Source organism: Allobosea sp. P2_B12 (assembly GCF_056404835.1).
This window is the reverse complement of the sequence record NZ_JBFUDG010000001.1, coordinates 222,389-278,332: the sequence shown is the minus strand read 5'-3', so window position 1 is coordinate 278,332 and position 55,944 is coordinate 222,389. Positions and strand designations below refer to the sequence as shown.

Annotated in this window: 55 protein-coding genes (2 of these 55 only partly in view); 37 read left to right on the top strand and 18 right to left on the bottom strand. The window is 66.3% G+C overall.

The features are described from left to right. Both AC1DYU_RS01365 and AC1DYU_RS01360 read right to left on the bottom strand, forming a co-directional pair. Positions 1–111 carry the 5' end (the start) of a LysE family translocator gene (locus AC1DYU_RS01365; RefSeq protein WP_476790089.1) on the bottom strand. The gene continues 474 nt to the left of window position 1, outside the view, so the window shows 111 of its 585 coding nt (coding positions 1–111); the start codon lies at positions 109–111; its stop codon lies off the left edge, out of view. A gap of 80 nt (positions 112–191) precedes the next feature. Continuing rightward, on the bottom strand, positions 192–344 hold the full coding sequence (locus AC1DYU_RS01360) for a hypothetical protein (RefSeq protein ID WP_476790088.1): 153 nt from the start codon (positions 342–344) through the stop codon (positions 192–194). Positions 345–583: 239 nt separating this feature from the next. Between AC1DYU_RS01360 and AC1DYU_RS01355 the strand changes: the two genes are divergently transcribed. After that, complete coding sequence (locus tag AC1DYU_RS01355) at positions 584–826, top strand: hypothetical protein (RefSeq protein ID WP_476790087.1); 243 nt, start codon at positions 584–586, stop codon at positions 824–826. 65 nt (positions 827–891) lie between these two features. Here the strand turns inward: AC1DYU_RS01355 and AC1DYU_RS01350 are convergent, their stop codons facing one another. After that, positions 892–1,536 carry a Spy/CpxP family protein refolding chaperone gene (locus tag AC1DYU_RS01350; RefSeq protein WP_476790086.1) on the bottom strand — a complete coding sequence of 215 codons (645 nt, stop codon included), beginning with the start codon at positions 1,534–1,536 and terminating at the stop codon, positions 892–894. 179 nt (positions 1,537–1,715) lie between these two features. Between AC1DYU_RS01350 and AC1DYU_RS01345 the strand changes: the two genes are divergently transcribed. The 4 genes from AC1DYU_RS01345 (at position 1,716) to AC1DYU_RS01330 (ending at position 6,635) form a co-directional block, all read left to right on the top strand. Next, positions 1,716–2,714: a P1 family peptidase gene (locus tag AC1DYU_RS01345; RefSeq protein WP_476790085.1), complete on the top strand. Its 999-nt coding sequence runs from the start codon at positions 1,716–1,718 to the stop codon at positions 2,712–2,714. 32 nt (positions 2,715–2,746) lie between these two features. Beyond that, on the top strand, positions 2,747–3,535 hold the full coding sequence (locus AC1DYU_RS01340) for an ATP12 family chaperone protein (RefSeq protein WP_476790084.1): 789 nt from the start codon (positions 2,747–2,749) through the stop codon (positions 3,533–3,535). A 92-nt stretch (positions 3,536–3,627) separates the two neighbouring features. Beyond that, positions 3,628–5,157: an acyl-CoA carboxylase subunit beta gene (locus AC1DYU_RS01335; protein WP_476790083.1), complete on the top strand. Its 1,530-nt coding sequence runs from the start codon at positions 3,628–3,630 to the stop codon at positions 5,155–5,157. 80 nt (positions 5,158–5,237) lie between these two features. Continuing rightward, positions 5,238–6,635 (top strand): FAD-binding oxidoreductase, encoded by a 1,398-nt coding sequence (locus AC1DYU_RS01330; protein WP_476790082.1) that lies wholly within the window; start codon positions 5,238–5,240, stop codon positions 6,633–6,635. A gap of 37 nt (positions 6,636–6,672) precedes the next feature. On the opposite strand, the gene AC1DYU_RS01325 is transcribed toward AC1DYU_RS01330, so the two are convergent. From AC1DYU_RS01325 to AC1DYU_RS01310, 4 genes are read right to left on the bottom strand one after another with little or no spacing between them, the layout of a single operon-like run. After that, positions 6,673–7,815, bottom strand: a complete 1,143-nt coding sequence (locus AC1DYU_RS01325) for an ABC transporter permease (RefSeq protein ID WP_476790081.1) — start codon at positions 7,813–7,815, stop codon at positions 6,673–6,675. Next, positions 7,812–8,738: an ABC transporter ATP-binding protein gene (locus AC1DYU_RS01320; RefSeq protein WP_476790080.1), complete on the bottom strand. Its 927-nt coding sequence runs from the start codon at positions 8,736–8,738 to the stop codon at positions 7,812–7,814. Before AC1DYU_RS01320 ends, AC1DYU_RS01325 begins: the two co-directional genes overlap by 4 nt. Next, positions 8,735–9,694, bottom strand: coding sequence for an HlyD family secretion protein (locus AC1DYU_RS01315; RefSeq protein ID WP_476790079.1), 960 nt, complete (start codon positions 9,692–9,694; stop codon positions 8,735–8,737). The genes AC1DYU_RS01320 and AC1DYU_RS01315 overlap by 4 nt, the downstream gene beginning before the upstream one ends. Beyond that, entirely contained in the window at positions 9,691–10,353 is a 663-nt protein-coding gene (locus AC1DYU_RS01310) for a CerR family C-terminal domain-containing protein (RefSeq protein ID WP_476790078.1), read from the bottom strand. Before AC1DYU_RS01310 ends, AC1DYU_RS01315 begins: the two co-directional genes overlap by 4 nt. Before the next feature lie 144 nt (positions 10,354–10,497). Here AC1DYU_RS01310 and AC1DYU_RS01305 point away from each other — a divergent pair, with 144 nt between their 5' ends. The 6 genes from AC1DYU_RS01305 (at position 10,498) to AC1DYU_RS01280 (ending at position 16,802) form a co-directional block, all read left to right on the top strand. Next, positions 10,498–11,871, top strand: coding sequence for an MBOAT family O-acyltransferase (locus tag AC1DYU_RS01305; RefSeq protein ID WP_476790077.1), 1,374 nt, complete (start codon positions 10,498–10,500; stop codon positions 11,869–11,871). Positions 11,872–11,917: 46 nt separating this feature from the next. Then, positions 11,918–12,877, top strand: coding sequence for a hypothetical protein (locus AC1DYU_RS01300; protein ID WP_476790076.1), 960 nt, complete (start codon positions 11,918–11,920; stop codon positions 12,875–12,877). Between the two features lie 189 nt (positions 12,878–13,066). Continuing rightward, positions 13,067–13,489 carry an RNA polymerase-binding protein DksA gene (gene dksA, locus AC1DYU_RS01295; protein WP_158483130.1) on the top strand — a complete coding sequence of 141 codons (423 nt, stop codon included), beginning with the start codon at positions 13,067–13,069 and terminating at the stop codon, positions 13,487–13,489. Positions 13,490–14,452: 963 nt separating this feature from the next. Beyond that, entirely contained in the window at positions 14,453–15,547 is a 1,095-nt protein-coding gene (locus AC1DYU_RS01290) for a hypothetical protein (protein ID WP_476790075.1), read from the top strand. Beyond that, positions 15,544–15,969, top strand: a complete 426-nt coding sequence (locus AC1DYU_RS01285; protein WP_476790074.1) for a type II toxin-antitoxin system VapC family toxin — start codon at positions 15,544–15,546, stop codon at positions 15,967–15,969. The genes AC1DYU_RS01290 and AC1DYU_RS01285 overlap by 4 nt, the downstream gene beginning before the upstream one ends. Before the next feature lie 44 nt (positions 15,970–16,013). Beyond that, complete coding sequence (locus tag AC1DYU_RS01280) at positions 16,014–16,802, top strand: BglII/BstYI family type II restriction endonuclease (protein ID WP_476790073.1); 789 nt, start codon at positions 16,014–16,016, stop codon at positions 16,800–16,802. Here the strand turns inward: AC1DYU_RS01280 and AC1DYU_RS01275 are convergent. The 5 genes from AC1DYU_RS01275 to flgF form a co-directional block, all read right to left on the bottom strand. Beyond that, on the bottom strand, positions 16,791–17,480 hold the full coding sequence (locus tag AC1DYU_RS01275; RefSeq protein ID WP_476790072.1) for an MT-A70 family methyltransferase: 690 nt from the start codon (positions 17,478–17,480) through the stop codon (positions 16,791–16,793). The two genes, AC1DYU_RS01280 and AC1DYU_RS01275, sit on opposite strands and share 12 nt — an antisense overlap. A 275-nt stretch (positions 17,481–17,755) precedes the next feature. Next, on the bottom strand, positions 17,756–18,508 hold the full coding sequence (flgH, locus tag AC1DYU_RS01270; RefSeq protein WP_158487351.1) for a flagellar basal body L-ring protein FlgH: 753 nt from the start codon (positions 18,506–18,508) through the stop codon (positions 17,756–17,758). Positions 18,509–18,529: 21 nt separating this feature from the next. Beyond that, positions 18,530–19,633 (bottom strand): flagellar basal body P-ring formation chaperone FlgA, encoded by a 1,104-nt coding sequence (gene flgA / locus AC1DYU_RS01265; protein WP_476790071.1) that lies wholly within the window; start codon positions 19,631–19,633, stop codon positions 18,530–18,532. A 14-nt stretch (positions 19,634–19,647) separates the two neighbouring features. Then, a complete protein-coding gene (gene flgG, locus AC1DYU_RS01260; RefSeq protein ID WP_476790070.1) occupies positions 19,648–20,436 on the bottom strand; it encodes a flagellar basal-body rod protein FlgG in 789 nt (262 codons plus the stop codon). Positions 20,437–20,456: 20 nt separating this feature from the next. Then, positions 20,457–21,200: a flagellar basal-body rod protein FlgF gene (gene flgF, locus AC1DYU_RS01255; protein ID WP_158487348.1), complete on the bottom strand. Its 744-nt coding sequence runs from the start codon at positions 21,198–21,200 to the stop codon at positions 20,457–20,459. A 290-nt stretch (positions 21,201–21,490) separates the two neighbouring features. Here flgF and fliL point away from each other — a divergent pair, with 290 nt between their 5' ends. The 4 genes from fliL to AC1DYU_RS01235 all read left to right on the top strand — a co-directional run bounded on the left by fliL (position 21,491) and on the right by AC1DYU_RS01235 (position 24,509). Continuing rightward, positions 21,491–21,994 carry a flagellar basal body-associated protein FliL gene (gene fliL / locus AC1DYU_RS01250; protein WP_158487347.1) on the top strand — a complete coding sequence of 168 codons (504 nt, stop codon included), beginning with the start codon at positions 21,491–21,493 and terminating at the stop codon, positions 21,992–21,994. Between the two features lie 88 nt (positions 21,995–22,082). Further along, positions 22,083–23,210, top strand: coding sequence for a flagellar motor switch protein FliM (gene fliM, locus AC1DYU_RS01245; RefSeq protein WP_158487346.1), 1,128 nt, complete (start codon positions 22,083–22,085; stop codon positions 23,208–23,210). 16 nt (positions 23,211–23,226) lie between these two features. Then, positions 23,227–23,682, top strand: a complete 456-nt coding sequence (locus tag AC1DYU_RS01240; RefSeq protein ID WP_158487345.1) for a DUF6468 domain-containing protein — start codon at positions 23,227–23,229, stop codon at positions 23,680–23,682. Beyond that, entirely contained in the window at positions 23,679–24,509 is an 831-nt protein-coding gene (locus tag AC1DYU_RS01235) for a MotE family protein (RefSeq protein WP_476790069.1), read from the top strand. The genes AC1DYU_RS01240 and AC1DYU_RS01235 overlap by 4 nt, the downstream gene beginning before the upstream one ends. Before the next feature lie 64 nt (positions 24,510–24,573). Here the strand turns inward: AC1DYU_RS01235 and AC1DYU_RS01230 are convergent, their stop codons facing one another. Continuing rightward, entirely contained in the window at positions 24,574–25,521 is a 948-nt protein-coding gene (locus tag AC1DYU_RS01230; RefSeq protein WP_476790068.1) for a class I SAM-dependent methyltransferase, read from the bottom strand. A gap of 357 nt (positions 25,522–25,878) precedes the next feature. On the opposite strand from AC1DYU_RS01230, the gene AC1DYU_RS01225 reads away from it, so the two are divergent. Next, the gene (locus AC1DYU_RS01225; RefSeq protein WP_476790067.1) at positions 25,879–29,325 is read left to right on the top strand and encodes a hypothetical protein; all 3,447 of its coding nucleotides are present in this window, start codon (positions 25,879–25,881) and stop codon (positions 29,323–29,325) included. 31 nt (positions 29,326–29,356) lie between these two features. On the opposite strand, the gene fliP is transcribed toward AC1DYU_RS01225, so the two are convergent. Next, entirely contained in the window at positions 29,357–30,133 is a 777-nt protein-coding gene (gene fliP, locus AC1DYU_RS01220) for a flagellar type III secretion system pore protein FliP (RefSeq protein ID WP_476790066.1), read from the bottom strand. A 134-nt stretch (positions 30,134–30,267) separates the two neighbouring features. Further along, positions 30,268–31,656 (bottom strand): hypothetical protein, encoded by a 1,389-nt coding sequence (locus AC1DYU_RS01215; protein ID WP_476790065.1) that lies wholly within the window; start codon positions 31,654–31,656, stop codon positions 30,268–30,270. Positions 31,657–31,882: 226 nt separating this feature from the next. On the opposite strand from AC1DYU_RS01215, the gene flgB reads away from it, so the two are divergent. The 12 genes from flgB to AC1DYU_RS01155 all read left to right on the top strand — a co-directional run bounded on the left by flgB (position 31,883) and on the right by AC1DYU_RS01155 (position 44,499). Beyond that, positions 31,883–32,278 carry a flagellar basal body rod protein FlgB gene (gene flgB, locus AC1DYU_RS01210; protein WP_476790064.1) on the top strand — a complete coding sequence of 132 codons (396 nt, stop codon included), beginning with the start codon at positions 31,883–31,885 and terminating at the stop codon, positions 32,276–32,278. Between the two features lie 27 nt (positions 32,279–32,305). Beyond that, a complete protein-coding gene (flgC, locus tag AC1DYU_RS01205; RefSeq protein WP_158487337.1) occupies positions 32,306–32,716 on the top strand; it encodes a flagellar basal body rod protein FlgC in 411 nt (136 codons plus the stop codon). Between the two features lie 14 nt (positions 32,717–32,730). Continuing rightward, on the top strand, positions 32,731–33,054 hold the full coding sequence (gene fliE, locus AC1DYU_RS01200; protein WP_158487336.1) for a flagellar hook-basal body complex protein FliE: 324 nt from the start codon (positions 32,731–32,733) through the stop codon (positions 33,052–33,054). 22 nt (positions 33,055–33,076) lie between these two features. Next, positions 33,077–33,343 (top strand): flagellar biosynthesis protein FliQ, encoded by a 267-nt coding sequence (fliQ, locus tag AC1DYU_RS01195; RefSeq protein WP_158487335.1) that lies wholly within the window; start codon positions 33,077–33,079, stop codon positions 33,341–33,343. A gap of 80 nt (positions 33,344–33,423) precedes the next feature. Beyond that, complete coding sequence (gene fliR / locus AC1DYU_RS01190) at positions 33,424–34,182, top strand: flagellar biosynthetic protein FliR (protein WP_158487354.1); 759 nt, start codon at positions 33,424–33,426, stop codon at positions 34,180–34,182. A gap of 6 nt (positions 34,183–34,188) precedes the next feature. Continuing rightward, positions 34,189–35,256, top strand: a complete 1,068-nt coding sequence (gene flhB / locus AC1DYU_RS01185; protein WP_158487334.1) for a flagellar biosynthesis protein FlhB — start codon at positions 34,189–34,191, stop codon at positions 35,254–35,256. A gap of 119 nt (positions 35,257–35,375) precedes the next feature. After that, a complete protein-coding gene (gene cckA / locus AC1DYU_RS01180; protein WP_476790063.1) occupies positions 35,376–37,874 on the top strand; it encodes a cell cycle histidine kinase CckA in 2,499 nt (832 codons plus the stop codon). Positions 37,875–37,929: 55 nt separating this feature from the next. Next, positions 37,930–38,403 carry a hypothetical protein gene (locus tag AC1DYU_RS01175; protein ID WP_158487331.1) on the top strand — a complete coding sequence of 158 codons (474 nt, stop codon included), beginning with the start codon at positions 37,930–37,932 and terminating at the stop codon, positions 38,401–38,403. A 229-nt stretch (positions 38,404–38,632) separates the two neighbouring features. Further along, positions 38,633–39,718 (top strand): recombinase RecA, encoded by a 1,086-nt coding sequence (gene recA, locus AC1DYU_RS01170; RefSeq protein WP_476790062.1) that lies wholly within the window; start codon positions 38,633–38,635, stop codon positions 39,716–39,718. Positions 39,719–40,047: 329 nt separating this feature from the next. Beyond that, complete coding sequence (gene alaS, locus AC1DYU_RS01165; RefSeq protein ID WP_476790061.1) at positions 40,048–42,690, top strand: alanine--tRNA ligase; 2,643 nt, start codon at positions 40,048–40,050, stop codon at positions 42,688–42,690. 4 nt (positions 42,691–42,694) lie between these two features. Then, entirely contained in the window at positions 42,695–43,858 is a 1,164-nt protein-coding gene (locus tag AC1DYU_RS01160; protein ID WP_476790060.1) for a cyclic nucleotide-gated ion channel, read from the top strand. Continuing rightward, entirely contained in the window at positions 43,855–44,499 is a 645-nt protein-coding gene (locus AC1DYU_RS01155) for a hypothetical protein (RefSeq protein ID WP_476790059.1), read from the top strand. The genes AC1DYU_RS01160 and AC1DYU_RS01155 overlap by 4 nt, the downstream gene beginning before the upstream one ends. A gap of 88 nt (positions 44,500–44,587) precedes the next feature. Here AC1DYU_RS01155 and AC1DYU_RS01150 read toward each other — a convergent pair whose 3' ends face one another. Together AC1DYU_RS01150 and AC1DYU_RS01145 are read right to left on the bottom strand one after the other, a co-directional pair. Beyond that, a complete protein-coding gene (locus AC1DYU_RS01150) occupies positions 44,588–45,964 on the bottom strand; it encodes a PIN-like domain-containing protein (protein ID WP_476790058.1) in 1,377 nt (458 codons plus the stop codon). A 920-nt stretch (positions 45,965–46,884) separates the two neighbouring features. Next, complete coding sequence (locus tag AC1DYU_RS01145) at positions 46,885–48,099, bottom strand: NADP-dependent isocitrate dehydrogenase (RefSeq protein ID WP_476790057.1); 1,215 nt, start codon at positions 48,097–48,099, stop codon at positions 46,885–46,887. Positions 48,100–48,344: 245 nt separating this feature from the next. Between AC1DYU_RS01145 and AC1DYU_RS01140 the strand changes: the two genes are divergently transcribed. The 4 genes from AC1DYU_RS01140 to AC1DYU_RS01125 all read left to right on the top strand — a co-directional run bounded on the left by AC1DYU_RS01140 (position 48,345) and on the right by AC1DYU_RS01125 (position 51,245). Further along, positions 48,345–49,175: a hypothetical protein gene (locus AC1DYU_RS01140; protein ID WP_476790056.1), complete on the top strand. Its 831-nt coding sequence runs from the start codon at positions 48,345–48,347 to the stop codon at positions 49,173–49,175. A gap of 54 nt (positions 49,176–49,229) precedes the next feature. Beyond that, positions 49,230–49,952 (top strand): SDR family NAD(P)-dependent oxidoreductase, encoded by a 723-nt coding sequence (locus AC1DYU_RS01135; RefSeq protein ID WP_476790055.1) that lies wholly within the window; start codon positions 49,230–49,232, stop codon positions 49,950–49,952. Positions 49,953–50,059: 107 nt separating this feature from the next. Further along, complete coding sequence (locus AC1DYU_RS01130; RefSeq protein WP_108048788.1) at positions 50,060–50,605, top strand: 2,4'-dihydroxyacetophenone dioxygenase family protein; 546 nt, start codon at positions 50,060–50,062, stop codon at positions 50,603–50,605. Positions 50,606–50,621: 16 nt separating this feature from the next. Further along, on the top strand, positions 50,622–51,245 hold the full coding sequence (locus tag AC1DYU_RS01125) for a hypothetical protein (protein WP_476790054.1): 624 nt from the start codon (positions 50,622–50,624) through the stop codon (positions 51,243–51,245). 23 nt (positions 51,246–51,268) lie between these two features. On the opposite strand, the gene AC1DYU_RS01120 is transcribed toward AC1DYU_RS01125, so the two are convergent. Continuing rightward, the gene (locus tag AC1DYU_RS01120; RefSeq protein ID WP_476790053.1) at positions 51,269–51,676 is read right to left on the bottom strand and encodes a flagellar assembly protein FliX; all 408 of its coding nucleotides are present in this window, start codon (positions 51,674–51,676) and stop codon (positions 51,269–51,271) included. Positions 51,677–51,902: 226 nt separating this feature from the next. Here AC1DYU_RS01120 and AC1DYU_RS01115 point away from each other — a divergent pair, with 226 nt between their 5' ends. The 5 genes from AC1DYU_RS01115 to AC1DYU_RS01095 all read left to right on the top strand — a co-directional run. Then, the gene (locus AC1DYU_RS01115; protein WP_476790052.1) at positions 51,903–53,036 is read left to right on the top strand and encodes a flagellar basal body P-ring protein FlgI; all 1,134 of its coding nucleotides are present in this window, start codon (positions 51,903–51,905) and stop codon (positions 53,034–53,036) included. Beyond that, entirely contained in the window at positions 53,036–53,410 is a 375-nt protein-coding gene (locus AC1DYU_RS01110; protein ID WP_158486496.1) for a rod-binding protein, read from the top strand. The genes AC1DYU_RS01115 and AC1DYU_RS01110 overlap by 1 nt, the downstream gene beginning before the upstream one ends. Further along, complete coding sequence (locus AC1DYU_RS01105) at positions 53,397–53,885, top strand: hypothetical protein (protein WP_158486497.1); 489 nt, start codon at positions 53,397–53,399, stop codon at positions 53,883–53,885. Before AC1DYU_RS01110 ends, AC1DYU_RS01105 begins: the two co-directional genes overlap by 14 nt. A gap of 161 nt (positions 53,886–54,046) precedes the next feature. Beyond that, a complete protein-coding gene (locus tag AC1DYU_RS01100) occupies positions 54,047–54,517 on the top strand; it encodes a hypothetical protein (protein WP_158486498.1) in 471 nt (156 codons plus the stop codon). Between the two features lie 242 nt (positions 54,518–54,759). Further along, positions 54,760–55,944: the 5' portion of a flagellin N-terminal helical domain-containing protein gene (locus tag AC1DYU_RS01095; protein ID WP_476790051.1), read on the top strand. Its footprint extends 156 nt past the window's final position; 1,185 of the gene's 1,341 nt are visible here — the first part of the coding sequence; it begins with the start codon at positions 54,760–54,762; its stop codon lies off the right edge, out of view.

Genomic DNA, 55,944 nt, shown 5'->3' with positions numbered 1-55,944 from the left:
TGCAGCAGCGCGCGGCGGCTGCGTCGCACCCGCCAGCGCCAGCAGGGTGTTGGTGGGGCCCGGCGTGGCGAGCAGAAGCGCCAGGCCGATGAGGAAGCCGCTGGAAACCATGCGCTCGGGGCTACACGAAGCGGCCCCTCGCGCCCTTGCGCTGGATCAAGCCCGGCCGCCGAGGCAGCGGGCGTTGGCCCTCACAGATGCGAGCCGACCTCGTCGCGGAACCAGTAGCACCCCAACCCCAGACACCCGATCAGGATCGACAGGGCATAGGGTCCAAACAGGCTGGCGACGAAGACGAGGCCGATGAAGCCGCGCATCGCCCAGATCAACCATGTCGCCTTCATGGCTTCCCCTTTCGTCACACTCACTGCGGAACTTTGTTTCGCAATCCCTGCTGAAGCGTAAACGGAAACACATGAATCGAAGTTGAACAGTCACGGTAAACGGCCGTTTCTGCTTTGTTTCGCAAGGCGTTAGCGCCTGCGGCCAAATCATGGCGGAACGCCCCGGAATTGCCGCTTGCCCTTCCCTCACGCTGGGTTAACCCTTCGCGTCCCAACCATGGGAACGGGAATCACCTGCGATGACGAAGACCCTGATAGCGGCCCTGGCCCTGACCTGTTTCTCGACCTTCGCCCAGGCCCAGAGCTGCAGCGTCCAGGCGGGCGACAAGAAGCTTGCCGGCGCGGCCAAGACCAGCTTCCTGACCAAGTGCCAGAAGGACGCTGGCGCTACCTGCGACAAGCAGGCCGCCGAGAAGAAGCTGTTTGGGGCCGCCAAGACCAGCTTCACCAAGAAATGCGTCACCGACGCGGTCGGCACCTGATCGGACACGAAAAAGGGCGGCTCTCGCGAGCCGCCCTTGTCCATCCGTGAAAGCGTGTGGCGGGATCAGCCGCGACGGTCGCCGCGCTCGCCACGATCCTCGCGCCAGCGGCGCTGCCCGCGATCGTCGTCGTCATGATCGTGGCCGCCACGGCGCTCATCCATGCGCTCGCGCATCTGCTGCATCATGCCGCGCCCCTCGGCCATCGTCTCGCGCACGGCGCGGCGCGCCACGGTCTTCTGTTCGTCGCTGAGCGTCGTCCAGAGCGGGCGCACCGCATCGGCGAGTTCCTTGGAGCGCGCGGCGCGCTCGCCCTGGCGCCCGGACATCATGTCGAGCTTCTCCATGATGTCGGCATCGCGGAAGTTCTCACGCTGCTCGCGCATCGCCGACCAGCCGGCACGACGTTCCTCGGCCCGCTTCTTGATGACGGCCTCGACGCGCTCGAACAACGGCACCTGCTCGGGCTTCAGCTTCATGTCGGTGCGCAGCTTGGCCAGGCGCTCGTTCATGCGAGCCTGCATGCGCTCGGCGCGCTGCTCGCGCCATTCGGTGCGGCGCTGCTCGCGAGTCTCGGAGCGATCAGAACGCTCGTGGCGAGAGCTGTCGCGGTCGCCGCCGGCGGGCGGAATCGGCTGGGGCTGGGCGATCGCGAAGCTCGCGGCCAGCGCAGCGATGGAGGAGGCTGCGATCAGTGCGATAGGTTTCATGCGGATTCTCCCATGGAAGCAGTCGAATGGATCAGTCGCTGAGCGGGTCTCGAAGCCGGTTCGCGAGAGCGTTACCTTGGTCATGCTGCGGTAACCTTGCGATGGCGCAAGCATGAAAAGATCGTAATGTAACGCCCCGGTAGCCCGTGGCGTTCCGATTCCTCCTGCTCTTTGTGTCGATGCGGAACCTCATCACCGATGTTCGGGGCGTCCTCATCGGGCAGGCCCATGATGCTGAGGCCGCCACGGGCGTCACGGTCGCGCTGTTCGAGCGACCGACGGTCGCCTCGATCGCGATTCTCGGCGGCGCGCCCGGCACGCGCGACACCGCCCTGCTCGAACCGGAAATGACGGTCGAGCATATCGACGCGATCGTGCTCTCCGGCGGCTCGGCCTGGGGACTTTCGGCGGCTGATGGCGTCATGGCCTGGCTCGCCGGCCAGGGTCGCGGCTTCCCCATCGGCCCCCTGCGCGTCCCCATCGTGCCGCAGGCGATCCTGTTCGACCTGCTCAATGGCGGCGACAAGCCCTGGGCCAAAGGGGGCACGGAGCCGCCCTATCGCAAGCTGGGGGCGCTTGCGGCCGAGACCGCCGCCGCCGATTTCGCGCTCGGCACGGCCGGCGCCGGCTTCGGCGCCACCACCCTGAACCTGAAAGGCGGCATCGGCTCGGCCAGTGCCCGTGCCGCGACAGGCCAGGTGGTCGGCGCGCTCGTCGCGGTCAATGCGGTGGGCACGGCGACCATCGGCGGCGGCCCGCATTTCTTGGCAGCTCCTTACGAGCAAGCCGCCGAGTTCGGCGGCAGGGGCTGGCCGTCCGCCATCGCGCCCGACGACCTGGCCTTGCGCTTCAAGGGCGGCACCGGCCAGAATACCACGATCGCACTGGTCGCGACCGACGCCGTGCTGACCAAGGCGCAGTGCAAGCGCCTCGCCTTGGCCGCCCATGACGGCCTCGCCCGTGCCCTGCGGCCGGCCCATGGCGCGCTCGACGGCGATGTCGTTTTCGCCGCCGCGACCGGCCATAGCGGCGCGCCCTCCGACGCCTTCGCCCTGACCGAACTCTGCGCCACCGCCGCCGACGTGCTGGCGCGGGCCGTCGCGCGCGGCGTCCATGCCGCGAGCGCCCTGCCCTTTCAGGCCGCGAAACCCGCCTGGCGCGACCGCTTCGGAGGCTGACCGCACGCGCGCGGCGTGCTAGATGCGCGGCCATGTCGACCGATGATTTCCTCGCCCGCTTCGGCGCCGAAGGCCAGCGCCAGCCCGATCCCGTCGCCGCTGCGCAGAAGGCGATGCGCAACGCCCTGCCGAGCCGCTTCTACGAAAGCGCCGCCGTACTGGAGCGCGACGGCCTCTTTCATGTCGCGCTCGACGGCCGCACCGCCCGCACGCCGGCCCGCAACCCGCTGGCCGTGATCTCGCGCCCCGTCGCGGAGGCATTGGCCGCCGAATGGCACGCGCCGAGCGAAAAGATCGACCCCGCCCGCATGCCGCTGACGCGGCTGGTCAATTCGGCGCTCGACGGCGTCGCCGACCAGCACGTCGCGGTGCGCGCCGAGATCGTGCGCTATGCCGGCTCAGACGCGCTCTGTTACCGGGCCGCCGAGCCTGAGGCCCTGGTCGCGCTGCAAAACGAGATCTGGGAGCCGATCCGCCACGCCGTCGAGGCGAAGATCGGCGCGCGCTTCATTCTGGCGCAAGGCATCGTCTTCGCGCAGCAGCCGGAGCAGACGCTTTCAGCCGTCGCCCGCCATGTCGCGGAGATCAAGGCGCCGGTGGCGCTGGCCGGCGCCCACAACGTCATGAGCCTGACCGGCTCGACCATCCTGATGCTGGCGCTCGCCTTCGGACAGCTGGACGCGGACGCCGTCTGGGCCGCTGCCCATCTCGACGAGGACTACCAGATCGGCATCTGGGGCCAGGACGAGGACGCCGCCGAACGCCGCGCGATCCGCAGGACGGAGTTCGATGCCGCCGTGCTGCTGCTCAAGCAGGGCTAGCCGAAAGCCGCACCGCCTGCCGATGGACTCAGACCCCGCGCCCGCTTAATCCGGAAGCGACAAGACCTTTCGTCGGCTCCGGGGCGTCCATCATGAAAGACATTCTCGACCAGCTCGAAGCCCGCCGCGAAGGCGCGCGCCAGGGCGGCGGCACCCGGCGCATCGAGGCGCAGCACGGCAGAGGCAAGCTCTCCGCCCGCGAGCGCGTCGAACTCCTGCTCGACAAGGACTCCTTCGAGGAGTTCGACATGTTCGTGCAGCATCGCTGCGTCGATTTCGGCATGGACAAGGCCGAGAAGATCCCCGGCGACGGCGTCGTCACCGGCTGGGGCACGGTCAACGGCCGCACCGTCTTCGTCTTCTCCAAGGACTTCACCGTCTTCGGTGGCTCGCTGTCGGAAACCCACGCCCAGAAGATCATCAAGATCCAGGACATGGCGCTGAAGATGCGCGCGCCCATCGTCGGCCTGTTCGATGCCGGCGGCGCCCGCATCCAGGAGGGCGTGGCGGCGCTCGGCGGCTATGGCGAGGTCTTCAAGCGCAATGTCGCGGCCTCGGGCGTGATCCCGCAGATCTCCGTGATCATGGGCCCCTGCGCCGGCGGCGACGTCTACTCGCCGGCGATGACCGACTTCATCTTCATGGTCCGCGACACCTCCTACATGTTCGTCACCGGCCCTGACGTCGTGAAGACCGTCACCAACGAGACCGTCACCTCCGAGGAACTGGGCGGCGCCAAGGTCCACACCACCAAATCGTCCGTGGCGGACGGTTCCTTCGAGAACGATGTCGAGGCGCTGCTGCAGGTCCGCCGCCTGCTCGATTTCCTGCCGGCCAACAACACGGTCGGCGTGCCGGAATGGCCGTCATTCGACGTGCCCGACCGCGTCGATATGAGCCTCGACACGCTGGTCCCGGACAATCCCAACAAGCCCTATGACATCAAGGAGCTGATCCTGAAGACGCTCGACGAGGGCGATTTCTTCGAGATTCAAGGAGCCTACGCCGCCAACATCGTCACCGGCTTCGGCCGCATCGAGGGCCGCACGATCGGCATCGTCGCCAACCAGCCGATGGTGCTGGCCGGCGTGCTCGACTCCGACGCCTCGCGCAAGGCCGCGCGCTTCGTGCGCTATTGCGACGCCTTCGAGATCCCGATCGTCACCTTCGTCGACGTTCCCGGCTTCCTGCCGGGCACGGCGCAGGAATATGGCGGCCTGATCAAGCACGGCGCCAAGCTGCTCTTCGCCTACAGCGAATGCACCGTGCCGCTGGTCACGATCATCACGCGCAAGGCTTTTGGCGGCGCCTATGACGTCATGGCCTCCAAGCATGTCGGCGCCGATGTGAACTACGCCTGGCCCACCGCGCAGATCGCGGTGATGGGCGCCAAGGGTGCGGTCGAGATCATCTTCCGGGGCGGCGACGCCGAGACCATCGCGCGCCAGACCAAGGAATACGAAGATCGCTTCATGTCGCCCTTCGTCGCGGCCGAGCGCGGCTATATCGACGAGGTGATCATGCCGCACTCGACAAGGCGCCGCATCGCCCGCGCACTCGCCATGCTCAGGACCAAGAGCGTCGAGCGCCCCTGGCGCAAGCACGACAACATTCCGTTGTAGAAAGAGGGTGTCAGAAACCCATCCTAATGGGACGCATTACCAGACGCACTTTCGCAGCCGGCCTATCGGCCGGCTCTCTCATGGCATTGGCGCCAGTCGAGGTGGTTTCGCAGCAGCGGTTGGTGCTCGGTGACGCGAGCCGTTTGAACGCCGTCCCGGTTTTCAGCCACTGGGTCGCTCGTTCCGAAACGGAAGACGAGATCATCGCTCGCCTTCGCAATGAGTTGAAGCAAGCGCAGGCCAACAAACGGCCCGTTTGCGTCAGCGCGGCGCGCCATAGCATGGGCGGCCAAAGCCTGCCGCGAAACGGCTCAGCGATCACGCTGGACATCGACCGGGCTGAAATCGACCGCGCGGCGCGGACGGTCAGGGTCCACGCGGGAACGCGATGGTTCGAGGTTATCGCGCATCTCGATAAGGCAGGCTTTTCGCCAGCCGTCATGCAATCAAACAGCGACTTCGGCGTCGCCAGCACCTTCTCTGTCAACGCCCATGGCTGGCCTGCACCCTACGGTCCTTTCGGATCGACGGTGAAATCGCTCCAGATGATGCTGGCCGACGGAACGATCGTGACCTGCTCCCGCGCCGAAAATTCCGAACTCTTCTCGTTGGCAATGGGAGGCTACGGCCTGTTGGGAATAATCCTCGATATCGAAATCGATATTGTCGACAACGTATTGCTGACCGCTCGCCATGAAATCATGCCCGCCGAGGCCTTTGCCGAGCGCTTCAGCCAGGTTGTCCGTGAAAACTCGACATTGCGTATGATCTACGGCCGGATGAACGTCGCACGGGCTTCCCTGATGCGGGAAGCTCTGCTGATCGGCTTTCACCCGGCGCCGACACCCGCGAAAGGGCTGCCTGTCGCGCAGCGCACCAACCCGCTTTCCGGGGTGAGCCGCCAGATCTACCGAGCACAGATTGGTTCGGAAGCCGCAAAGGCTGCGCGTTGGCTGGCTGAGACCGGAATGGCTTCGCACGGTCCCACGATGATCGCGACCAGGAATACGCTGATGAATCAGCCGGTCAGCAACCTTGCAGGCAAGGACCGGCGGCGAACCGACATCCTGCACGAGTATTTTCTCGCGCCAGAGCGTCTCAACGAATTCATCCGGGGCTGTCGCATCATCATCCCCAAGGCGCGGGCCGAATTTCTGAACGTCACCTTGCGATATGTCAGGCGCGACGAGGCGAGCGTACTCTCCTACGCAGCCACGGACCGCATCGCCGCCGTCATGTCGTTCTCGCAGGAGATTTCGCAGCAGGGCGAAGCGGACATGATCCGGCTGAGCGAGGCATTGATGGACCTCGCAGCCTCTCTCGACGGCAGCTTCTACCTACCCTACCGCCTGCACGCGCGTCAGGACCAATTCGAGCGCGTCTATCCGAAAGCTCAACATTTCGCCGAGCGCAAACGCTTCCACGATCCGAGCCTGCTGTTTCGCAACGGCCTGTGGGATACGTATTTCAGCCGCTGAAGGCGCAATCCTCAAACCCCGCAAGCGCGCTCCGCCTTCAATCCAGCGTGCTCCGGAACCGCATCAGCGCCACGCCCGCATAGACCGGCACGAAGGCCAGGAGATAGAACACCTCGTCGCCGATATCGCCGAGCCCGGCGCCCTTCAGCATGATCGCGCGCACGATCCGCAGGAAATGCGTCAGCGGGAACAGTTCGCCCAGCGTCTGCGCCCAGCCGGGCATGCCGGCGAACGGGAACATGAAGCCCGACAGCATCAGCGACGGCAGGAAGAAGAAGAAGGTCAGCTGCATCGCCTGCAACTGCGTGCGCGCCATCGTCGAGATCGTGTAGCCGAGCAGCACCAGCGCCAGCACGAAGATCAAAACGCAGGTCAGCAACAGGCCGAGCCCACCCAGGAACGGCACGCTGAACAGCGCCTTGGCCGCACCCAACACGATGACGACCTGGACCGCGCCGATTGCGAGATAGGGCAGCACCTTGCCGAGCATGATCTCGCCGGCCGTCACCGGCATCGCCAGCAGGTTCTCCATCGTGCCGCGCTCGATCTCGCGCGTCAGCGCCATCGCCGTCATCATCACCATGGTCATCTGCAGGATGACGCCGAGCAGGCCCGGCACGATGTTGTACTGCGTGATGTTCTCCGGGTTGTAGCGGCGGTGCACGACGAAGGAGAGGCCGGCTTCGCCGCCGCCGGCAGGGTTCGTCGTCGGCTCCCGGCCCTGCGCCCGCAGGAGCGACCGGTTGGCGATCGTCCCCAGCGCCGCGACCGCGCCGCTTGCGGCGGCCGGATCGGTCGCGTCCGCCTCGACCAGGATGTGCGGCTCGTCCATCCGCTCGACGCGACTGCCGAAATCGCTCGGAATCGTCACCAGGAAGGAGATTTCGCCGCGCGCCATCAGGCTCTCGGCTTCCATCGCGCTCTGCGGCCGCTCGCCGAAGCGATAGTAGTTGGAGACTTCGAGCGCCGAGACCACGGCCCGCGTATAGCGGTCCTGCCCCAGCGCCAGGATCGCCGCCGGCAGACCGCGCGGATCGTTGTTGATCGCATAGCCAAAGAGCAGGAGCTGGATCACGGGCACCACCAGCATCATCGCGAAGGTGATGCGGTCGCGCCGCATCTGCACGAACTCCTTGGCGAGGATGGCGCCGAGCCGGCGGGGCGAGAACGAGATGGTCATGCCGCACGGTCCTGTGCGCCGGTCATGAACTTGATGAAGACGTCCTCGAGGCTGGTTTCATCGGGCTCGACCCGCAGGCCCTTGTCGCGCGTCAGCGGCGCCAGCGCGGCTTCCAGCTTCGCCTTGTCGGTGCCGACGACATGCAGCGTCGTGCCGAACGGCGCCACCTGCTCGACCCCATCGGCAGCGGCAAGCTCGCGCAGCTGCGCCGGCGTCAGCGCGCCATGCACGACATAGGTGATCAGGCCGGAGCCACGCACGACCTCGTCGACCGTCCCGGTCGCGAGCATGCGGCCATAGGCGATATAGCCGATGCGATGGCAGCGCTCGGCTTCGTCCATGTAGTGGGTCGAGACCAGCACCGTGAGCCCGTCGCCGGCGAGGCGGTGGATCTCGTCCCAGAATTCGCGCCGCGCCTTGGGATCGACACCCGCCGTCGGTTCGTCGAGCAGCAGGAGCTTGGGCTGGTGCATGATGCAGGCAGCCAGCGCCAGCCGCTGCTTCCAGCCGCCCGACAGCGTGCCCGCGAGCTGGTCCCTGCGCGATGTCAGCCCCAGGCCGTCGAGCGTCTTCGCCACCGTCTCCGCGACGGGTTTCAGCCCATAGAGCCGGGCGACGAAGGTCAGGTTCTCGGTGATCGTCAGATCCTCGTAGAACGAGAAGCGCTGCGTCATGTAGCCGACCTGGCGCTTGATCTCGGCGCTCTGCCGGCGGACATCGAGGCCCAGCACCGTGCCCTCCCCGGCATCGGCCGTCAGCAGGCCGCAGATCAGGCGGATCGTCGTGGTCTTGCCGGAACCGTTGGGTCCGAGGAAGCCGACGATCTCGCCTGTCGCCACCGACAGATCGACATTGTCCACGACCGTGCGTGTGCCGAAACGCTTGGTCAGCCCGCGCACATCGATGGCGTTGCCCGTGCTCACCGGCGCCCCTGCAACATCACGTCGACGATCTGCCCCGGCTGCAACGCCTGAGCCTGCCCGCCATCAGGCCGCGCCTCGACAAGATAGACGAGCTTCTGCCGCGTCTGCGCCGAATAGATCACCGGCGGAGTGAACTCGGGTTCCGGCGAGACATAGGTCACGGTCGCGCTGAGGCCGAGCGCGCAGCCGTCACAGCGCACGTCGAGACGCATCCCCATCGTCATGCCGGAAATCTGCATCTCCGGCACATAGAGCATGAGCTTCGCCGCCCCATCCGGCAGCATCGTCAGCACCGGAGCGCTCGGGCCCGCAAGCTCACCGACCCGGCGCAGCACATCGCTGATCCGGCCGGCAGCCGGCGCGATGAGCTTGCGCTGCGACAGCCGCCAGCGCGCCTGCGCCAGAGCCGCGCTCGCCTGCGCCACCTGGTTCTCGCTGGCCTTGATCTCGTCGGGACGGGCCGGCAGCCGCGCCACGTCGAGGTTGGAGGCGATCTCCCGCACTCGGGCCACCGCGACGTCGCGCGCAGTCAGCGCCTGGTCGAGATCGGCCTGTGTCGAGACACCACGATTGAACAGGTCCTGCCGCCTGTCGAGCGCGCGTTCCGCCTCGCGCTGCTGCGCCCTGGCGGAGGCGAAGCTCGCTTCGATCACGGCGATCTCTTCCGGCCGCTTGCCGCTGCGGAGATTCTGGAACTGCGCCTGCGCCTGGACCAGCCGCGCTTCGCTCTCGAGGACGGCGTTCGACGCATCCTCGGTCTCGAGCGTCGCGACGACTTTCCCCGCCTCGACCCGATCGCCGCGCCGCACCTCGATCCGGTCGATCCGGGCCGTGTCGATCGGCCCCATCCGGACATACTCGCCCTCGACATAGCCGGCGATCCGCACCGAAGCCGGGTCGCATGTCGTGAAGCTGGCCGCGATCAGAGTAAAGGAGCACAGGAAGCCGAGGATCATGAGCGATCTCCACGCGCCGACAACAGGGTCGCCCGGACGGAGGCGCGGATGATGGCGGCGATCGCCTTCTCCTCGTCCTCGGCAATCGTCTCCCAGCCCATGCGACGCATCACGATGGGCCGAGCCAGACGGAAATAAAGCACCTGCCCGACCATGGCGAAGACGGCGAGCTTCGTCTCGCGCGCATCGGGCTCCGTGCCGGCGGCAGCGGCCCACAGCATGCAGAGCCGGCCATGAACCGGGCCGAACGCGCCTTCATAGAGCGCCTCGAAAGCAGAACTCGGCTCGATGATCTCGCGCAGCACGAAGCGCGCGATCATCTCGCTTTCCAGGGCGCGGGTCATGAAGGCCGTTGCCCGGTCGACGATCGCCAGGATCGTGTCCAGCGCGGCATCCGGCGACAGGCTCGCGGGCTCAACCGTCAGGACGGCGGGGCCAAGCACCCGCTGCTTCATCGTCGCGACGATGACGCCGGCGCAGGCTTCGCGCAATCCGGCTTTCCCGCCGAAATGATAGGCGATGCCGGCGCTGTTGACCCCGGCGAGCTGCGCGATCTGACGAATCGAACTCGCCTCGAACCCCTGCCGGCCGAACAGGTCGAGCGCGGCACGAATGAGCGCCTGGCGCGTTCCTTCATCCGGTTCCCGAACTTTTGACATGATGGCTGCATACCACACGAGCGTCATTCAATCAATCGATTGATTGAATAGCATCGCACCGTCACGCAGCGAGCGCCGCGTGTCCGACATGACACCCGCCCGATAATCCTCTAAGGCGGCGTCTCCTGCCTTGCAGCCCGCCCGATGCTCTTCAACTCCTTCGCCTTTCTCCTCGCCTTCCTGCCCCTGGCGCTCGGCCTGCACTGGCTCGTCGAGCGTTTTGCGCCGACCTGGCGGCTGGCCCTGCTGCTGGTTCTATCCCTGGCCTTCTATGCTTGGTGGGACTGGCGCTTCCTGCCGCTGCTCGTCGTCTCGATTGGCATCAACTGGCTGATCGCCGAGGCCTTCCACAAGACGAAGGCCAGTGGCCTGATCACGCTGGCGATCATCGGCAACCTCGCCGTTCTGGCGCTGTTCAAATACTTCAACTTCTTTGCCGATCTCGCTGGAATGATTCCGGGATTACCGACGACCAGGCTCGATCTCGCCCTGCCGCTCGGCATCTCCTTCTTCACCTTCCATCATGTGATGTACCTGACCGATCTCAGGCGCGGACAGGCGCCGCGCTATGATCTCGTCCGCTACGGGCTCTACATCGCCTTCTTCCCGCAGGTGCTGGCCGGGCCGCTGGTGCGCTGGCGCGAGATCATGCACCAGTTCGAGGAGCGGCCTTATCTGCGCACCGATGCCGCAGAGCGCTTCGGACGCGGGCTCCTGCTGCTCACCGCCGGCCTCGCCAAGAAGGTCCTGCTCGGCGATCCGCTGGCGGAATACGCCAACCCGGTTTTCGCTGCGGTGGCCGCCGGCAAGGTGGTCTCGGTTGCCGAAGCCTGGCAGGGCACGCTCGCCTTCACCTTCCAGATCTATTTCGATTTCTCGGGCTATACCGACATGGCGTTGGGGCTGGCGCTGCTCTTCGGCATCGTGCTGCCGCAGAATTTCGACGTGCCCTATCGCGCCGCCAGCATCCAGGATTTCTGGCGGCGCTGGCACATGACGCTGTCGCGCTTCCTGCGCGATTATCTCTATATCGGGCTCGGCGGCTCCAAGCACGGCCTGCCGCGCCAGGTCTGGGCGCTGTTCGCGACGATGGCGCTCGGCGGGCTCTGGCATGGCGCGGGCCTGACCTATGTGGCCTGGGGCAGCGCCCACGGTCTGGCCCTGATCGTGGCGCTGTTCTGGCGCCGGGCGAACCTGCCGATGCCGGCCATCCTCGGCTGGCTCCTCACCTTCCTGTTCGTGACGTTGTGCTGGGTGCTGTTCCGGGCCCCGAGCTTCGAGGCCGCGCTGGCGGTCTACAAGGGCTTGTTCGGCCTGGCCCCGCTCGGCACCGGCTTCAAATGGCGCGCTTTGCTGCCAGCCGCCGCCTTCGCGATCATCGGCCCCTCAGCCTGGGCGCTGGTCCATCGGCTGCCGCCGGCGCGCTGGCTGGCGGTCATCGCGGCCGTCCTGTTCGTCCTCATCCTGTTCAAGATCGGCGAAGACGCCAATTATGAGTTCATCTATTTCCAGTTCTGAGGCCCCGAAGACTGCCCCGGCCGCTGCCCTCCGCTGGGCCGGCTTCGTGCGCGCCTTTGCCGTGACGGCCGTCGTCGCGCTGGTCGGCATGGTGGCGCTCGCCTTCCTGCTCGACCCCTACGACACCGGCCGCACCCCGCTCACCTTCAACGACGGCGTGCGCCCGCAAGGTCCGCGCACCGCGGCCGCCAGCCGGGGCCGCGACCCGGCCTTTCGCGCCGCGATCTTCGGCAATTCGCATATCCAGCTGATCTCGCCGGAGCGGCTGACGCAGGCGACCGGCATTCCCTTCGTCTCGCTGATCGCGCCGGGCAGCCGCCCGCGCGAGGCGCTGGTGCTGATCGACTGGTTCCTGCGCCATCACCCCGGCACGACTGATGCCCTCGTCATCGGCGTCGACGACTACTGGTGCACGGGCGACCCGGCCTTGCCCGCGGCGCTGCCCTTCCCCTACTGGCTCTACACCGCGTCGTTGCGCGAATACCTCGTCGGGCTGATGCGCTTCGACGTGATCGAGGAGTTCCAGCGCCGCCTCGCCTTCATCACGGCGCGCAACCCCGAGCGCGCCCGCCCCGACGGCTATTGGGATTACGAGCCGAATTATTCCTCGGCCGGCTATGACGCCGATCCCGCGATCCGCGCCAAGCTCGACGGCTCGGGGGAGACCCTGACCCGGAACCTGACCGGGCGCTATCCGGCTGCCGAACAGCTCGCGACCCTGCTCACGGCTGCCCCCGCCAGCCTGCGGGTCATCCTGGTCCGGCCGCCGGTCTATCGCACCGCCCTGCCCGCGCCCGGCACGCCCGATGCGACCTCCGAGGCCACCTGCCGCGACGCCTTCGCCGCACTGGTGGCAAAGCGCCCGCGCACCGCCTTGGTCGACTGGCGCCGCGACCGGCCGGAGCTGCGCGATCCGAATCAGTTCTTCGACCACAGCCACTACCGCCGGCCGATCGCGATGCTGGTCGAGGCCGACATCGCGGCCGCCCTGGCGCGCCTGCGCTGACAGTCATGCCCCGGCCGCATCCGGCAGGGCGATGACGCGCCTGAAGCCAGGCTCGGCGACAGCACGGGATGGTGCCTTGCAACCCGATTGTTACCGGATCGGTCCATCGCTATAAGGGCGCCAAATCGGCGGCCCTCCCACGGCAAGGTCGGTGGGCGCTGCGGGACGACCAACTCAGAGAGTGCGCCTATGTCGAAGCAGATTACCCTCGACGCGGACTACAAACCCACCGATGACGAGCCGTTCATGAACGACCGGCAGCGCGAGTATTTTCGCGGCAAGCTGATCGCCTGGAAGGAAGAAATCCTCAAGGAGGCCAAGGAGACGCTGGTCACGCTGCAGAGCGAGAGCGAGAATCACCCCGACATCGCCGACCGTGCCTCCTCGGAGACCGACCGCGCCATCGAGCTGCGGGCCCGCGACCGCCAGCGCAAGCTGATCGCCAAGATCGAATCGGCGATCGCCCGGATCGACGAGAACACCTACGGCTATTGCGAGGAGACCGGCGAGCCGATCTCGCTGAAGCGCCTCGAAGCCCGCCCGATCGCGACGCTCTCGCTGGAAGCCCAGGAGCGCCACGAGCGCAACGAACGGGTCTTCCGCGACGACTGAGCCCCGCTGGCCGTTCCGATTTTCGAACGGCCCCGCCCTCGTCAGGGAGCGGGGCTTTTTTCGTATGGGCGCCGCAGGCCGACGAAGGCGCGGGGAACCCTCTCCTGTAAGGAGAGGGCAGGGTGAGGTGTCGGCCGTTGGACCAATTGCGTAAAAAACCCAACGGCGCGGCGGTGAGGGCTCGCTGAACCTTCGAACGGCCGACCCCTCACCCCTGCCCCTCTCCCTACGGGAGAGGGGTTCCCCGCGCTTCGCCTCAAAGACGCACAGCAAATCCCCGCCTGCGCTTTCGCGAGGCGGCTGTTGATGAGGGGCAGCGGAGCGCCGCGAGGCGCGAGGGTATCGGGCCGCAACCATTGAGCCAGGCTGCGGCGCGGATGGATTGAGCCACCATCCGCACGCCCCGTGGCGCTCCGCTCATCGGCGATTTTAAGTCTCCGGGCCGCGCTTATAAGGTCGGGCGGGCCTGCCTTGCCGTCCTGCGGCCTCAACGCCCCATAGGGTGCGCCACACCGCGGTGTCGGACCCGACCGCTTCCGCCGTCCCGTCCAGCGAGCTCCTCGCACAGGGGCCGTAGTACCCCCAGGGCGGTGCCCCGAAGCCTCCCGAGCCTGGCTTGTAAGACCAGCCGCAGGCGCCGACCCCTTCCCCACCAACGGCATACCTCCGGATGGCTGCCCCTCGGGGATGAGGTGGGGGGAGGATAAGGGCAGGTGAAGGGGCGGGGATAAGTTTTTGCGGGGATTGTAGCCGTGCTGCTCGCACTCCGGGCGTCTGCCAAGACTCGCGCACACGTTTGATCTCACTGGCGTCGTATCTCGCCAGATTACCCGCGCCCCGAGCCGTACGTCTTCCACTGCTGTTCGCCCCGCCGGTCGAACTGGCTGTTAAGCGCGTGCCTGTATATATCTTAAAGCTGGGTCCCGATCATGCAGCCCTGATTTCGGCAAGCTGGAGGCACGGATGGCGGCTGCCGATGAGGCGGAATGGAAGCCAGGCAGTTTCACCAAGAACTTCTCTTGGGGCCAGGAGCGTGGCCTTAAGCAGTTGCACGACTGCATCCGCGTGGGATTCGGCGGACGCGTCGAGCCAGTCTTGCGAACCGAATTCGCTCAGCGTGTGGCTGGCAAGTTCAACTTCTACATCCCCGCCAACTTCTTCCTGTTCAACAGGCTGCAGCCGGAGCACCAGATCGTCGCCGACGAACTCGTCTTCCAGGCCATCAACTTTGAGCACTCGGAACGCTTCGACAGGCTCGCAATCATCGCCTTCAACCTGAGCTATGCCGGCCGTTTCAAACCTTCCGCTCCCAACCAGAGGCGCCCCGCCCTCTGGGCACATTGGTACGTACGGGACCGCGTCGCGAAGCAGTTCCGATGGGATGTGTCGAAGGTCAACGCGAACGACATTGAGCGCTTCGTTTTCGACGACCCTAGATACCACGCGCAGAGCGCACGGAAGCTCGCGACGAACCTCAACCACCTCTACAAAATGGGCCGTCTCGGCGACTTAACGAGCGAGCGGATCGAGGGGTGGTGGGTGGACGCTCTCTTCCTCGCCATGGATCGGCTGATCGAGGACAGGAAGATCAACCGGCATAAGACACGGGAAAGCCAGTACGCCGAACTGTTGGCCGAGTCGGGCTTCCATGAGATCGCTGGGCCGCGAAGCCTTGAGAAGGACTTGGCGACCAAACACTTGCTAAGGCTCTACATTGAGTGCGGCGGGCCCGACCGATTCAGCGAGGAGGCCGTCAAAGAACGTACGGAGATCCGGCTGAAGGACGTTGCGGACTTCATCGCGGCGAACTCGCCTGATCCTGTCGGCGCCGTGCATCCGACGAATCCTCGCGTCCTGAAAAGCATCCCGGCGACCTGCGCCATGCTCGCCCGATACGGCGCGGGCTTCGAAATCGTCGATGCGATGTCGCTCGACGACTTCGACCCCGCTGCTTTCATTAAACAGCGAACCAAGGCCGCCCTCGACTACCTGCAGGGCGAGGGCATTGAGCCGACCATGACAGCGGAACAACTGCTGCGCCTGACGAGGGGAAAATGACAACGCTCTTCGACACAAGCGCACTGATTGCGGTACTCAAACCGTCCGACGTGCACCACCAATGGTCCGTCGAACAGTTGGAGGCACGTAAGGCCGCCGGCCCGATCCTGATTATCGACATCATCTACAGCGAGCTCTCGGTCTCAATGACGAAAACCGAGATCGAGACAGCCATCGTTCAACTTGCTGTGGACCGCTTGCCCAGCGACGATGAGGCCCTCTTCCGGGCCGGCAAGGCGTTTCTGCTCTACAAGGACCGCGATGGCACCAAGACGAACGTTCTTCCAGATTTCCTCATCGGAGCGGCGGCCGACGCGGCTGGCATTCCCCTGGTCACAACGAATCCCAAGGACTTCGTCGGCTACTTCCCACGGGTGAAGGTCATCAACCCGGCGAAACTGCCGAAGAAGCCGAAGACGTGAGCATTTGCTGGATCCTAATCGGGCGCGCTGGTACCCCTCCGTAGATGCTCAAAGGACTCACCGACGCCGGTTTCCAGATCGATTTTCACTCGCACGCACGGGCGATCCTCGGCGTCGACTTTCCTGAGGTGGCGACTGAGATTGAGGAGATCCTGCTCGCCTCCTCCGTTCCCATCGAGGAGATCGTCGGATCGGGTGGCGGCGAGACGAAGGGCACCCAACGCCTGCGCCGCGCGCTGAAAGACAAGGGCTGGAGGAAGCACAACTTCGTCGTCCAGCGCGTCATAGACGGACGGGCCCTCGACAGCCAGTCCCATGAGGTCGATCACATCCGCGACTTCGCGGCGGGCACTGTCGCGTTGGAGATCGAATGGAACAACAAGGACCCGTTCTTCGACCGGGACCTCGAGAACTTCAAGCGCCTGCACGCGGACGGCGCCATCTCAATCGGCATCATCGTGACGCGCGGGGCTTCCCTGCAGGACGACCTAAGGTCACTCGTAAAGCGGTTTGCAGAGGAGAAGGGGTTGGCATCAGTTGACGAGCTGGCAGGCCTGGGCCTGAACCCGACGCCACGGCAACTGAAAGACTACGCTAGGCGCCAGCGCAACGGCATCACGTTTCCGGAGGCTTGGTCGTCGTCCTTCGTCGCGGACAAGTTCGGCGCCGCGACGACACATTGGCGCAAGCTTGAGGATCGCGTGCAACGCGGCGTGGGCAATCCGTGCCCGCTGCTGTTGATTGGGCTGCCAGCGTCCATCGTGACGTTCGGCGAGCCTCAAGCAGTCGTGCAGGCCCTTATCGAGGCCGGCGCCGAGCCCTCAATCGACTAGGATCCGATCCTCGTCCCGAAAGCCCGGTGCGCGCGAATGGTGCGCGTACGTCTTCCAGGTGGGCTCATAGCTATCGTCGGCTTGGTTGCCCCACGTGTCCCAGCCTTTGCGCACACCGCGTCCGAAGAGCTCTAGGCGCGGACCCATCGAGCAAGACTCGATGAGGTCATACTGCTCGTCCGGCTTTCGGGAGTGTTCCCGCTTGCGGGTCTCCATCATGTTCACTTGACGACGACCGGGCGCCAACGTGCGAGCGTTCTTGCCGCGGACGCCGAACAGCAGAATCTCGGTCACGTTACGAAAATAGAAACCCACGCCTCGCCCGTCCGAGCCGCCGTCCTTCCGGATCTTGTGCCAGACGATGTTGGACTTGTAGGCGTAACCCCAGGCCTTCATCACTGCGAGGCCTTCAGGCAGCAGGGCATTCGGAACCCAGAGATAGAGGTGACTGACCGGTGCGGCAGCTTCCTGCACAGGAAGTTCGCAGATATGGTTCAGCGACATTGTCGAATAGCGGGCCAGACGTTTGTGTTCGGGAGCCATCTTCCCTGTGCGATTAACAAACTGCCATGGCGGGTCAGCCATGATCGTACCGTAAGTCTTTTTCTTGGCAGCAAGAAATTGACGCAGATCGTCGACCGGGGAGAGAGGCTGCTCTGCTGATGGCGGGTTTATCATCGGAAATCGTCCTAGTGGCTCGCGAGTCGGCCTGCGCAACCATGACCGTACCCGATCGCAGTTGTTGCGTCGCGCGCAGAATGCCCTTGCAAGATCCCAAAAGCCCCGCGTCGGGAGAACGCGGGGCTTCTTGAGAGGCCGCCTGCCCTGAGAGCCGGGGAGCGTAGGCGGGCGGCCGGGAGGTTCGGCGGCTCGGGAGAGACCGCCGGCCGGCAGGCGCGGGAGTGAGCGGGGAGCGTTCCGCGCCGGCCGGGATTTCGCAGGAGCAACCGAGGTTAGAACGGGAGCAGGATGTCCATCACCTGCTGGCCGTAGCGCGGTTGCTGGACGTCGGTGATCTGGCCGCGGCCGCCATAGGCGATGCGGGCCTGGGCGATCTTGGTCGAATCGATGGTGTTGTCGGATTCGATGTCCTCCGGCCGGATCACACCGGCGACGATCAGCTCGCGCACCTCGAAATTCACCCGGATCTCCTGCTTGCCCTCGACCACCAGATTGCCGTTGGGCAGGGTCTGCGTCACCACCGCCGCGACATTGGTGGTCAGCGTCTCCGAGCGGTTGACCGAGCCGGCGCCCTCGCTGGAAGCGGCCGAGTCGAGCTTGAGCAGCGAGCCGGCGCTGGCGCCGTCGGGCAGGAACTTGTCGAGCTTGTTTTCGAAGCCGAAGACGTTGTCGGCGCCGACATCCTCGCCGTTCTTGCGGCTGCGCTTGGTCGTGTTGTTGAGCTGCGCCCTGTCGGTGACCTTGACCTTGACGGTGACGAGGTCGCCGACCATGCGGGCGCGCTGGTCCTTGAAGAAGGCGCGCGAGCCGGTGCGCCAGAGCGAGTTCGGCGCAAACGAGGCATGCTCCATCGTCGGCATCGGCATCTGCACGGGCTTGTAGCCCTTGGTCGCGGTCGGATCCTCGATCGGCGAGAGCGCGGGCGCGGCACCGACATTGGCGAGCCGGTCGGCGGCGCCGCAGGCGCCGAGCGAAACCCCGAGCAGGAGGACGCCGGAGAGGTTGAGAAGGGTCTTGCGGGTCATGGCGTGCTTTCCGTGACGAATTTACTGGGCGCTGGCGACGCGGCCGGCCGCCGAGGCCTGGACGGAAATCCGACCGGGACCGCTGACCGTGCCCTGCAGCACGCGCTTCGACTGGGGATTGGTGACGGAGACGACATCGCCCATCGCGCCGGCCTCTCCGGCTCGACCGCGCAGGGTGATGATCAGCCCCCGCGTCTCGTAGACGATGGTGACGAGGTCGCCCTTGGCGACGATCTCCTCGCGCTGGACGTCGCCGGCCCGCAGCGGCGCACCGGCCATCAGCACGCGCCGCGCCACCTTGTCGATCGCGGCGCGCGGGTCGCCGAGCAGGTCGTTGGCCTGGCCGTCGCGCGGGCGGCGCTCGACCACGACATCGGCCTTGCCCAGCGTCTCGCCGCGGGCGATCGCGCGCTTGGGCACCACGACCTCGATCGTCTCGACGAGCTGGCCGCCAATCCGCACCGGCTTCAGCCGCATCGCCATGCTGCCGGGCACGCTCACCCTTGCCTGGAGCCGGCGGGCGCGGGCGTCATAGGCGAGATCGGTGACGGTGACGTCGCCGGTCAGATCGGGCTCGACCGCGATCACCGGCGCGCCGCCGTCGATGGAAAGCGCGAAGGCGCGGGCATCGACGCCGTAGCGCTCCTGCAGGCCGATCCGGACCGCCTCCTCGATGTCGGAGGCCGAGATCCGCCGTGCCGCGCGGGTGACCACGACCTGGGCCGAGCCGTGGCTCTCAAGTTCGCTGGCCGTGCGGATGATCCCGGCCCCAAGCGCCGCCTCGACGATGCGGGCGACCTGGATGGTGCCGGTCTCGCCGAGCATGGGCGCGCGGAAGGCCGGAGTCGCGGCCGCGTCGGCGCCGATGCCGGTGATCAGATCGCCGAAGCTGACAATATCGCGCAGCAGCGTGAGTTCGGTGCGCAGCTGCAGCCTGCGGGGGGCCTGCGGCGCCACGACCTGGCCGGGCAAAACCTGGCCGGGCAAAACCTGACCCGGCGCAACCGGCCCGGCAGACAGGGCCGCGACGGCGACGGGATGCTCGGCAGTGGCACGCGGCGAGGCGCCGAGTACGGGGGCGGCCAGCAGGAGCAGGACGGTCAGCGAAAGCGAGGAACGGATCATGATGCGCTGCCCCCTTAACCGCGGAACATCGCTGATGTCGCCGACATCATCTGGTCGGCGGCGGTGATGACCTTGGAGTTCATTTCGTAGGCGCGCTGCGCCGCGATCAGCGAGGACAGCTCTGTCACCGCCTGGACGTTGCCTTCTTCGAGATAGTTCTGCTGCAGGTTGCCGAAGCCCTCGCCGCCGCCGAAGCCCTCGATCGGCTGGCCGGAGGCCGCCGTCTCGATGAACAGGTTGTCGCCGATCGATTCCAGGCCGACCTTGTTGACGAAGCGCACGAGCTGGATCTGGCCCAGAACCTGCGGGGCGGTCTGGCCCGGCAGCATCACCTCGACGGAACCCTGCGCGTTGATGTTCACGCTGGTCGCATTGTTCGGGATCGTGATGCCGGGCTCGACCTGATAGCCGTCGCGGGTGACGAGTTGGCCCTGCGAGTCGAGATCGAACGAGCCGTCGCGCGTATAGGTGGTGCGGCCGTCCGGCATGCGGACGCGGAAGAAGCCCTCGCCGCGAATCGCCAGATCGTACTGCTTCTCGGTCGAGGTCAGGTTGCCCTGGCTCATGATGCGGCCGGTCGAGACGGTCTTGACGCCCGAGCCGACGAAGGTGCCGGCCGGAACCTGCGTGGTCTCCGAGGTGGCGGAGCCCGCGCGCCGGAAGTTCTCGTAGAGAAGATCCTGGAAATGCACGGTCTGGCGCTTGTAGCCGGTGGTGCGCACGTTGGCGATGTTGTTGGAGATGACCTGAACGTTGAGTTCCTGGGCCATCATGCCTGTCGCGGCGGTCTGAAGGGCGCGCATGGGCTTGACTCCTCTCCGGGTCAGGCTTGCTGGTCGGCGAGGCGGGAAATCGCCTTGCTGCGCAGCTCGTCGGTCTTCGACATCATGTTGGCCATGCTCTGATAGGAGCGCTGGACCTCCATCAGGCGGGTCATCTCGATCACCGCCTTGACGTTCGAACTCTCTTTCGCCCCCACTTCGAGGCGGGCCTCGGGTCCCGCCGGGGTGGCCCCAGCCGGCGAGGAGAACAGGTTGTCGCCCTCGCTGACCAGCGCGCGCGGATTGGCGAAGCGCACCTGGCGCAGCTTGCCGCGGATGCCCTGGTCGGTGGAGACGGTGCCGTCCGCGGCGATCCTGGCGTTGCTTTCGCTCGAACCGAAGGTGATCGGCCCGCCCTCGCCCAGTACCGGCTGGCCGGTCTGCATCACGAGCTGGCCCCGTCCGTTGATCTCGAGCGAACCGGCGCGGGTATAGCGCTCCCCGCCCGCGGTCTGGACGGCGAGGTAATTGTCGCCGCGCAGCGCCACGTCGAGCGGGTTGCCGGTGCGTTCGATCGCGCCCTGCGACAGGTCGATCGGCGTACCCTTGTCGATGACATAGGAGAGCGGCCGGTCGCGCGGCGCGAAGGTCTCGGCGCTGGCGTTGGGCATGATGAATTCGTTGAAGCGCGCCGAGCGCGCCTTGAAGCCGTTGGTGCCGACATTCGCCATGTTGTTGGCGATGACATCCAGCTCACGCGCCAGAGCCATCTGACGCGACAGGCCGACGAGAAGAGCGTTCTCCACGGCGTAGTCTCCCGATTCTGTTCCGCGGCTGCTTCGACGCTCCCCAGCGCAGCAGCCACGGGAAACAGCCCGCAAGCACCATGCCAGCGTGGTTAATCCGGTCAACAGATTGATATTACTGTTGAAATTGAATTATGCGCGGAGCCTTTCACCCTGCAGAGCAGGACCGGGAGGCAAGATCGACCCGGCAGAAATTGCCCTGCTTAACGACGCGTTAACCGTGACTGTTCAGGGTGTTGGAGATGGCCCGCGCAGGCGCGCAGTCCGTCTCGAACTAAGGCGTGCCGGCAATGTCGAAGAAGCCCAACACCGATGAGGAAGGCGCCTCCGGCGAAGCCGCGCCGAAGGGCGGCAAGAAGAAGCTGATCATGATCGCAGGCGGCGTCGTGCTGCTGGCGGCGCTCGGCGGCGGCGGCTGGTTTTTCTTTCTGAAGAAGCCCTCGGCCGAGCAGGTGGCGGCGGCGGAAGCGGCCAAGAACGTCAAGAAGCCGGTCTCGTTCGTCGAGATGAAGGACATGATGATCGGCATCACCGGCGGGCAGGAGCGCCAGCCGATCATCAAGATCAAGGTCGTGCTCGAGATCGCCGACGCGAAGGTCTCCGACGAGATCAAGCCGCTGCTGCCGCGTGTCGAGGATGCCTTCCAGGTGTACATGCGCGAATTGCGGCCCTCCGATCTCGAAGGCTCGGCCGGCATGTACCGCCTGAAGGAAGAGCTCCTGCGCCGCGTCAACGTCACGGTCTTCCCGGCCAAGATCGACGCGGTGCTGTTCAAGGAACTGCTGATTCAGTGAGCCGGCGCCAGCATCGGTCCAAAGCGGGAACCGGTTTTCGGATCCTGCCGATGCAAGATCAAAGCATGACAAAAGCGACCACAGGCAGATGAGCACGAGCGATCGCGACAACGTCGAGGCGGCCCCCAAGAACGAGCCGCTGAGCCCGGAGAGCATGGCGGCCGAATGGGCCACCATGCCCGATATCGTCGAGGAAGAGGGCGAACCGGAAGGCGGTACCGACCGCCTGATGAGCCAGGACGAAATCGACACGATGCTCGGTTTCTCCCTCGGCGACGAGAAGGAGGGCCGCAACGGCATCCAGGCGATCGTCGATTCCGGCTCGGTCTCCTATGAACGCCTGCCGATGCTCGAAATCATCTTCGAGCGTCTCGTCCGCCTGCTCTCCACCAGCCTGCGTAATTTCTTCACCGACAACGTCGAGGTCACCCTCGAAAGCATCCGATCGGTGCGCTTCGGCGACTACATGAATTCGATCTCGCAGCCGGCGATGCTCTCTGTCTTCAAGGCTGAGGAGTGGGACAATTTCGGCCTGATCACGATCGAATCGGCGCTGACCTACTCGATCCTCGACACCATGTTCGGCGGCAAGCGCGGCCAGCCTGCGCCGCGCGTCGACGGGCGCCCCTTCACCTCGATCGAGATCCGGTTGATCCGCCGCGTGATCGCGCTGATCCTCAGCGATGCCGAGGCCGCGTTCAAGCCGCTCTCGCCGGTCCATTTCACCATCGACCGCATCGAATCCAACCCACGCTTCGTTTCGATCTCGCGTCCCGCCAACGCCGCCATCCGCGTCGAGCTGAAATTCGACATGGAAGGACGCGGCGGCTCGCTGCACATCCTCCTGCCCTATGCGACGATCGAGCCGATCCGTGACCTGCTGCTCGAAAGCTTCATGGGTGAGAAGCTCGGCCGCGATCCGATCTGGGAGAACCATCTCGCGACCGAGGTCTGGCAGACGGAGGTTCCGGTGACCTGCGTGCTGCACGAAACGCAGATGCCGCTGAAGCGGATGATGAACCTCGAGATCGGCGACACGCTGATGTTCGACGCGCGTCCCGACGCCTTCGTCGCCCTGCGCTGCGGCGACTTCATCGTCAGCGACGGACGCATCGGCCGGGTCGACGACAAGATCGCGGTGCAGATCGTCAGCCCGCTGCGCCGTTCCAAGACGACGATCGCCGCCTTCGACACCAACCATATCCACTCGACCTGACGACGGGGCTTCCTGCATGACGATCGCTCTCATCGCCGATGTGCTGGTTGCCAGCCTGCTCGTCGCCACCATCATCACCTGCTTCGTCCTGACCAAGCGCATCGAGCGCCTGAAGGCGGACGAGAGCGGCATGCGGCAGACCGTCGGCGCGCTGATCGCGGCCACCGACACCGCCGAACGCGCCATCGCCGGCCTGAAGCTGACGCTCGGCGACTGTGACCGCACCCTGGCCGAACGCCTGCAGACCGCCGAGCGCTACGCCGCCGATCTCGCCGCCCAGATCGAGGCCGGACAGGTCGTGATGGATCGCATCGGCCAGATCGTCAGCGCCGCCACGCTGGTCGCGCCGAGGCCCGCTGAAGCGCCCAAGGCCGCCGAGCCGACGCCGATCTCCCGCCTGGCCAACGCCGCGCAATCCGCCGCCGCGATCCGCGCCCGCGCGGCGCGTCGCCTGGAGGGTCAGGCTGCGTGATCGAACGGCCCCGCCTCCTGCCAGCGGTCATCCTCGGCGCCATGGGTCTCCTGGCGCTGAAGCTGCTTGCCTGGACGGCGGAGCCCTATCCCGGGACCGTTCCCGCGAGCGCCCCGGCCTTCGCGACGGCCAAGCCCGCCCCCGAAATCTGGGCGATGGCCAAGAAGATCGCGCATGCGCACACCCCCGATGCCAGCTTCATGGATCCCGAGACCACCGGGTCCAACCCCGCTCCCGACCCCAAGAAGGAGCAGGAGAAGGCCGAGGCCGAGGCCAAGGCCCAAGCGGGCCGCGCCGCCAATCCGCTGAACAAGGCCGGCATCATCAACGGCACGGCCGCTCCGATCTCGCCAGCCGAACGCGCCCTGCTCGAACGCCTCGGCGAGCGGCGCGAGGAGATCGATGCGCGCATGCGCGAGCTCGAGATGCGCGAACGCCTGCTCGACACCGCCGAGAGGAAGCTCGACACACGCGTCGGCGACCTCAAGGAACTCGAGACCAAGGCGGGCGGCCCCGCCGGCAAGCCGCCGGCCGACGAGGCCAAGGCGATCAAGAACCTCGTCATCATGTATGAGGCGATGAAACCGAAGGACGCCGCCCGGGTGTTCGACCGGCTCAGCCTCGACATCCTGGTGCCGGTCGTCCAGCAGATGAACCCGCGCAAGATGTCCGAGGTCCTGGCGGCGATGGCTTCCGAGCGCGCCGAGAAGCTCACGGTCGCCCTGGCAACGATCGCGCGCAGCCCCAACGCCGAGCGCGTCGCGATCGATCCTGTCGCCCTGCCCGGCACCGAGTTGCCCGCAATCGCACCCGCGCCGCGCCGCTGAACCGGACGGTCCCGGCGGGATCCAACCAGCTGGCTTAGGAGTCAGCGCTGGGGATGCAGCCGGCTCATCGCTTCTTTACAAGCACAAATCGTACCCTGTTCGAAAAAAGCTCGTCTTCAGAAAAATTCGACAAGGCCTTTCGACGTTCTTCTGTCAGGTACTGACTTCCCAATCGGCCTAATACGGCTTCCTCACTGACAATCTGGAAGTGCCTCGCAAAAAGCTCCCGATATTCTGAGCGCAGCATCTTGTTCAGATACGTATCGGCAGGCGGGGTCTCGCCAGTCAAATGGCCCCAGGGCGGCCCCCGACCCGAGATATCCTGGTTGACCTGGCCCATATACCAGCCGAGATCATGACCACCGCCGATACCGGTAAAAACATTGGGCGTGATCACGGCAACACCGTCATCGGCCAGTTGGCCGGCCATGGTCGCGAGGATACCCTCGAGCGCCTCAGCAGGGATATGTTCAAAAACATCGTCCGAATGTATGAAATCGACATTGCCGCCGATAGCGCCCCAGAAATCAGAATTGGCCGCATCGCCAACCAGCATCTTTCCGTAATCGGGCTTCAGGGCGACGCCGAACCTGCGCTTCAGCATCCGGTTCAGATCGCGATATTCCGCGCCATCGAACACCACTCGCCTGGCGACCGACTTCAGTCCCCTGACCGCGCCATTTTTGCGAAAATTCCCAATGATCGTCGTTGCATTCAGCTGATTTAGCGGCTGATCGAGATCGATTCCGAACGCGCGAACGCCAAGGCTCTGCATGCCCATAAGCCGAAATGGGCGCTGTCCATACCCGATCTCCAGGGTCGTGCCATTCTCGAGGGATTTCCCAGTCAGATTGCTGTAAGTCGTCCGAAATAGCTCCAACTGGTCAGCGATATGCTCGAAGGAGTTTCCTTTTCGAAGCCGCTCGATATGCAATTTTGTCAGGCCCAGGAGATATTTTAATCGGCCATACGCGCTGACTTCGACGCTCTGTGAGTTCGATGCAGGTTTCATGGCCGCTCCCTATCCTGCTCAAGAGCATGAGAGAGAACGACGCCGCCTGCAACTCCTGATTACCTTTAGATGATGGCGCGGTTCTTTATTGCGAAATACAGCGCGTACATCGTGACGAGCTGAGAGGCCGCTGTCGTGCCCGCGCCGAGCCGGTTCTGGCGACGCGCTCCCGCAGCCCTTCAACCGCTGACGACGCCCGCCGACCGCCTCGCCTTCCATCTGTAACCCCTTGATTCTCAAGGCACGGACGAGGCGCGATGTTAACCCGGCATTATCCTTGACGCGCTAGCGTCGGCACGATCGGGGCAGGCTTGTCCGCCTGGCCCGGCTTTGTCGCGTTGGGTTGAGTGTCCGGCTTTGCGTCTCCCGCGTTCCCTCGCCTTCGGCATCGGGCTTTACGCCCTCGCCACCGCCGCCGGTCTCGGCGCGCCGGCGCTCGCCGCCAGCGCGACCCTGCGCGGCGAGGTCATGCCGCCCGGCTTCGGACGCCTCTCGCTGGTCTTCGACGAGCCGACGCCGACGCGGATCCGCGTCTCCAACGGTGTCCTCGTCGTCGCTTTCGGCGCGAGCGTGAAGATCGACGTCGCCAAGATCGCCCGCGAACTGCCGGCCTATATCTCGGTCGCCCGTGTCGATCCCGACGGGCGCGGCCTGCGCTTCGCGCTCGCCAGGACCTATCGCGCCAACCTGATCGAGGCTGGCGAGCGAACCTTCATCGACCTTTTGCCGGAAAACTGGAACGGCCTCTTGCCTGGGCCCCCGCCGGAGGTCATCGCCGACATGTCGGAGCGCCTGCGCGTGGCCGAGGCCCTAAGCCGCCAGGCGGCGCGCCTGACGCAGGAACCACCGCGGATGCTCGGCCTGCGCGGCGCCAGCCTGCCGACGCTCGAACGGCTGATCTTCGACGTAGCCCCGGATGCGGCCCTGAAAACCGATCTCAACGAGGGCGCGCTGACCCTGACCTTCGACAAGCCGATGACGGTCGAGCCGGCCGTGGTCAGGACCACCCTGCCCGACGGCGTCGCGCTGGTCTCCAACGAGACCGGCAAGGCCGCGACGACGCTTGCCCTCACCCTGCCCAAGGACTGGCAGGTCCGCAGCTTCCGAGACGACGAGGGTATCGTCCTCGACATGCTGAAGCCGGCCAAGCCGCCCGCAGCGGCACCGGCAGGGCAGGCAAGCGCTCCCCCGGCTGCCGTCGCCGCTGCACCGGCAGCTCCGGCCGCCACGCCTGCCCCGACCCCAGCCAGGCCGCCGGCCATGCAGCCCTCCGCAGCGCGGTCCGCCACGGCCGTGGCGCCGCCGGTCATCGACCCGACGCCGCAGGCCGTGAAGATCACGGCGGTTGGTTCGCGGCTCGATTTCCGCTTTCCGCGCCCCACCGGGGTCGCCGGCTTCGTCGAAGCGGGAACGGCGACGCTCGTCTTCGACACCCGCGACACGATCGATCCGGCTGATCTCAAGGGTTTGCTGCCCGGCGTGATCGCGGAGGCGACCGTCACGCGCGAGGGCAAGGTGACGCTGGTGCGCCTGCGCCTGACCGGCCAGCCGCTGACGCGCCTCTTCGACGACGGCACGACCTGGTCGCTCGGCTTCGGCGACCAGGTCGGAAAAGCCGCCGAAGCGCTGGTGCCCTCCCGCTCGATGGACGAGCAGGGCCAGACCATCGTCGCGGTGCCGCTGCCCGGGATGACCGGTGTTCACTGGCTCGACGCCGGCCCCTCCGGCCTGCCCGTCGCGGTTGCGACCGCCACCGGCCCGGTCCGCGTCACGGCCAAGCCCTATCAGTTCGTCGAGTTCGGCCTGCTGCCGACTGCGCACGGCCTGGCCGTCGCCCCGCACGCCGACGATGTCGTCGTCCGGGCGGAAACCGACCAGGTCCGGATCGGCCGTGCTGGCGGGCTGACGGTGACGCTGGACGCCGCCGATCAGCGCAAGGACGGCGAGGCCGAGGTGGCCAAGACGCAGGCTCCCCTGCTCGATCCGGAGCAGTGGGGCAAGCTCGCGATTGCCGGCGTGCGCGAGCAGGAGCGCGTCCTCCAGCGCGAGATCGCCGGCGCGTCGCGCGCCCGCAAATCCGAGACCCGTCTCGCTCTGGCCCGCTTCTACGCGGCCAACCGGTTGATGTCGGAAGCCAAGGGTCCGTTGACGGCGCTGTTGACCGACGACCCGGCCATGCGCGGCAACCGCGAGGCGCTGTTCCTGAAGGGCCTGATAGCCGCCCAGATGCACCGTCACAAGGAGGCGGCGGCGGCTTTCGATGCAAGCCCGATCAAGGAGGATGCCGAAACCGGCCTGTGGCGCGCCCTCATCGACCAGCGGCTCGGCCGCAATGCGCAGGCGCTGGCAGGCTTCCGCCGCGCCGATGCGATCCTCGAGCGTTACCCGTCGGACCTGCAGGCCGAACTGCGCACGGCCAAGGCCCGCGCGGCGCTGGCGATGCGCGACATGACGATCGCCGAGCGCGAGGTCGACGCGCTCACCGAGATGCCAGCCGGCACGATGGACCAGGAACAGCTCACCTTGCTGAGGGCCATGCTCGACGATGTCAGCGGCCGGCCCGACAATGCGCTGGCCGGATACAGGCCGCTCTTCGAGGCGCGCAGCCGGCCCGTCGCGGCGGAGGCGCAGCTGCGCGCCATCCGGATGGTGCAGGCCGAGAAGCGCAACGACATCGGCCCCGACGAAGCCGTCGCCCGGCTTGAGACGGTTTCGATCATCTGGCGTGGCGGCGAGATCGAGATCGAGGCGTTGGGCGAGCTTGGGCGTCTGTATGCCGACCGGCAGCGCTGGCGCGACGCGTTCATGGTCGCACGCCGCGCCAATGAGAGCTTTCCCGAGCACGCCGTCACGCGGCGCCTTCATGACGAGACGGCGCAGCGTTTCGCCGAACTCTTCAGCGGGAAAAGCCTGGAGCAGCTCTCGCGCATCGATGCCCTGGCGCTGTTCTACGATTTCAAGGAATTCCTGCCGATCGGCCGGCGCGGCGACGAGATCACCCGCCTGCTCGCCGACCGCCTGATCGAGCTCGACCTGCTCGACCAGGCCGCCGACATCCTGCGCTACCAGATGGAACGGCGCCTGACCGGTGCGGCGCGCTCGACCGTCGCGGCGCGGCTGGCCATGGTCAACCTGATGAACGGAAAGCCGGCCGAGGCGCTGCGCGCGCTGGCGACGACCCGGCTGATCGAGCTGCCCAGCGACGTCAAGCGCGCCAGGCTCCTGCTCGAGGCCAAGGCGCTGTCGGACCTGTCGCGCACCGACCTGGCGCTCGATCTGCTCGAGGCCGAGCGCGGCCCGGAGATCGACCGCCTGCGCGCCGACGTCTATTGGACCGGGCGGCGCTGGCGCGAGGCCGGTGAGGCGCATGAACGCATCCTCGACGAGGCCTGGCGCGGCCCGGCGCCGCTCAGCGACGGCGCGCGCTCCGACGTGATGCGCGCCGCAATCTCCTATGTGATGGCCAATGAGGGGCTCTCGCTCGATCGTCTGCGCAGCAAGTTCGCGACCAAGATGGCCCAGAGCAGCGATGCCCGCACCTTCGCCTTCGTCACCGGCGCCAACCGCTCGAAGGCGGCCGACATCCGTGAGATGGCACGTGCCGCCGCCGCAGCCGGCGCTGACACCCTGTCGGACTTCATGAGCGCCTATCGCGAGCGCTACCCGGCCTTTTCGTCGGCCATTCGCCAGAAGAAGCCGGATGCGGCCGTCCCGCCGACCGGCGAGCCCCCCGCTCCGACACCGGCGCCCGCTTCGACCGGTGCGGCACCCGAGGCGGCGCCGCCTGCACCCGGACGCAGCTGACGCGCAAGGCCAGGGCGCCCCGTCGCATGCGTCAGACGCCGTAACTCTTCACCAGCGAGCCGGCGACCAGCCCCCAGCCGTCGACCAAGACGAAGAAGATCAGCTTGAACGGCAACGCCACCGTCACCGGCGGCAGCATCATCATGCCCACCGACATCAGGATCGAGGCCACCACGAGGTCGATGATCAGGAAGGGCACGAACAGCAGGAAGCCGATCTCGAAGGCGCGGCGCAGCTCCGAGATCATGAAGGCCGGTACCAGAATCTGGATCTGGACATCCTGCGGCGTCGCCGGAGCCGGCTCGCGCGACATCTCGATGAACAACGCCAGGTCCTTTTCGCGCACATGACGCAGCATGAAGGTCTTAAAGGGCACGACGCCCCGATTATAGGCCTCCGTCGGCTGGATCTGGCCCGCGACAAGCGGCGCGATCGCGGTGGCATAGGCCTCGCGCAGGGTCGGGGCCATGACGAACCCAGTCAGGAACAGCGCCAGCCCGATGATCACGGCATTGGGCGGAGCCGTCTGCGTGCCGAGCGCCGAGCGCAGCAGCGACAACACCACCGCGATCCGGGTGAACGATGTCACCATGATCAGGATCGACGGCGCCAGCGACAAGACCGTGATGACGGCGATGAGCTGCAGCGCGCGCTCGGCCACGCCGCCGCCCTGCCCGAGATCGAGCGAAAGCGTCTGCGCCAGCGCCGGTCCGAGCGGCAGGCTCGCGAGCGCCGCCCAGAGCGTCAGGCGGCCGGCGACCAGACCCATTCGCCGCGCGTGCCGCCGTCTCATGGGAGTGCTGATCATGCTCGCGCGCGGCCGTCATTGCGCCCGACTCAGACGATCGGGCCGCGCAACGCTAAGGCCGGGCTTCGCCGGCCGGCAACCGGCTTGGCGGCGTCAGAGTGCCGCGCCGGCGCGAAACCTGTTGATTGCAGCGGTCAGGGCCGGGTTTTCGAATCGCGGCCGAGCAGCCGGGCAAACTCCGCCTCGATGGCATCGACCGAGAACGGGTCGATCGCCTTCGGCTCCGGTTCCGGTGAAGCCTCCTCGATGCGATCCTCTGCAGCGGCTTCCTCCAAGGGATCGCGCGTCTCCGCCTCGTCAGCCTGCTTCGCCTCGGAATCGACCTCGTCCATCTGCGGCTCGGGCTTGATCTCGGGCTCGACATCCATCTCCGGCTTGCTCTCCGGCTCAGGCGAAGCGTCCGCCGCGTCGGGTTCGGGTGCCGCGACCGCCTCGGGCTCGGCCGGAGGCGCCGGCTCGAACGGCTTGGGCGGGGTGAAGGACGGTGCAGCGAAGGCCGATGCAGCGACCGCTGGCGGGGTCGAGGCCGGAGGCTTGGGGCCTGTCCGCTCGGGCTTGAGGCCGAGCGCCATCTCCAACTCCGCCTCGACATCCATGGGCAGGGCTCGCATGGCCTGCTGAGCGGGCGGGGCAACCGGCGCGGGGGGCGCGGCAGCAGACTCCGGCAGCAGTTCGGCCGGAGCCGGGGCGGCATCGACAGGCGGGATCGGAGTGGCGGTCGGCGCATTGGCGGGACGCACCGCCGAGAACGGCCGCTTCAGCGCCTCGTCGAGCTGCCGCGCCATGTCGTCGAGTTCCCCGGCGCTGGCAGCGGGCGCTGGATCGCGTGTGAAATGCGGCGCCTGGACCACCGGAGCGGGCGCAAGAGAGGCGGACGCAACGGAGGCGGGTGCAGGCGGCACAGCCTGCGGCTTCGACGCAGCGGCAACGCCCAGCACGACCCCGCCGCCGGCCGCCGTCGCGGCAGCGACCGCCGCTTCGGCTTGCGTCAGGGTCTGGACCGGGCGCGAGGCCGGCTGGACCGGCCGGGTCGGCGGCTGCGGCGGCTCGCCACCCGACGGCGCAAGCGCGACGGGAGCCGGCGGCGGCGCGCGGCGCATGTCCTCGGCGGGCTCGTGACGCGCCGGCTCCTGACGAGAAAGTTCCTGTGGCACCAGCGTGTCGAAGGGCAGCGGCCGGTCCGGCAGGCCGAGGTCGCTCTGCGCCGGCATCGCCGTCCGCGCCCCGCTGCGCACGATATTGGTCTCGACGACCACGTCGGAGGGCCCGCCGATCATGACCAGATGCTCGACATTGTCGCGCCTGATCAGCACGAGCTGGCGCTGACGGTCGAGGTCATGGATGTCCACCACGCCGAGTCTGGGCTGCCTTGTGCGGCCGCCGCCCTGCCCCTTGATCCGCAGCCGGCCATCCTTGATCTGCCGCGCGAACAGGCCCAGCAGCACGAGCAATACCAGGATGACGCCAAAAGCGATGACCCACTTCTGTGCGGTCGGGAGATCGAAGCCAAACAAGCTCTGCAAGGTCTGCCTCATTAGCGACGGCGCGCCGGGCCCCGGCTGCCGGTAAGTCATCCGACGTTGAACACGCAGGCTATAGCATAGCGCCCGCGCTTTCAGGAAACATGGTGAATGCGTGGTTAACCGGATGCTCGAAACGCTGTCTCATTAACCGGTCATTAACCATGGACCCGGCAAGATTTACCCAGTGAACCGGCGCGCGGCGCCGGTCCAGCGAGGGTCGACGGCCATGGCGAGCAATGCCCTGGGAACAGGCGGAAACCTGATGCAGGCGCTGAAGACGCGCATGCAGTGGCATCAGACGCGCCAGAAGGTCCTGGCCGAGAACGTCGCCAATGCCGACAGCCCCGGCTTCCGCCCGATGGATGTGAAGGGTCCGGCCATCGGCCAGGCGAATGTCGGGCTCGCCCAGACGAGCGCGGGGCATATGGACCTCGCCGGCCGCCGCGGCGGCTTCGACAGCACCCGCGCCCAGCGCTTCGAGGTCACGCCCAACGGCAATGCGGTCAACCTCGAGGACGAGATGGGCAAGGTCGCCCAGAACCAGTCCGACTACCAGCTCGCGGCCTCGCTCTACAGCAAGGGCCTCGGCCTGATGAAGATAGCCATCGGCAAGGGGCGCTGATCCGTCAGCGGCAGCAGGAGACGTCTCATGGATCTTCTCAAGAGCATCGCGGTGGCGACCTCGGGCCTGCGCAGCCAGTCCGGCCGCATGCGCGTCATCGCCGAGAACATGGCCAACGCCGATTCCGGCCCCGAGCGCGCCGGCGCCGACCCCTATCGCCGCAAGATCCCGACCTTCCAGCGCCGCTTCGACCGCGACCTCGAGGCGCAGGTCGTCGATATGGGTCGCGTCCAGCGCGACCAGAGCCAGTTCCGCACCAAATTCGAGCCCGGCAACCCCACCGCCGACGCCAGCGGCAATGTCCGCATGCCCAACGTCAACTCGCTGATCGAAACGATGGACATGCGCGAGGCCCAGCGCAGCTATGAGGCCAACCTCAACCTGATCTCGTCGACGCGCCGGATGATCCAGCGCACCATCGACATCCTGCGCGCCTGAAGGGTTAGCACGCCATGGCCACGCCAAGCTTCGCCGCCGGCGCCTATGCCTCGATCCAGGGAATGGGTGCGGGCAATCTGCTCCGCAAGCCGGTTTCCGCGAGCGCGTCGGAGACGGGCGGTCCCGACTTCGCGTCCATGATCGGCAAGGCCCTGGAAGCCACCGCCGACGCCGGACGCAAGAGCGATGCGCAGGCCGCCTCCGTCGCCGTGGGCCGGGCCGACGTCGTCGACGTCGTCACCGCCGTCGCCGAGAGCGAGGCCGCGATCGAGACGCTGGTCGCCGTGCGCGACCGCGTCATCGCGGCCTACGAAGAAATCATGCGGATGCCGGTGTGATCTGGCTTTTCAGGAAATCGTCATGACATCCGGAGCCATCCTCGACGTCGCCCGCGACGGCATCATCGTCTTCCTCAAGGCAGGCGGGCCGCTGATGATGGTTGCCCTCGTCGTCGGCCTCGCCGTCTCGCTGGTTCAGGCGCTGACCCAGATCCAGGAGCAGACCCTGGTCTATGTGCCCAAGATTCTGGCGGTCTTCGCTGCGCTGATGCTGTTTCTGCCGTTCATGGGAGACGCGCTGGCGGGCTATATGGGACGGGTCGCCGTCCGAATCGCCACGGGCGAATGATCCTGCCGCAGCAGACCCTCGCCATCGCCGATGGCCCGGACCTGCGGCAGTTCCCATGGCGGCGGAGTGCCGGCGGCACGATGCAGATCGCGATCCTGCCCGAGATCAGCGCCGTCTTCGTGCTCATCTTCGCGCGCGTCGGCACGCTGGTTATGCTGATGCCCGGAATCGGCGAGCGCTTCGTCTTCTCGCGCGGCCGGCTCTCGCTCGCCTTCTTCGTCGCCCTGGTGGTTCTGCCGATGGCCCGTCCGCTGCTGCGCCTGCCCCCCGACATGCCGGGCGTGGTCGGGCTTCTGATCGGCGAGATCCTGATCGGGCTCGTCATCGGCGTCTGCGCCCGCTTCGTCATGGCCTGCCTGCAGACCGCTGGCACGCTCGTCGCCCAGACCATGGGCCTCGGCTTCGCCATGACGGTCGACCCGACCGGAGGCCAGCAGAACCCCTCGATCGGCAACCTGCTCACCATGCTCGGCATCACGCTGATCCTGACCAGCGACTTGCACCACGTCGCCATCGTCGCGATCCATGAAAGCTACCGCGTGCTTCCGCCGGGCGGCATTCCCGAGATCGGCGACGTGATGATGCTGGCCGTGCGGGCCGCTTCCCAGGGCTTCTCGCTGGCCGTCCAGATCTCCGCGCCCTTCATCATCTTCGGCCTGCTCTTCAATCTCGGCCTCGGCGTGCTGGCCCGCATGATGCCGCAGCTGCAGGTCTTTTTCCTGGCGGTGCCGGCCTCGATCCTCGGCGGCATGTTCGTGCTGCTGGCCGTGGTCGGCGTGATGATGAGCGTCTTCCTTACGGATCTCGGCGCCTTCCTGCGCCAGTTCGCCGGGAACTGAGCGCTCATGTCAGAGGAAGCCGAGAACGACGACAGAACAGAGGACCCGACCCAGCGAAAACTGGAACAGGCCGCCGAGAAAGGCGACATTCCCAGATCGCAGGAGATCGGCACCTTCTTCGTCCTCTGCGGGTTCACCATGGCGCTGCTGGTCGGCGCCGGCTGGTCGGCCCAGTCCGCGGCGCTCGCGCTGCGCAGCTTCCTGATGAACGCCCATCAGGTGCCCTCCGACGGCTCGGCCTTCGCCAATGTCGCGCAGAAGGGCGTCATGACCGGCTTCTCGGCACTGGGGCTGCCTTTCGGCTTCATTCTCGGTGCCGCGCTGATCGGCGCGCTGATCCAGCACAAGCCGCTCTGGACCTTCGATCCGCTGATGCCGAAATTCAGCCGCATCTCGCCGATGGCCGGCGCCAAGCGGATGTTCGGCAAGGAGGCCTGGGTCAATTTCGCCAAGGGCCTCGCCAAGACCGGGCTGGTCGGCGCCGTCCTCTGGATCACGCTCTGGAACGAGCACGACCGGCTCGAGGCCTTCGCCCAGATGAGCATCTCGGCGCTGCTGCCGGCAGCCCTCGTGCTCGCGATCAAACTGATGGGGAGCGCGCTCGCGCTCTTCGCCGTCATTGCGCTCGGCGATTTCGGCTGGCAGCGCTTCTCCTGGTACCAGCGCCAGAAGATGACCAAGCAGGAGCTGAAGGACGAGTACAAGAACTCGGAAGGCAATCCCGAGGTCAAGGCGAAGCTCCGCCAGATCCGGACGGAGCGCTCGCGCAAGCGCATGATGGCCTCAGTGCCGAAGGCTACCGTGATCATCACCAACCCGACCCACTATGCCGTCGCGCTGCAATACGAGCCCGGCATGGCCGCGCCGCTCTGCCTCGCCAAGGGCGTCGATGCGGTCGCGCTGAAGATCCGCGAAGTCGCCGGCGAGCACAGCGTGCCGATCGTCGAGAACGTGCCTCTGGCGCGCGCGCTTTACGCCACCGTAGAGATCGACGAAGAAATTCCTGTCGAACACTACCAAGCCGTGGCGGAAGTGATCGGATACGTCTTGCGCCTGAAGGGCCGCCGCGCCTAACTCGCTTGGGCATGATGCCGAAGAGCGGGAACCGGTTTTCGGGCCAGATCACGCGTCAGACTATATTTGCAGTGCCGCCGATGGGGCAGTGCTGCGGCAAAGGGACGGGCCACACCGCAATGGGCGGAACCACCACGGCGATCGATCGCTCCGACAAGCCCGGCCATATCGGCATCATCCTGCTCGTCGCGGGCCTGCTCGTCGGCGCCGCCGTCGCGCTCGGCTTCATCGCGAACGAATGGGCCCAGCCGCTGATCCTCGGGCTGCTCGCGCTTCTGTCCGTGATTGGCGTCTTCGGCCTGTTCGCCTTCGCGATCGGCCTGATCCAGTTCTCCGGCCGCGCCGCCCGCAACGACCTGACCAAGACCATCGTCGACAGCGCCGACGAGGGCGTCGTCGTCACCGAGGGCGAGACCGGCATCGTCTACGCCAACGAGGCCTATCTCCAGTTGGCGGGGGCCCGCGGCGCCAGCGACCTGCGCCCGGTCGGCGCCCTCTTCACCGGCCGCGCCGAGGTCTCGGAGGCAATCTACCGGCTTGCCGCCGCGGCGCGCGACAACCGCCGGCTCGCCGAGGAAATCCGGCTGGAGCCCGCCCTCAACGGCCGCGGCTCCGTCGGCTGGTACCGGATCAAGGTCATGCCCGTGCGCCGCGACGGCCGGCAGGCGACGCTCTGGGCGGTCTCGGACGTGACCCCCGAGCGCGAGCGCCAGGAGAACGCCTTCCAGGAACTCCAGCACGCGATCGACTATCTCGACCATGCGCCGGCTGGCTTCGTCTCGATCGACGCCGATGGCGAGGTCTCCTATCTCAACGCGACGCTGTCGGGCTGGCTCGACTTCGACCTCGCCCGCTTCGGCTCCGGTGGTCTGCATCTCGACGATATCGCGACGCCCGGCGCCGCAGCCCTGGTGCAGGCGATCCGGGGCCAGCCCGGCGACGTCCGCATCGAGGTGCTCGACGTCGATCTGAAGCGCCGTAACGGCGTGCCGCTGCCGGTGCGCCTGCACCATCAGGTCGCCTTCGGCAGCGACGGCCGCGCCGGCCCCTCGCGCACCCTGGTGCTGAACCGGGCGCCGGGCGAAGCCGGCACCGATGGCGGCAGCGAGGCGGAGATCCGCTTCGCGCGCTTCTTCCACTCGACGCCGATGGCGATCGCCACCGTCGACCGCACCGGCACCATCCTGCGCTCCAACGCCGCCTTCGCCCGCCTGACCCAGGCCGGCCCGCAGCCCAGCACCATCCACGACCTCGTCGCAGCCGGCGGCGGCCTCGACCGCGCGCTGGCCGATGCCATGGAGGGACGCTCCGAGATCGCCCCGCTCGACCTGACGCTGGCCGCCGACGAGGCCCGCTCGGCCAGGCTCTATCTCTCTCCCGTCGCCGCCACCGAGGATGGCGACGGCGAGCGCGCCATCATCTATGCGCTGGAGACCACCGCCGAGCGCAAGCTCAAGGACAATATCGACCAGGCCCAGAAGATGCAGGCGGTCGGCCAGCTCGCCGGCGGCATCGCGCACGACTTCAACAACGTGCTGCAGGTCATCATCAACGCCTCGGAGTTCCTGCTCGCCAGCCATCGGCCGACCGACCCCTCCTTCCCCGACATCATGCAGATCAAGCAGAACGCCTACCGCGCCGCGGCGCTGGTGCGGCAGCTGCTCGCCTTCTCGCGCCGCCAGACCCTGCGCCCGCAGGTCCTGGAGCTCGGCGACGTGCTCTCCGACCTCTCGCTGATGCTGAAGCGTGTCGTCGCCGACAAGGTCACGCTCGACGTCCGCCAGGGCCGCGACCTCTGGCCGGTCAAGGCCGATCTCGGCCAGCTCGAGCAGGTCATCGTCAACCTCGCGGTCAATGCCCGCGACGCCATGACCGACGGCGGCAAGCTGACGGTGCGCACGCGCAACGTCGCCAATGCCGACTGCGCCAGCTTCAGCCACGCCGCCCTGCCCGCCGACGACTATGTCCTGCTCGAGGTCGAGGATTCGGGCACCGGCATCGCGCCCGAGCATCTCGACAAGATCTTCGAGCCGTTCTTCACCACCAAGGAGGTCGGCAAGGGCACGGGCCTCGGCCTCTCCATGGTCTACGGCATCGTCAAGCAGACCGGCGGCTTCGTCTTCTGCGATTCCGTCGTCGGACGCGGCACGATCTTCCGCATCTTCCTGCCGCGCCATGTGCCCAGCGAAGAGGAGATTGCTGCCGAGGCCGCGATCAAGGAGGCGCCCAAGAAGCTCGCCGCCGACCACACCGGCGCCGGCGTCATCCTGCTGGTCGAGGACGAGGACGCGGTGCGCGCGCTCAACGCCCGCATGCTGATCTCGCGCGGCTATACCGTCCACGAGGCGGCCTCGGGCGTCGAGGCGCTCGACATCTTCCTGGAGCATGACGGCAAGATCGACCTCGTCGTCTCCGACGTGGTGATGCCCGAGATGGACGGGCCGACGCTGCTCGGCGAACTGCGCCAGCGCAACCCCGCCACCAAGGTCGTCTTCGTCTCCGGCTATGCCGAGGAAGCCTTCCGCAAGAACCTGCCCGAGGGCGAGGATTTCCAGTTCCTGCCGAAACCCTTCACGATGAAGCAGCTCGTGGAGACCGTGAAGGCGGCGATGGGATGAGATCGGGTCTGGTCACGGGGGCAGATCGAGCCGGCCCCGAGCCTCGGTGACGCCCATGTCTGACACGCGTTTGAACCGCCGCGATCTGCGCCGTTACGCCCTGCTGCTTACCGGCCAAACCGCCTGCGCCGCGGTCATGCTCGCCAACATCCACACAGCCTTCCGCATCCTGATCGAGAACCTCGGCTCACCCAACGCATCCACGCCCGGCAGCGCGCTGCAGCTCGTGACCGCGGCAGCGCTCGGCCAGGCCTGCTACTGGTACCGCCTGCGCCATGTTCCGGTACCAGACAGCTACCGGAACATGGCGCTCGGCCATCTCCTGGCCTTCTCCAGCCGGCTCGGCTTCATCTGGGGCGGCGCCCTGTTCTCGGTCTATTTCCTGCGCCACGCACCGGCGCTCGCGCTCGGTCCGCTCGACATCGCCTGGCGCGGCGCGCTGCTGATCGGCATCCTGTTTGCGCTCTACTGCTACACGCTCGAACTCGAACGGCTTGGCAGCGCTCTACAGACGCCGCCGACGCCATAAGCCCGGTTCAGCTTCGGCGCGCCATCGCCAGGGACGTCGCCGTCAACCCGCATGCTGGGCCTCAATAAGGGCCCTCGGGCGTCCGGCACAGCCGCTCCTGACATCTCCTGTCAGCATACCCAAAAAGAGAACAGAAAAAGAACTTGCTACCGAGAACAAACCATGACCAATCTTGGTCACCGGCGCGGATTGAGATGTCCCCGCGCCCCTGCCATAAGGAGCGCAAGTCGTGAGTCAGGCGAATCTCAAGCTCGTGGAAGGTTCCTCGATGGACAAGGCCAAAGCGCTGGATGCAGCGCTCTCGCAGATCGAGCGCGCCTTCGGCAAGGGCTCGATCATGCGGCTGGGCAAGAACCAGCAGGCGATCGAAATCGAGACGATCTCGACCGGCTCGCTCGGCCTCGACATCGCGCTCGGCGTCGGCGGCCTGCCGCGCGGCCGCGTCATCGAGATCTACGGCCCGGAATCCTCCGGCAAAACGACGCTGGCGCTGCACACCATCGCCGAGGCCCAGAAGAAGGGCGGCGTCTGCGCCTTCGTCGATGCCGAGCACGCGCTCGATCCGGTCTATGCCCGCAAGCTCGGCGTCAATCTCGACGACCTCTTGATCTCGCAGCCCGACACCGGCGAGCAGGCGCTCGAGATCACCGACACGCTGGTGCGCTCCGGCGCGATCGACGTGCTCGTGATCGACTCGGTCGCGGCCCTGACGCCGCGCGCCGAAATCGAGGGCGAGATGGGCGACGTCCAGCCCGGCCTCCAGGCCCGCCTGATGAGCCAGGCGCTGCGCAAGCTGACCGCCTCGATCTCGCGCTCGAACTGCATGGTCATCTTCATCAACCAGATCCGCATGAAGATCGGCGTGATGTATGGCTCGCCCGAGACCACCACCGGCGGCAATGCGCTGAAGTTCTACGCCTCGGTGCGCCTCGACATCCGCCGCGTCGCGACGCTGAAGGACCGCGAGGAGGCCACCGGCAACCAGGTCCGCGTCAAGGTCGTCAAGAACAAGGTCGCCCCGCCCTTCAAGCAGGTCGAGTTCGACATCATGTTCGGCGAGGGCATCTCCAAGGTCGGCGAACTCGTCGATCTCGGCGTCAAGGCCGGCATGGTCGAGAAATCCGGCGCCTGGTTCTCCTTCGACAGCCAGCGCCTCGGCCAGGGCCGCGAGAACGCCAAGGCCTTCCTCAAGGCCAATCCCGAGATGGCCGCCAAGATCGAGGCGACGATCCGGCAGAATTCCGGCCTGGTCGCCGAGCGCATCCTCGACGAGGCGACGCCCAGCGCCGACGATCTCGACGAGGGCGAGGCCTGAACCGCTCTCCCGCGGAACGGCGGCGGCAAGTAAAGAACGCCGTCATCCCGGAGGCAGCGGAGCGGATATCCGGGATCCATTCCGGAGCATGTGCGGGTGAGGTTCCGGAATGGATTCCGGGTCTCCCTACGGTCGCCTGGAATGACGGCGCGCTGATATGGAAATGACATCGATATGGACGCGGGCGGCCTTCCACGGCCGCCCGTTTTTGTTAGGTCTCAGCACCTTGGACGCCGGCTTTCTGGACAGGCGCAAAAGGCCTGACTAGAACCGGTGTCCCTGCCGGATATCCCGGCCCCAGACACATAAGCACCAGAGTCCTGATCGAGATGAGCGGCGTCAACGAAATCCGGTCCACCTTCCTCGATTACTTCAAGGGCCAGGGCCATGAGGTGGTGGCGTCGAGCCCGCTCGTGCCGCGCAACGACCCGACGCTGATGTTCGCCAATTCCGGCATGGTGCAGTTCAAGAACGTCTTCACCGGCCAGGAGAAGCGACCCTACCAGCGCGCCACCACCGCGCAGAAATGCGTCCGCGCCGGCGGCAAGCACAACGACCTCGACAATGTCGGCTACACCGCCCGCCACCACACCTTCTTCGAGATGCTGGGCAACTTCTCCTTCGGCGACTACTTCAAGGAACAGGCGATCAGCCATGCCTGGACCCTGGTCACGCGCGAATACGGCCTGCCCAAGGACAAGCTGACGGTCACGGTCTACTCCGAGGACGACGAGGCGCACGCGCTCTGGAAGAAGATCGCCGGCCTCTCCGACAGCAAGATCATCCGCATCCCGACTTCGGATAATTTCTGGCGCATGGGCGACACCGGCCCCTGCGGCCCCTGCTCCGAGATTTTCTACGACCATGGCGACCACATCCCCGGCGGCCCTCCGGGCTCCCCCGACGAGGATGGCGACCGCTTCATCGAGATCTGGAATCTCGTCTTCATGCAGTATGAAGAGGCGGCAGGCGGCATCCGCACGGATCTGCCGCACCCCTCGATCGACACCGGCATGGGCCTCGAGCGCATCGCCGCGGTGCTCCAGGGCACCCATGACAACTACGCGATCGACCTGTTCGCGGCCCTGATCGGCGCCATCGCCGAGATGACGAACGTCGCCTCGGACGGCCCGATGAAGGCGAGCCATCGCGTCATCGCCGATCATCTGCGCTGCTCGGCCTTCCTGATTGCCGATGGCGTGCTGCCCTCCAATGAAGGCCGCGGCTATGTGCTGCGCCGGATCATGCGCCGCGGCATGCGCCACGCCCAGCTGCTCGGCGCCAAGGACCCGCTGCTTCACCGGCTGGTGCCGGTCCTGACCCGCGAGATGGGCCGCGCCTATCCCGAATTGCTGCGGGCCGAGGCCCTGATCAGCGAGACGTTGCAACTGGAAGAGACCCGTTTCCGCACCACGCTGGCGCGCGGCCTGACCCTGCTCGACGACGCGGCCAAGGACCTGACCGAGGGCCAGAGCCTGAAAGGCGACGTCGCCTTCACCCTCTACGACACCTATGGCTTCCCGCTCGACCTGACGCAGGATGCGCTGCGCGCGCGCGGCGTCTCGGTCGATATCGAGGGCTTCGACGCCGCGATGCAGCAGCAGAAGGCCAAGGCCCGCGCCGCCTGGGCCGGCACCGGCGAGGCCGCAACCGAGAAGCTCTGGTTCCCCTTGCGCGACAAGCTCGGTGCCACCGAGTTCCTCGGCTACGACACCGAGACAGCCGAGGGCGTGGTCACCGCGCTGATCCGGGACAATGCCGAGGTCGAGAGCCTGAAGGCCGGCGAGAGCGGGCTGATGATCGTCAACCAGACGCCGTTCTACGGCGAATCCGGCGGACAGGTCGGCGATGCCGGCAGCGTTCGCGGACCCGGCTTGCTGGCCGACATCGGCGATGTCCAGAAGAAGCTCGGCGATGTCTTCGCCCATGCCGTCACCGTCAGGGAGGGCGAGCTCAAGCGCGGACAGCCCGTTGAACTGCGCGTCGATCATGCCCGCCGCAGCGCGATCCGCGCCAACCATTCGGCGACGCATCTGCTGCATGAGGCGCTGCGGCTGGTCCTCGGCGACCATGTCGCGCAGAAGGGCTCGCTGGTCTCGCCCGACCGCCTGCGCTTCGACTTCTCGCATCCCAAGCCGATCTCGGACGAGGAACTGCGCGAGGTCGAGGAGATCGCCAACGCGATCGTCTTGCGCAACGAGCCGGTGACCACCCGCCTGATGAGCGTCGACGAGGCGATTGCCTCGGGCGCCCGCGCCCTCTTCGGCGAGAAATATGGCGACGAGGTTCGCGTCGTCGCGATGGGCACCAACGCGACCGGCAAGCCCTACTCGATCGAACTCTGCGGTGGCACCCATGCCGGGCGCACCGGCGATATCGGCCTTGTCAGCGTCGTTGGCGAAAGCGCCGTCGCAGCCGGTGTGCGCCGACTCGAGGCGATGACCGGCAATGGCGCCCGCTTGCGCCTCAACGCCGAGTCCCGCCTGCTCGACGGGCTGGCCAGCCTGCTGAAGGTTCCCGCAGCCGAGGCCGGCCCGCGCCTCGCCGCGCTGATCGAAGAGCGCCGCAAGCTCGACCGCGATCTGAGCGACGCCCGCAAGAAGCTCGCCATGGGCGGCGGCGGCGCGGCCGAAGACCCGATCCAGGAGATTGCCGGCGCCAGGCTGCTGGCGCGCGCGGTCACCGGCGTCGAGATGAAGGACCTCAAGAGCCTGGCCGACGAGGCCAAGTCGCGCGTCGGCTCCGGCGTCGTCGTCATCGTCGGCGTGGCCGAGGATGGCAAGGCTGGTGTCGTTGTCGGCGTCACGCCCGACATGACCGAGCGCTTCGACGCGGTCGCGCTGGTGCGCGCAGCGTCGGAGGCACTCGGCGGCAAGGGCGGCGGCGGGCGGCGCGATATGGCGCAGGCCGGCGGGCCGGACGGCACGAAAGCGCAGGAAGCGCTCGACGCCGTCGCCGCGGCGATGGGCTGAGACGATGGGCGCCGCCTCCTCTCTCGCGGGATGGCGGCGCCGGGTTCACCTCTGGATCGACCATGGCGCCGGCGACGATGCGGTCGCGGTCTGGATTCACAGCGGCCTCGTCCTGCTGATCTGCGCCAATGTCGCCGCGATCGTGCTGGAATCGGTCCCCCAGTTGGCCCAGCGTTTCGGCCCGGCCTTCCAGGCGTTCGAGGCGGTTTCGCTCGTCATCTTTGCGCTGGAATACGCCGCCCGCCTGTGGGCCGCTCCCGAACATGCGCGCTATCGCGCGCTCAAGCCGACCCGCGCGCGCCTCGCCTATGCGATGTCGCTGCCGGCGATCATCGATCTGCTGGCGACCTTGCCGCTCGCCTTTGCCCTCTTCGGGCTCGGCGAGCTCAAGGTGCTGCTGCTGCTGCGCCTGCTGCGCTTCTTCAAGCTCGGCCGCTATTCGCCCGGCATGGCTTCGCTCGCGGCCGCGCTCTCGGCCGAGCGCAAGGCCCTCTTCGCCTGCTTCGTCGTACTGATGGGCGTCATGCTGATGGCCGCCAGCGTGATGCATCTCGTCGAGCACGAGGCGCAGCCCGACAAGTTCGGCACGATTCCCGATGCGATGTGGTGGGCGATCATCACCCTGACCACCGTCGGCTATGGCGACGTCTTCCCGATCACCGCGCCCGGCAAGGTCGTCGCGGCGGTGACGGCGGTGCTTGGCCTCGTCATGCTGGCGCTGCCGGTCGGCATCGTCGCGACCGCCTTCGCGCAGGAGATCCATCGCCGCGAATTCGTCGTGACCTGGAGCATGATCGCAAGCGTGCCGCTTTTCGGCCAACTCGATGCCGTCGAGATCGCCGAGGTCATGCAGTTCCTGCGGGCCCGGACGGTCAAGAGCGGCGCGGTCGTGGCCCATGAGGGCGAGCCCTTGCAGGCGTTCTATTTCGTCGCCAGCGGCGAGGTCGAGATTGCGCGGCCGGATGGGAGGAGCACATTGGACGAAGGCCATTTCTTCGGTGCGCTGACGCTGGACGATGTCGCGATCACCAGCCACTCGCCCTGCGTCAGCGCGGCTGTCGCGACCGCGCCGACCAAGCTGCTGGTGCTCGACCAGATCGATTTCCGGGCCTTGACCGCACGCAGCCCCAGGCTCGCCGCCCATATCCGGGCGCTGGCGCGGGCATGAAGCCAGCCGCCCTGCTCGCGCTCGCCATGGTCGCATTCGCGGTCATACCGGCGTCCCCATCCGCACAGGCACAGCCGCGCCGCCCCACCGCGCCGCCGCCGGCAGGCCCGGCAATCTCCGCCTCGCAGCGCGTCATGGCCGGCTCGATGCTGAGCGTGATCGTCAGCCACGCGCCGGCGGGCGCGCGGCTTGCCATTGCGCGCCCCGGCAGCCCGGCAGCCAGCGCCATCCTGGTCGAGGACATCGGCCCCCGCCCCTCCATCACCGTCCCGGTGCCCGGCGTGGCCGCGACCTACGAACTGCGGCTGACGCGCGACGAAGCGGGCACACCGGTCATCCTGCTGACGCAGCCGCTGGTCGCGACGGAAGCGCAGGCGACGCTCGCCGCGCCAGCCCGCATCGGGCGCGGGGCGAGTTTCCCGGTGCGCGGCATCGGCCCCAATGGCGAGCGCGACCGCGTCGTCCTGGTCCCGAAGGACGCACCAGCGGATGCCCCCGGCCCGAGCTTCTTCCCGGCCGAGAATGTCGAGGCGACGCTGGACGCGCCCGACACGCCCGGAGACTACGAACTCCGCTACGTCATGAACGCGCCGCTCGCGGAAGGGCGGGTGATGGCGCGGCAAGGGGTTGTGGTTGAGTGAGAGCGGTGCGGCGCGCAAAGCAAATACGGAGCGGCCAGCTTTAAATCCAAATTTTACTAAAATCAACTCGTCAGAAATGGGATATAAATCATGGTGCAATTATAGAATTCCCAGATCTTGAAACAGAAAACGCTAAATTAAGAATGTAAAAATTGGGATTCTCAGGAGCATTAGCATTAATCATCCTAACAACAATGGCATTTCCAGAATCATCCATATAGCACGCCATTTGACCAGTCGAGACTCGGAATGCCTCATTCGCGGCCGTCACCCCGTTGAGATCCACTAGCTGCCCTGAAGTTCCAATTGGAACTGAGTAAAGTTTATCTCGGCCGTTCGGGTATACCCACATTGCGTTCAACCCAGCCTCGGAAACGTTGAACTTAAATATTATATCTTCCGATACGAATGTGATGTCTTCGCCTCCGTATCTTAATCGGAAGTTGCCGACCGCAGCAGAATTAATCGACGCACGAGCACTATTTATGGTAGGCCGTAGATTATCCGCCCAATAAGTCGCGCGGATGACGTTATTAGCCGTAATCTCAGCCTTTTCTACCTCGATTACTACTTCTTGTGCGACATCCATTTCACGAAGTACATCGTGAAATTCTACCAGCCTAATGTTTTTTCCGCCTGAATGCTTTCTGTATTCGGCTACGAGTTCCGGCCGCGGATACGCACCGCGGCCATTTACGCGAACGAACCAATCGGCCTTCTCCTCACCCGTAACGAATATCATATCCTTCTTCTGAACGGCGCCTAGGGCCAAGAGCGACTTCCAGATCAAGAAATCGCCAATGCCAGTGTCAGTTTTTCCGCCGTCTTTATAGCCAGGCGGAATACGCTCGCGAAGTCTCACTTTCCACTCTGCCAGAATCTCTTCATTCGGTTGAGTTGGCGCAATGATATTTTCAACATCGAAAACCGAATCATAGACACTTGTCACGGGATCGTCTCCACTCCAGGATTCGACCTGACGCTCGACTTTTTCTAACGCAGCAGTGTACTGCTTCTTGGCCTCTGCCAAGGCTTCGCTAGCAATAGACATCTCTGCGCTGCCTTCGACGCCCCTTAGAATAGGCGACAAATTCGTTTCTCCGATATTTATACGCGATTTCACATCGCCGATCATTTTCAACAGTTCGGCCAATTTTTTATCACGATGAATTATAAATTCCCGTGCAACTCTGGCAGGAAGGAATAATCGGTTGGTCGCTCGCAGTTCTTGGTAGAATTTCTGGAGTTTAGGGAGGCCATCCTTCCGAATGGTGTAAGGCAGCAAAAGGACGTTGGTATCGACAGCTACAATTACGTCAGGGCTAGAGGTTTTGCTTACCCGGTATGGTTTGAAAATCTGACTTGCGTCCTCGAAGACACCCTCAAGCCGGAATGGATCCGTCCCATCAAGCTCCAGATTGTCATCGGTTCGTTTTGCCGGTTTTGCCTCGTTCGCTGCAGTCATTGGAACCCGGCCCTAGCGTGCAAAGTGTAGGTACTTCACTGCTTGTTGGCGCGAATTTCAATGGTATCTGCGCCGCCATCCACGGCCATGCATCGGGACTTTGGTGCCGAGTATACGACGACGACACGAGTTCACTGGTTAAATCGGTAGCGCGGTGCGTTCCGCCCGCATCCACGCCTGCGGGTATGTCCCCCTCCCATTATCCCCGCCCCACCATCCCATGCCTATCCTCCCCGCGCTGTGCCCGACCAAGAGGGCTGTCGCGAGGCGTCGTGCGGCCGGGTGCAGTTGCGCGTTTCGTGAGGTCTCGCCGTCGCTGGCGAGGCCTTGCGGAGGCGATCCGGGCCGGCGTCCCTTAGCCAGGGGCAATGGCCCGTTGCCGCCCAAAATCCCCGCGCGCGGAGCCGGGCGGCGCGAGATCGGCGTCGCATCGACATCTCGACATCGACTCATCGACATCGGCACGCGGCAAAGCCCGCGCGCCACCCGGCTCCGCGCATCCCCTTCGGGATCGTCTGTGCGAAACCCCGCGGCCCTGGGCCGGACGGGGCTTTTGGCACGGGCATGTGCATGGGCGCGGGGAACCCCTCTCCTGTAAGGAGAGGGGCAGGGGTGAGGTGTCGGCCCCTGGACCAGTCAAACTCCATCATTCTCGGGCGTAGCGAAGCGCAGACCCGAGAATCTCCGGCAGGAGATACTCGGGTCAAGCCCGAGCATGACGCGGATAACGGCCGACCCCTCACCCTGCCTTCTCCCTACGGGAGAGGGTTCCCCGCGCCCCTGCCATAACCGCGACGCCTGTTTCCTCGTCCTCCGTGCGGAGAAAGTCGTCCTTCGCCGCAGCCCAGTCTCGCCGCCCATGAAAAAAAGCCCGACCGTCGCCGGCCGGGCTCTCATTGTCTCGCGAGGGCTCAGCCCGCTCAGGCGGACATCGCCTTGCGCAGGTTGTCGCTGACCTTGTCGAGGAAGCCGGTGGTCGAGAGGAACTTCTGCTCGGGGCCGACCAGCAGGGCGAGATCCTTGGTCATGTCGCCGGCCTCGACCGTATCGACCGTGACCTTCTCCAGCAGCGAGGCGAACTTCGCCAGCTCGGCATTGTTGTCGAGCTTTGCGCGATGCGAGAGACCGCGGGTCCAGGCGAAGATCGAGGCAATCGAGTTCGTCGAGGTCTCCTTGCCCTTCTGGTGCTCGCGGTAATGGCGCGTCACCGTGCCGTGGGCGGCCTCGGCCTCGACGGTCTTGCCGTCCGGCGTCATCAGCACCGAGGTCATCAGGCCGAGCGAGCCGAAGCCCTGCGCGACGGTGTCCGACTGCACGTCGCCATCGTAGTTCTTGCAGGCCCAGACATAGCCGCCCGACCACTTCATCGCCGAGGCCACCATGTCGTCGATCAGCCGGTGCTCATAGGTGATGCCGAGCTTGTCGAATTCCGCCTTGAACTCGGCCTGATAGATTTCCTCGAAGATGTCCTTGAAGCGCCCGTCATAGGTCTTGAGGATGGTGTTCTTGGTCGAGAGATAGACCGGGTATTTGCGGATCAGGCCGTAGTTCAGCGAGGCGCGGGCGAAGTCGCGGATCGACTCGTCGAGGTTGTACATCGCCATGGCGACGCCGGCGTCGGGGGCCTTGAAGACCTCCTTCTCGATCACGGCGCCGTCTTCGCCGACGAACTTGATCGACAGCGTGCCCTTGCCGGGGAACTTGAAGTCGGTGGCGCGGTACTGGTCGCCATAGGCGTGGCGGCCGATGACGATCGGCTGGGTCCAGCCCGGCACAAGGCGCGGCACATTCTTGCAGATGATCGGCTCGCGGAAGATCACGCCGCCGAGGATGTTGCGGATCGTGCCGTTGGGCGACTTCCACATCGACTTGAGGTTGAATTCCTTCACGCGGCCTTCATCGGGCGTGATCGTCGCGCACTTCACCGCGACGCCATGCTTCTTGGTGGCGTTGGCGGCGTCGATCGTGACCTGGTCGTCGGTCGCGTCGCGGTTCTCGACCGAGAGGTCGTAATAGTCGAGCTCGAGGTCGAGATAGGGGAAGATCAGCGTGTCCTTGATCTTCTGCCAGATGATGCGGGTCATCTCGTCGCCGTCCATGTCGACGACCGGATTGGCGACCTTGATCTTGCTCATGTGAAACGACCCCTGCTTCTGGCCAGACTGGAACGGTTCCGGGATGCGGCGAGAGACGCCGCAAGGCGGTTGGCCGCTTCCTAGCGGGTTCCGGCCTGCGAAGGAAGCGCGGCTTTTGGGCAACGGCCCTGCCCCATGTGCCGGCTTTGCTGCACTGCCGCAAAATCGTCAGCTTGCGGATTCAAAAACGTCGGCTTCCCGATCCAGCCTGCATCGCTCGCCACCGTCGCAACGGGACGATCGCCATGCCCTCATCCGTCCCGCTCACGCTCACTGCATCCGCGCGACAGCTCGGCCTTGTCGTCGCGCTCGCCGCGAGCGATCCGGCCGGCGCGCTCGCGCAACAAGCCGATCGGAAGGTCCCACCCGGCATCGCCGCGGCCGACGACTCGGAAACGCAGCTGTTTGCGCCGATACCGCGCTGGGAGGCCCCGCCGCCGCCCGACCCCATCCTGGCGACGCCGAGTTTCATGGCCCCGAGCCTCGACAAGCGCGGCGCGGCGCGCGAGCGCACGGTGCGCAACGGTCTCGCCCGCCCCGAGATCGATGCCACGCCAATCCGTCGCGGGCTCGGACCCACCGCCTCCCCTTTGCCATCCGTCACCGAACGCGCCGTCGGCGTGAAGATCGGCGCTAAGCGGCTCTCCGTCGAAACGGCGATCGTCAGCGGTCAGGGCGCCTGGCAACGCAACGACACGCGTTTCGACTGGAACGTCGCCCGGCGATCTGGCGACGGCAATCTGGTCTGGAGCGCCGCTGCGGGCGGCAATCTCCAGACCTCCGGAAGCGCCGGGCAGAACGCGCAGGCTGTGCTGGGCTACCGGCTCCAGCCGCTCGATATCGTGACCTTGACCACGGAGATCGCGATTGCCGGCAATTACGCTTTCGCGACCGAGAACGGCCTCTCCTCCACCATGACGCCCCGCGTCAAGGTGGTCGCCGATCTGACGCAACCGCTCGCGATGCCCTGGCGGACGGTTCTCGACGTCAATCTCGACCGGCAGGTGCCGATGTCCGGCAACGGCTTCCAGACCAACGCCTCGGCCATGCTGCGGCTGCAACTGCCGACGCCCTGACGGGAGCCGGGACGCGCTCTTCCCGTCCGTGCGGCGGGCCGATAGTCTCGTCTCATGACAAATGCCTCCCCCAAATTCGCCCTCGTCACCGGCGGCACCCGCGGCATCGGCCAGGGTGCCGCGCTCGCTTTGGCGACGGCCGGCTACGACGTCCTCGCCACCGGCCTGACCGCCGAGGAGGTCGCAGGCCCGCCGCCCCACCCGGCCATCCGCCACGCGCAGCTCGACGTGACCAAGGACGATCAGGTCGCGGCCATCGTGGCGTCCTGCCCGCGCCTCGACGCGCTGGTGAACTGCGCCGGCATGATCCAGCGCGGCGGCAAGGAATTCGAGATCGACGCCTTCCGCCTGACGATCGAGGTCAACCTCTCCGGCACGATGCGGATGTGCCTGGCGGCCAAGGACAAGCTCGCGGCCAGCGGCGGCGGCGGTATCGTCAACATCGCCTCGATGCTGACCTTCCACGGCTCGGCTTTCGCGCCGGGCTATGCCGCCTCAAAGGGAGCGATCGGCCAGCTCACCAAATCGCTCGCCGCCGCCTGGGCAACCGACGGCATCCGCGTCAACGCCGTGGCGCCGGGCTGGATCGCGACCGAGCTGACCCGGCCGCTCGTCGAGGACGCCGCCCGCTCGGCGCCGATCCTGGCCCGCACGCCGATGGGCCGCTGGGGTGAGCCCGGCGATGTCGGCGGCGCGATCGCCTTCCTGTTGTCGGATGCGGCGGCCTTCATCACCGGCACGATCCTGCCGGTCGACGGCGGCTATCTGGCCGTCTGAACGGCGAGCCGGAGACCAGAAAACACAACCGGCACAGGGTGATGCCGGATGATCCTGAATCGGGTCCGCAAGGGCCGGCTCACACGACACGCAACGGGAGACACGCGATGAACAAGACCAGCCCCATCCCCGTCGCGGCGAGCGACGCCGAACGCTGGACGCCCTATCGCCACCCGCAGCCGAAGGATTCGCCGCCGGAACTGATCGTCCCCAACGTCATCCCGACCGATGAGCGCATCTGGGTGCCGGTCGACGACAATGTCTGGTTCCGGCCGCTCTGCCTCAGCGTCACCCGCGGCTACTGGATGAACCTGCTGCGGGTCCGCCGCTCCGGCGTGCTCTCGCGCCACCGCCATCCCCAGCCGGTCCATGGCTATGTGCTCAAGGGCCAGTGGCGCTATCTCGAACATGACTGGGTCGCGACGGAAGGAGCCTATGTCTACGAGGCGCCGGGCGAGACGCATACGCTGGTGGTCGATCCCGAGACCGAGGAGATGATCACCATGTTCCAGGTCAACGGCGCAATGATCTATGTCGATCCCGATGGCAAATGCCTCGGCTATGACGACGTCTTCACCCGGCTCGACAAGTGCCGGGCGCATTACGCCACGAACGGCCTGGGCGCGGATTACGCCGACCAGTTCATCCGGTGAACGCCGGATGGGCCCCTTGCCGAACCGAAGCACGCCGAGCCCGCTGACCCGGCGCGCGGCGCTCGCTGGCGCGACGCTGGGCTGGCTCGCCGCGCCGGCCCATGCGGCTGATGTGGTCGATCGTCTCGGCATTCCCGGCCCGCTGACTTTCGACGGCACGAGCTATGTGCTGGCGTGGAGCACCCGCCCTTCTCCTACCTATTTCAAGCAAGAGTATCTTCCAGCCGGGCAGGCAACGGGCAGCTATGACCGGATGCTGATCGTCGAGGTTCTCGATGGCGGCACGACCGTCCAGAGCGCGCTTGCCGCCCAGATGCGCCTGCTGAACCAGCGCAAGGGCACAGACCCGCTGGTCAAGCTCGACATCATCCAGAACCGCCAGACCGGCGAGGCGCTGCTGGATTTCCTGATCAGCGCGCGCGACGCCAAGGGCGGCGAGATCGTCGAGTGGAATGCCTATCGCTACGTGCCACGCAAGAGCAGCGACGGCCGCGAGGGCGTCATGCTCTTCGCCATCAGCCGCCGCGCCTATGGCAGCGACAGGATTCGCAGCTTTCTGACCGAGTTGAAGACGGCACGTCCCGCCGATATCGACCGGCTCGCCCGGCAGTCGCTGCCGTCGGCACGCATCGCGCGCTGACGCCGACCGATAAAGTAGATGCCCTACCGCCCGAGCTTCGCCAGTTCGACGGCGGCGCGCAGCTCGATATGAGCGAGCACATCGTCGAGGCGCGGATCGTCGGTGTTTTCGCGCCGCAGCGCGAGATTGGCCTTGATCTGCTCCAGCTCTGCGATCTGAACGCGGCCCGACAGCAGCGCCGCCTTCAGCCGGTCGAGCCCGTCGAGCAGATCGTGCCCGCGCTTGGCCTGGCGCTTCTTGCGCTCATGCGGTTCTTCATAGGCCTGCACGGCCAAGAGCGTGTCGAGCGGCCCCGCCGCGCTGACGCCGGCGCTGCGCGTAGCTGTCGCGCTTTCCTTGCCGGGCAGTGTGAACGCGGCGCCCCCCGCGCGCCTTGCGGAACCTGCCGGGCCGGCGTTGGAGATGGGCGCGCGCTGGTCGATCCGGATCATGGTCGCCTCGCGTAATTGGTCATGCGAACCCTCGCGCCGGCCTGGTTAACAGACGGTAAACCACCCGGCAGAAACTGCCGCCCCGGCAGTATCGGCAGCCGGGAAGCGACCATCACGACCCTGCGCCCGATTTCCAAACAACTGATAAATCACGACTTTCAAGTTGTCGCCGTCTGGCACGCGGATCGCAAGGGACGTCCCGACCCGTTCTCGAGCCGGTGAGACCATGTTCCGCAAAGCCGCCCTGACATCCCTGGTGAAGCCCCTCGCCGCGTTGCTCGCGCTGGGGCTCGCCCTGGCGGCCGGCCCGGCGCAGGCGCTGTCGCGGATCAAGGACCTCGCCTCGGTCGAGGGCGTGCGTTCCAACCAGATCCTCGGCTATGGCATCGTCGTCGGCCTCAACGGCACCGGCGACACCCTCAACAACGCCCCCTTCACCAAGCAGTCGCTCACCGCGATGCTGGAGCGGCTCGGCGTCAACACCCGCGGCGCCAATATGCGCACCGCCAATGTTGCCGCCGTGATGGTGACGGCCAACCTGCCGCCCTTCGCCACGCAAGGCACCCGGCTCGACGTCACGGTCTCGGCGCTCGGCGACGCCAAGTCGCTGCAGGGCGGCACGCTGCTGGTGACGCCGCTGCTCGGCGCCGATGGCGAGGTCTATGCGGTCTCGCAGGGTCCGGTCGCCATCGCCGGCTTCTCGGCCGAGGGCGACGCCAGCAAGATCACCCGCGGCGTCCCCACCGTCGGCCGCATCGCCAATGGCGGCCTGATCGAGCGCGAGATCGAGTTCGCCCTGAACAAGCTGAAGACGCTGCGCCTGGCGCTGCGCAATCCCGACTTCACCACGGCGCGCCGCATGGCATCCGCGATCAACGATTTCCTCGGCGGCGACGCGGCCGAGCCGACCGACCCCTCGACCGTCGTGCTGCAGATCCCGCCGCGCTTCCAGGGCAACATGATCCGGATGCTCACCGATATCGAGCAGCTCCGGATCGAGCCCGACCAGCTCGCCCGCATCGTCATCGACGAACGCTCCGGCATCATTGTCATGGGCAAGGACGTGCGGGTGTCCACGGTCGCGGTGGCGCAGGGCAACCTCACGGTGACGATCACCGAACAGCCGCAGGTCAGCCAGCCGAACGCGCTTGCGGACGGCCGGACGGTGGTGACGCCGCGAAGCAATGTGAAGGTCGACACCGAAGGCGGCAACAAGCTGGCCATGGTCAAGGAAAGCGTGACCCTCGCCGAACTCGTCGACGGCCTGAATGCACTCGGCATCGGCCCCCGCGACCTGATCTCCATTCTCCAGGCCATCAAGGCGTCCGGCGCCCTCCAGGCCGAAATCGAGGTGATGTGATGAGTGCAACCCTTGCGATACCGGCCGCCAAGCTGGCCCTGGGCGCTGCCGGCAGCGTGATCGGCAGCCTGTCCAACGCGCTCGACCCGGCCAAGGCCAAGGCGAAGAAGCAGGCCGACGATTTCGAGACCATGTTCCTCGAACAGATCACGCAGCAGCTGACGGCGACGTCGCCGGGCAGCGAAGGCCCGCTCGGCGAGAACGGGCTGGGCGGCAACATCTACAAGTCGCAGCTGACCCAGCAATACGCCAAGCAGCTGCAGAAGGCCGGCGGCATCGGCCTGTCCGACCAGATCATGCGCGATCTGCTGCGTGTCCAGGAACAGTCCGCCGCCGCAGCCCAGACCGTCGGAGTGCAGAATGTCGGTTCCTAGGCGCATTCTCGATGAGCGGCCGCGCCTTGCCAGCGCGCACGAGGCCCAGGCGCTGATCGAGGCGGTGCTGGAGGCGCTGTCGGCTTTGTCCCATCTCGTCGGCGAGGAGACCGAACTGGTCCGCGCCGGCCGCCTGCCGGAGGCGATGAAGCGCGAGCCGCGCAAGACTGAACTCGCCGGCATCTATATGCGCGGCGTCGAGCAGGTGAAGCTCAACGCGGTCCTGCTCGCGCGCTTCGTGCCCGAGCAGGTCAAGCGCCTGAAGGCGGCGCATCTCTCGTTCCAGACCCTGATCGAGACCAACCAGATCGTTCTGGCGACGGCTCGCGCCGTCTCGGAATCGATCGTCCGCGATCTGGCCGCCGACGCCAACCGCCCGTCGCGGGCTGCAGGCTACGGCCCGACCGCCACCGTCGGCGCCGGCGCCTTCGCCCGGCCGAACTCGGGACCGCTGATGGTCTCGCGCCGGCTTTGATGCGGCTGACACGTCAACCTTCAATATTTACCTAATTCCCTAACGTCAGATTCAAGATTTTCTGACAGCTTGGTCAGGTTCGGACAGGTGCGCCCTGTTCGGGCGTGAACGGCAAGCAGCGGCACCGCGCCGCTGTGCCCGACTCCAGAAGGAGTGAAACCATGGATTTTGGCACCGCGCCCAGGACGACGCCGGTCGCAGGCGTTCCGATCGTGACCCGCTCCGACGTCGTCGCGACGCAGGGCAGCGTCGCTGTCGAGCTTCCTCCCGAAAAGACGGTCCAGTCCGCCCAGGCCGGCGAGGCCGTCAGGCTCGATATCCGCACGCAGGACCGCGATGCGCGCGCTCGGGACGCGCAGAGCCGCGCCGCCTTCGAGCGCCGTACGGCCGAAAACCAGAAGCAGCAGCGCCAGGCCGATCAGGATCTGGACGAGGCCGTGGAGCGCAAGCTCATCATCGAGCCCCGCACACGCGCCATCGTGCTGCAGAAGAAGGACCAGGACACCGGCGAGACGATCTCGCAGCTGCCCGACGAAACCCTCCTCAAGCTGCGCATCTACTCCCGCGAGCTGACCGAGAGGGCGAGGGACGCCGAAGAGGCCAGCCGCCAGCACATCGAGCGGATCGCCTGACCAGTCACCCTCCCCCTGATCACATCACCTTATAAGCCGCCCGCCTTGCGCGGGCGGTTTGCGTTTGGGGTCCCCTCACGATCCGTAGCGCTGCGTTAACCACGTTGCGAGCAGCCGGCAGACCCGCGGCATTCGACCTTCGAAATTTACCTCCTGTTACGAGCTGGCGCCCAATGGTCCTCGGGTCGCGGCCAGAATGATCGCGACTGCCAGAAGGCACCAAACCAGAAGGGTTTACGATTATGGCCACTGCAATCTCGAATGGCGTTCGTTCTTCGCTCGCCTCGCTCCAGACCATCACCAGCCAGGCTGCCGCCGTCCAGAACCGTCTTGCCACCGGCAAGAAGGTGAACACGGCCGTCGACAACCCGGTCAACTTCTTCACCGCCCAGTCGCTGAACAGCCGCTCGGACTCGCTCAAGGGTCTTCTCGACGGCATCTCCAACGGCATCCAGACCGTCCAGGCCGCTTCCAAGGGCATCGACGGCATCACCAAGCTGGTCGGTTCGCTCCAGTCCACCGTCAAGCAGGCCCAGGCCGACGCGGCTCAGAACCGCCCGAGCAAGGCCGGCACGGCGCTTGCCACCGCGGCTGAAGCCGCTGTGACCAGCAAGAGCCTGAAGGACATCGCCCTCGACAAGCGTGTCGGTGATACGGCCGGCGTTGACGTCCTCGACGACGGTATCGCCAACGCGGCGACTGCCTCCAGCTCGGGTGACTTGGGTATTGTCGAAGCCGACGATACGCTGGCTCTCTCGATCGTCGCCGGTAGCACGACCTATACCGCCTCGTTCGACACCGCCAACGCCACCGTTCGCGACGTCGTCAACGAGATCAACAAGTCGGGCATCGCCACCGCTTTCGTCGACGAAAAGGGCCAGCTCAACGTCAAGGGCACCGGTTCGGAAACCGTTGACTTCGGCTTTGGCTCCGGCACCGACGCCACGACAGCAATCGCCGACGCTGTCACCGGTGGTGCCAACACCGCGATCGGCTTCCTTGCGGCCGATGCCGTGGTGGGTACGTCGGAACTGACCTCGTCGAACGTCACCTCCGCCGTCCGCTCGAACCTCATCCAGCAGTACAACGACCTGCGCACGCAGATCGACGAACTCGCCGAGGATGCTGGCTTCAACGGCGTCAACCTGCTCGGCGGCGACAAGGTCTCGATCCAGTTCAACGAAAAGACTGGCTCCAACCAGTCCAAGCTGGACATCCAGGGCTCGACGATCACCTCCGACAACCTGGGCATCACCCAGGCCACCAATACGCAGCTCACCGGCTTCACCAACTTCCAGAACGACGCGGACCTGACCAAGGCGACCGAGGCGCTGACCGGCGCTCTCACCTCGCTGAAGTCGCTGTCCTCGTCGCTCGGCGCCAACCTGTCGGTCGCTCAGACCCGCCAGGACTTCACCAAGGATCTG

Bases quoted from the DNA above. Each gene is read 5' to 3' on its own strand.
- AC1DYU_RS01360 (WP_476790088.1), bottom strand. From the start codon at position 344: ATGAAGGCGACATGGTTGATCTGGGCGATGCGCGGCTTCATCGGCCTC.
- AC1DYU_RS01335 (WP_476790083.1), top strand. From the start codon at position 3,628: ATGAAAGACATTCTCGACCAGCTCGAAGCCCGCCGCGAAGGCGCGCGC.
- AC1DYU_RS01355 (WP_476790087.1), top strand. From the start codon at position 584: ATGACGAAGACCCTGATAGCGGCCCTGGCCCTGACCTGTTTCTCGACC.
- flgG (WP_476790070.1), bottom strand. From the start codon at position 20,436: ATGCGCGCCCTTCAGACCGCCGCGACAGGCATGATGGCCCAGGAACTC.
- AC1DYU_RS01100 (WP_158486498.1), top strand. From the start codon at position 54,047: ATGGATTTTGGCACCGCGCCCAGGACGACGCCGGTCGCAGGCGTTCCG.
- AC1DYU_RS01275 (WP_476790072.1), bottom strand. From the start codon at position 17,480: ATGATAAACCCGCCATCAGCAGAGCAGCCTCTCTCCCCGGTCGACGAT.
- AC1DYU_RS01285 (WP_476790074.1), top strand. From the start codon at position 15,544: ATGACAACGCTCTTCGACACAAGCGCACTGATTGCGGTACTCAAACCG.
- cckA (WP_476790063.1), top strand. From the start codon at position 35,376: ATGGGCGGAACCACCACGGCGATCGATCGCTCCGACAAGCCCGGCCAT.
- fliQ (WP_158487335.1), top strand. From the start codon at position 33,077: ATGACATCCGGAGCCATCCTCGACGTCGCCCGCGACGGCATCATCGTC.
- flgB (WP_476790064.1), top strand. From the start codon at position 31,883: ATGGCGAGCAATGCCCTGGGAACAGGCGGAAACCTGATGCAGGCGCTG.
- dksA (WP_158483130.1), top strand. From the start codon at position 13,067: ATGTCGAAGCAGATTACCCTCGACGCGGACTACAAACCCACCGATGAC.
- fliM (WP_158487346.1), top strand. From the start codon at position 22,083: ATGAGCACGAGCGATCGCGACAACGTCGAGGCGGCCCCCAAGAACGAG.
- fliL (WP_158487347.1), top strand. From the start codon at position 21,491: ATGTCGAAGAAGCCCAACACCGATGAGGAAGGCGCCTCCGGCGAAGCC.
- AC1DYU_RS01315 (WP_476790079.1), bottom strand. From the start codon at position 9,694: ATGATCCTCGGCTTCCTGTGCTCCTTTACTCTGATCGCGGCCAGCTTC.
- AC1DYU_RS01325 (WP_476790081.1), bottom strand. From the start codon at position 7,815: ATGACCATCTCGTTCTCGCCCCGCCGGCTCGGCGCCATCCTCGCCAAG.
- fliP (WP_476790066.1), bottom strand. From the start codon at position 30,133: ATGATCAGCACTCCCATGAGACGGCGGCACGCGCGGCGAATGGGTCTG.
- AC1DYU_RS01340 (WP_476790084.1), top strand. From the start codon at position 2,747: ATGTCGACCGATGATTTCCTCGCCCGCTTCGGCGCCGAAGGCCAGCGC.
- AC1DYU_RS01130 (WP_108048788.1), top strand. From the start codon at position 50,060: ATGAACAAGACCAGCCCCATCCCCGTCGCGGCGAGCGACGCCGAACGC.
- flgA (WP_476790071.1), bottom strand. From the start codon at position 19,633: ATGATCCGTTCCTCGCTTTCGCTGACCGTCCTGCTCCTGCTGGCCGCC.
- AC1DYU_RS01310 (WP_476790078.1), bottom strand. From the start codon at position 10,353: ATGTCAAAAGTTCGGGAACCGGATGAAGGAACGCGCCAGGCGCTCATT.
- AC1DYU_RS01145 (WP_476790057.1), bottom strand. From the start codon at position 48,099: ATGAGCAAGATCAAGGTCGCCAATCCGGTCGTCGACATGGACGGCGAC.
- AC1DYU_RS01160 (WP_476790060.1), top strand. From the start codon at position 42,695: ATGGGCGCCGCCTCCTCTCTCGCGGGATGGCGGCGCCGGGTTCACCTC.
- AC1DYU_RS01155 (WP_476790059.1), top strand. From the start codon at position 43,855: ATGAAGCCAGCCGCCCTGCTCGCGCTCGCCATGGTCGCATTCGCGGTC.
- AC1DYU_RS01230 (WP_476790068.1), bottom strand. From the start codon at position 25,521: ATGAAACCTGCATCGAACTCACAGAGCGTCGAAGTCAGCGCGTATGGC.
- flgC (WP_158487337.1), top strand. From the start codon at position 32,306: ATGGATCTTCTCAAGAGCATCGCGGTGGCGACCTCGGGCCTGCGCAGC.
- AC1DYU_RS01115 (WP_476790052.1), top strand. From the start codon at position 51,903: ATGTTCCGCAAAGCCGCCCTGACATCCCTGGTGAAGCCCCTCGCCGCG.
- AC1DYU_RS01240 (WP_158487345.1), top strand. From the start codon at position 23,227: ATGACGATCGCTCTCATCGCCGATGTGCTGGTTGCCAGCCTGCTCGTC.
- AC1DYU_RS01345 (WP_476790085.1), top strand. From the start codon at position 1,716: ATGCGGAACCTCATCACCGATGTTCGGGGCGTCCTCATCGGGCAGGCC.
- AC1DYU_RS01280 (WP_476790073.1), top strand. From the start codon at position 16,014: ATGCTCAAAGGACTCACCGACGCCGGTTTCCAGATCGATTTTCACTCG.
- AC1DYU_RS01105 (WP_158486497.1), top strand. From the start codon at position 53,397: ATGTCGGTTCCTAGGCGCATTCTCGATGAGCGGCCGCGCCTTGCCAGC.
- flgH (WP_158487351.1), bottom strand. From the start codon at position 18,508: ATGACCCGCAAGACCCTTCTCAACCTCTCCGGCGTCCTCCTGCTCGGG.
- AC1DYU_RS01150 (WP_476790058.1), bottom strand. From the start codon at position 45,964: ATGACTGCAGCGAACGAGGCAAAACCGGCAAAACGAACCGATGACAAT.
- AC1DYU_RS01305 (WP_476790077.1), top strand. From the start codon at position 10,498: ATGCTCTTCAACTCCTTCGCCTTTCTCCTCGCCTTCCTGCCCCTGGCG.
- fliR (WP_158487354.1), top strand. From the start codon at position 33,424: ATGCAGATCGCGATCCTGCCCGAGATCAGCGCCGTCTTCGTGCTCATC.
- AC1DYU_RS01135 (WP_476790055.1), top strand. From the start codon at position 49,230: ATGACAAATGCCTCCCCCAAATTCGCCCTCGTCACCGGCGGCACCCGC.
- AC1DYU_RS01290 (WP_476790075.1), top strand. From the start codon at position 14,453: ATGGCGGCTGCCGATGAGGCGGAATGGAAGCCAGGCAGTTTCACCAAG.
- AC1DYU_RS01120 (WP_476790053.1), bottom strand. From the start codon at position 51,676: ATGATCCGGATCGACCAGCGCGCGCCCATCTCCAACGCCGGCCCGGCA.
- AC1DYU_RS01175 (WP_158487331.1), top strand. From the start codon at position 37,930: ATGTCTGACACGCGTTTGAACCGCCGCGATCTGCGCCGTTACGCCCTG.
- alaS (WP_476790061.1), top strand. From the start codon at position 40,048: ATGAGCGGCGTCAACGAAATCCGGTCCACCTTCCTCGATTACTTCAAG.
- AC1DYU_RS01350 (WP_476790086.1), bottom strand. From the start codon at position 1,536: ATGAAACCTATCGCACTGATCGCAGCCTCCTCCATCGCTGCGCTGGCC.
- flhB (WP_158487334.1), top strand. From the start codon at position 34,189: ATGTCAGAGGAAGCCGAGAACGACGACAGAACAGAGGACCCGACCCAG.
- AC1DYU_RS01140 (WP_476790056.1), top strand. From the start codon at position 48,345: ATGCCCTCATCCGTCCCGCTCACGCTCACTGCATCCGCGCGACAGCTC.
- AC1DYU_RS01330 (WP_476790082.1), top strand. From the start codon at position 5,238: ATGGCATTGGCGCCAGTCGAGGTGGTTTCGCAGCAGCGGTTGGTGCTC.
- fliE (WP_158487336.1), top strand. From the start codon at position 32,731: ATGGCCACGCCAAGCTTCGCCGCCGGCGCCTATGCCTCGATCCAGGGA.
- AC1DYU_RS01110 (WP_158486496.1), top strand. From the start codon at position 53,036: ATGAGTGCAACCCTTGCGATACCGGCCGCCAAGCTGGCCCTGGGCGCT.